We start from the raw sequence: 56,168 nt of genomic DNA, 5'->3' as shown, positions 1-56,168 counted from the left end.
GATCCTCCTCGGCCCGGCGCTGAGCGAGCTGTCCGTGAGCCTCACCCCGCAGGCCGCCGGCGGATTCACGCAGGGCCTGTACCAGTTCTCCTGGGCCGTCGGCATGGTCGCGGCTCCCGCCCTGTTCACCCTGCTGCTGGAAGCCGGACCGCTCCTCCCGTGGGGTGTGGAAGCCGCCGCCTGCCTGATCGGCGTACTCGCCGCGCCCGCCCTCAAAGCCCCCAACCGCCACCGCCGGAGGAGCCCCCGTTGATCACGAGCGTCATCGAGTCCATCCACGAGGTCCCCGCCGCCGAATGGGAGCACCTCGCCCGGCCGGCCGGCCTCTACCTCTCCCACCGCTGGCTCGCCGGCGAGGAGGAGGACCCCACCGCCATCCGCGCGTACGCGCTCGTACGCGACCTCGACGGCGCCCTGCTCGCCGCGGCCCCCCTCCACCTGGTCCGGGAGGAGCCGAACGACAGCTACCGGCCCGAGACCGTACTCCCCGAGCACCTGCGGCCCCGCGTGATCGCCGGTGCCCGGCGCGGATACCACAACGCCCCGCTCACCGCCCCCGGTCTGGACCCCGCTCGGCGCGACGCCTGCCTCGCCGCCCTCCGGGACGCCGTACGCCGCTTCGCCGACCACCACGGCACGACGCACTGGTGGCCCTACCTCACCGCCACGGCCGCGGCCAGGCTCGCCCCGCTCTACCCGCGACCCGCCCTCCACTTGGAGGACGACGCGCTCATCCCCCTCCCCGGCCGGAGCATCGAGGACTACATCTCCTCGCTGCCCTCACAGCGCCGCGTCGGCGTACGCCGCGAACGCCGCCGGTTCGCCGCGGCCGGCCTCGACGTACGCCGACAGCAGCTCTCGGACTGCTTCGAGGACGCCGGAGTCCTCCTGGCGGGCCACCAGCAGGGCCACGGGCACGACCGGGACGGCATCGACGCCATGACCGGCCTGCTGAAACGGCAGGCGGCGGCGATGGGCAGCGAAGCGCGCGTGGTGGCCGCCTACGACGGACACCGGATGACCGGCTTCTGCCTCTACTACCACTACGGGAGCACGACATGGATCCGCGCGGTCGCCCTCGACCGCGACCACCCGGCGCCCCACCTGTACTTCAACCTGATGTACTACCTGCCGATCGAGGACGCCTACGCCCGCGGCACGAGCGCCCTGCACGCGGGCATGACGACCGTCGAGGCCAAGCGCCGCCGCGGCGCCGAGGTGTCCGGCCTGTACGCCTTGGTCGACCGGGACCCCGCGGGCCCCGGCGGACCGCGGGTCAGGACAGCACGGGATCGAGGTCCGCTTCCGTCAGCCTGACCGTGCACAGCCCGCCGCGCTCGCTCTTCACGTCCGTCACCTTGAGCTGCGTGCCCGGCGCGAGGATGTACTCCTCCTCTCCGGTGAACGCGGAGAAGCTCTTGATGCCGACCGCCCGGGCGGGCGTCACCTCGAACAGCGTCCGCTTGCCGCGGTTGCCCAGGAAGGACCGGGCCACGCTCAGCTCGGAGGTGCACGAGGACACGCCCCACCAGGTCACCGTCCGGCCCACCGGGTACTGCGAACGCAGGTCCAGCGACACGCCGCGCCACAGCGGCTCCGTACGGGCGGGCAGCCCCGACACCGCCGAGAACAGCAGCCGCAGGTACGGCAGGTAGGGCGTGACCCTGGAGCGGTCCGGGGAGCGCAGGACGGCGTTGATCTCGCGGTAGAACGCGGACTCGCGGGTGTAGAGGTGGAGCGCGGCGATCGCGTCCGCGGACAGGCCGCCGCCGGACGCCCCGTCCGCCCGCCGCTCGCCGAAGTCCCGTGAGCGGTCTATGTGTCCGGCGAGCCCGGACAGCGTCTCGGTGACCGGTGCGACGGCGTCCTGGAAGCCCATCAGCGGGGTGGCGAACACACCGGTGATCGCGGGCAGGACGAGCCCCTCGTCCTTGACGCTGCTGAGCCGCTCCAGGTACAGCTGGTGCAGGTTCATGGTCGACTCGATGAAGGCGCCCATCCGGGCTGCCACACCCCCGTCCGCACCGCCGGCGCCGCCCGCCCCGGCCGCCGCCCCCTCGTTCCACCCCTTGCTCGGGAGCCAGTCGATCCCCTCGCAGCCCAGCGAGGCCAAGGCCTCGTTCACCATGGCGAAGTGGTCGCCCTCGCAGAACACGTCGCCCTGCGCCGCCGGGTTCACGTGGTCGATGTGCCGCACCTCGACGTCCGGGTATTTCTCCTGGAGCCGCAGGACGACCTTCTTCAGGGCCCGGGCGTGCGCACCCCACCAGGCGAACACGACCCCGCGGTCCTCCTCCTCGGCGCCCTGCTTGGCCTTGAGGATCTCCTCGACGATCCGCTCGGCGACGGGCCGCCAGAACGCCGTGTGCCGGTCGGCCCCCATCGCACCGTCGCCGCTGGCGGTGAGCGAGGCGTTCAGCAGCAGTACGCCCTGCGTGAGCATCGCCTGGAACCACTCCGGCGGCTGGACGGTCCCGCGCTCCTTCAACAGTGCGCGGATCTCGGCGATCGGGGTCTTCCTGGCCACGCCGTACTTCCACATCGCCGCCGCCTTGATGATGCAGCGGATGCTGACGACCCTGCCGAACTGGCTGTCCTTCCAGTCGTTGAACGTGTTGTCGAACATGGCGATGCCGGTGGCGCTCTCCGGCCGCGGATAGGGGTTCTGGCCGAAGACGACGACCTTCCACCGGTGCGGCGGGTGCGGCTTGAGCGCCTGGAAGGTCAGCTCACGGACCGGGACCACCTCGGGGTCGCGCCCCTTCCCGATGAACCGGGCGGCGTCCGGCTGCGCCTCGATGACGGGCTTCAGGAGCGGAAGCCAGGGCTCACCGCCGCCCTCGAAGAGCTCGGCGAGGGCCAGGGCGTCGGCAGCGGGCTTCGGCGCGACGATGCGTACCCGCTCCTCCACCGGGCGCTCCTCGATGCCGCTCAGCTGCGCGGTGATCGTGGCGCGCAGTTCGTCGTCCTGCTCGAACCAGTGGTCCTGGAAGAGCGTGTAGCCGGTCCACATCAGGTTGGCGCACACCCTGGCCGGCACCCGGCCGGTCTGCGCCCCCATCCCGACCAGCGCCACGGAGCGGATGCTGCCCGGCGCCTCGCGGTTCTGCCGGTGGACGGCCTGGAACGCGGCGGCGCACGCCAGGGCCACGTTCAGCGTGGCACTCACGTTCTGCGAGGACTCGACCATCGTCGGCGTCGATATCAGGAACCGGGGAACCGCCGCCCCCGAGGGGACGCAGACCGCGCTGCCCACCGGCATGGAGCCGGCGAACCGGTCGCGGATCGCCCGCTGCACCCGCAGCTGGATGCCCGGTCCGAGCCGGCGCTTGACGGCCGCGTCCACCCCACCGTCCATCCGGCCCCGGGAGTTCGTCGGCGTGACCCAGGCGTCGACGTCCTCGTCGAGGATCGAGCCCCGGCGGATCTCGATGCCGGGGGTGTCCGCGAAAGCGGCCCGCCACGCCTCCACCACGCGCTCGTTGACGTCTGTCAGCACCACCCTGAGCACAGGCAGAGCACTGCTCTCGGTCATCGTCCACTCCTGTCGGAAAACGGCTCGTGCAACACCCCGAAACTAACCGCCGCCACTGACACTTCCGCGGGCCCGCGCATCCGGGTGAGGCCGCGGATGACCTCGGCGCAGGCGGGCATACGCCGGGGGATACGGCACGGAGAGCAAGTGAAAGGCCCCCGCATGCGCAGCGTCGGCGTAGAGGAAGAACTGTTGCTGGTCGATCCGCGGACCGGCCGACCGGCGGCCTCCGCCGGAGCCGTGCTGGCGTCGGCCCTGCGGTCCGGCGGCCGGGCGGCCGGCGCGGGCGGAGAGATCCCCCTGGAGAAGGAACTCCACAAGGAACAGGTCGAGTGCGCCACCCGGCCGGTGACCGGGATGGACGAACTCCACCGGGAGATCCGCAGGTGGCGGGCCGAGGCCGCGCGCCACGCCGAAGCCGCCGGCGTGCTCGTGGCGGCCCTCGCCACCTGCCCGCTGCCGGTCGAACCCTCCCTGAGCGTGGGCGAGCGCTACCAGTGGATCGCCCGGCAGTTCGGCCTGCCCGCCCAGGAGCAGCTGACCTGCGGCTGCCACGTGCACGTGGCCGTGGACTCCGACGAGGAGGGCGTGGCGGTGCTCGACCGGATCCGCCCCTGGCTGTCGGTCCTCACAGCACTGAGCGCGAACTCGCCGTTCTGGCAGGGGGAGGACACCGCGTACGGCAGCTACCGCAGCCGGGTCTGGAACCGCTGGCCCACGGCCGGCCCGGTCGACCTCTTCGGCACGCCCGAGCGCTACCACGAACGGGTGAGGGCGATGGTCGCCACCGGCGCCATCCGGGACCAGGGGATGATCTACTTCGACGCGCGGCTGGCGGCCTCCTACCCGACCGTGGAGATCCGGGTGGCCGACGTCTGCCTCGACGCGTCGACGCCCGTGCTGCTGGCGGCCCTGGTACGCGGCCTGGTGGACACCGCGGCCCGTGACTGGCGGGCGGGCCGGCCGTCCCCCGCGGTCGATACGAGCCTGCTGCGGCTCGCCTCCTGGCGGGCCGCCCGGTCCGGGCTGGACGGGCCCCTGATCCACCCGGCCACCCTGCGCGAGGACTCCGCCGCGGCCGTGGTCCACGCACTGTACGACCATGTGCGGGAGGCCCTGGAGGACAACGGGGACGCCGGCTTCGTCAAGGAGGGCCTGGCCGGGCTCCAGGCCGGCGGCAACGGCGCCCGGGTACAGCGCGAGCTGCTGCGCACGGAGGGCGACCTGGCCTCGATGGTGCTCCGGTGCGCCCGCCGCACCCTCGGGGACGAGACCGGTTCCGGCAGCGGGCCCGCCCCGTCCCGCTGACGCCCGACCCCGGCTCAGCCCAGGAAGGACAGCCGTACCGTGCGGTGGGGGTTGTCCCGGTTGGTGTCCACCAGCACCACCGACTGCCAGGTGCCGAGCGCCAGCTCGCCCCCCACCACCGGAAGGGTGGCGTGGGGCGGTACGAAGGCGGGCAGGACGTGGTCGCGTCCGTGGCCGGGGGAGCCGTGCCGGTGCCGCCAGCGGTCGTCGGCGGGCAGCAGCGTGCGCAGGGCGTCCAGCAGGTCGCCGTCACTGCCCGCCCCCGTCTCGATGACGGCCAGCCCGGCCGTGGCGTGCGGAGTGAACACATTGAGCAGCCCGTCCCGGCCCCGGGCGGTGTCCCGCAGGAACTGCGCGCACGCCGCGGTCAGGTCGTGGACGGTTTCCGCGGAGCCCGTCGTCACGTCGATGGTCCGTGTGGTGAACGTGTCGGTCATGCACCCATCCTGGCCGGATCCCTCCGATCCCGCGAAGTCGAGCCGATACCGGTAGGACCGGAATTCGGGGGTACACGCTGTTCGAGGCGCCACGGCGGTCACCACCGTCGCGCCGATCCCCAACATGAGGACGAGGACATCATGATTCTCATCGGTCTTATCCTCCTGGTCATCGGTTTCCTGACCGGGATCTCCATCCTGTGGACCCTCGGCGTCATCCTGCTGGTCGTGGGCGCTGTGCTGTGGATCCTGGGCTCCGTCGGCCACGCGGTCGGCGGCCGGCGCCACTATTGGTGACCGCACCCCGCGGCACACACGGCACGGGCGGGTCCCCCACGGGGGCCCGCCCGCCCGCGTGTCCCGGACGATGTCCACCCGCGTGTTTCAGCGGGCCCGTTCGGCGTTGAACTGGGCGCCGGTGAGCAGGGCCAGGTTGGCGATCCAGAGCCAGACGAGGAAGACCACGATGCCGGCCAGCGAACCGTAGAGCCGGCCGTAGGTGTCCAGCTCCGTGTACAGCGTGAAGAGCACCGAGGCGGCCAGCCAGAGCAGGGCGGCCAGTACGCCGCCCGGCAGGCCCCGGCGGGTGCCGCGGCTGCGGTCCGGCCCGGTCCGGAAGAGGACCAGCACCAGCAGGGTGACGGCGGCGAGCAGTACGGGATAGCGCAGGAACGCGATGGCCTCCGGCCCCATCCCCCCGGTGGTCCGCGCCACCCACCGGGCCGACGGCCCGGACACCACCAGTACCGCGGCGGCGACGACGAGCAGGACCAGCAGCAGCGCCGCGTGGATGAGCAGCGTGTGGGCCGCGCGCAGCGGGGGCCGCCGGTCGGGCACCCCGTGCATCGCGTGCAGGGCGCGGCGGAACACCGCCAGGTAACTGCACGCCGACCACAGGGCGCTCAGCACCCCGCTGATCACCAGCGCCCACATCGACGGCTGCTCCGACACGAGCCCGCCGAGCGCGTCGCGCAGCACCTGCGCCGACTGGGGCGGTGCGTACGAGGTGAGCTCGGTGATCAGCCGGTCCCGCGTGGCCCCGCCCAGCAGCCCCACGAGGGAGACCGCGATGACGAGGGCGGGCAGCAGCGCCAGGACGGCGTAGTAGGTGAGCGCGGCCGCGTGGTCGGCGAGGTTGTCGGTCCAGACGCGTACGGCCGTACGCCGCAGCTCGGCGCGGGTACGCGCGGCGAGGCCGGCCACGGGCGGGCCGATGCCGCGGGAGGTGGTGCGGGGAATGTCGGTCACGCTGCGCGGATGCCCGACGCGGCCCCGCCGTATGCGCCGGGCCGGCGCGCCGTGGCCGCGTATCGGGGGGAGCGCAGGGTACACGCGCCCGCATGACGTGGAGCTACGCATGGCGCAGACGCGAGAAGCAGGTGGAGCGACAGGATCCGGCCCGTCCGGTGGAGCGAGGGGACACGGCCCGTCCGGTGGAGCGGCCGGGCCTTGGCCGCCCGGCGCAACAGGAGGGCCAGGCCCGCCGGTTGCGACGACGGGGGCCGGCCCATCCGGTGGTCCGGGCCTCCGCCATGGTGACCGCCTTCGCCGGGACCGTGCTGTTCGGCGTGGTCCTGGCCCGGCTGACGCTGGAGCCCTCCGCCGCCTCGGCGGCCCTCGTACACGCCAACGTCCGGCCCGGCAGCTCCATCAACGCCTACCTGAACGGGACCTCGACGATCGAAGCGGTGCGCCAACTGGGCGGCAACGTACTGCTCGGTGTGCCCTTCGGTGTGCTCCTGCCCGTCCTGCTGCCCCCGGCGCGCGGGCTGCTCAGGGTCGGCATCGTGACGGCCTGCCTGATGACCCTGGTGGAGCTCGTGCAGGGCGCCCTCGTCACGGGGCGCGTCTTCGACATCGACGACGTCATCCTCAACACGGCCGGCGCCCTCCTCGGATACCTGCTGATCGGCCGCCGCCTCGGGCGGGCCGTCCACCCGCGCCGCCGGCACTGGTGGAACCGCCGGGCCGCCGAGCCCCTGACCCCTGACCGTGACATCTGACAGGTGACTCGTGAGTACTGCACAACTCATCGATGACAGACGTGACTGTCGCCGCATCCTCCGGACGTGACACCTTCGGGTCTGCCGACGAACGAGGGAGCAGGTGTGAACAAGGGGTACGCCGCCTTCTGCGACGCAGACCGCTGGTTCTACGACGCGCCGTACCGGCGCGCCGGCGAGAACTACCCGGCCGCGCTCGCCCCCGTCCCGCACGGGTGGCGCTCGCACCGCACCGGCGACTGGCTCGCCCTGCGCCCCGTCGGCGTCGCACTGCCCGCACAGGGCTGGAAGATCCACGTCTCGGCCACGCTCGACAACGCCGAGTCGCTGCTGACGGCGGTGTACGAGTACTGCACCGCCCGCGGCATCGCCTTCAAGTTCATACCGAGCCGGTACCTGCTGCACCTGCGCAACGCCAAGTACGCCGACCGCGCGGCCAGCGGGAAGTTCATCACCGTGTACCCGGCCGACGAGGAGCAGTGCCGCGAGATCGCGCAGGACCTCGACGCCGCGCTCGCCGGGGCGGCCGGTCCGTACATCCTCAGCGATCTGCGCTGGGGCGCCGGACCGGTCCACCTGCGCTACGGCAGCTTCACCCTGCGGCACTGCTACGACGAGCACGGCGAACTGGTTCCGGCGATCGAGGCCCCCGACGGGCGCCTCGTACCGGACCCGCGCGGACCGGTGTTCCAGCCGCCGCACTGGCTCGAACTGCCCGCCTTCCTGGAGCCGCACCTCGCGGCGCGCTCCGCGACCACCCTCACCGACATCCCCTTCACGGTGGAACGGGCGCTGCACTTCTCCAACGGCGGCGGCGTCTACGTCGGCAAGGACACCCGCACCGGCGAGTCCGTCGTGCTCAAGGAGGCCCGCCCGTACGCCGGGCTCGCCGCCGACGGCGCCGACGCGGTGACCCGGCTGCACCGTGAACAGGCGGCGCTGGAACGGCTGTCGGGCCTGGACTGCGTGCCCGCGGTACGGGGCACGTTCACGGTCGGCGACCACCACTTCCTGGTGCTGCAACACCTCGAAGGCAAACCGCTCAACACCTCCTTCGCCCGCCGCCACCCGCTGATCGAGGCGGACCCCGGCCCGGCCGAACTCGCCTCGTACACCGACTGGGCCCTGAAGATCCACCGCCGGGTCACCGAGGCCGTCGAGGCCGTGCACGCCCGCGGTGTGGTCTTCAACGACCTCCACCTCTTCAACATCATGGTGGCGCAGGACGAGAGCGGCGAACCCTCCGTCGCCCTCCTGGACTTCGAGGCCGCCGCCCACGTGGACGAGGGACTGCGCCAGACCGTCGCCAACCCCGCCTTCGTCGCGCCCGCCGAGCGGCGCGGGTTCTCCGTGGACCGCTACGCCCTCGCCTGTCTGCGGCTGGCCCTGTTCCTCCCGCTGACCAGCCTCCTGGTCCTGGACCGGGCCAAGGCCACCCATCTGGCCGATGTCGCCGCCGCGCAGTTCCCCGTACCGAGGCGCTTCCTCGACGAGGCCGTCGAGGAGATCCTCTCCGGCGACCCGCCGGGCACCCCGGGCGGGCGACCGGCCGCGCCGCCCGACCCGTACCTGCCCGTCGAGCCGGGGGACTGGCAAGCCGCCCGTACGTCGATGACCGCGGCGATCCGCGCGAGCGCCACCCCGCAGCGCGAGGACCGCTTCGTGCCGGGCGACATCGCCCAGTTCGCGAACGCCGGCGGCGGCACCTGCTTCGCCAACGGCGTCGCCGGAGTGCTCCACGCCCTCGCCGAGACCGACGCCGCGCCCTGGCCCGAGGCCGAGGAGTGGCTGCTGGAGCACACCGCCGACCCGGCCTCCGGCACCCCGCTGGGCTTCTACGACGGCCTCGCCGGCACGGCCTGGACCCTGAACCGGCTCGGACACCCGCAGCCCGCCCTCGCCCTCGCCGAGCGATTACTGCACCAGCCCTGGCAGAGCGCGGGCCCGGACCTGCACGGCGGACTCGCCGGCATCGGGCTGGCCCTGGACGCGCTCGGCACCGCGAGCGGCGAGGGCGAACTGCACACCGCGGCCCTGCGCTGCGCCGAACTGCTCGCCGAACCCGGGAACCGGCCCACCCGCGCGGGCCTGTTGTACGGGAACTCCGGTCCCGCCCTGCTCTTCGTACGCCTCTACGAGCGCACCGGTGACAAGGAACTGCTGATCCAGGCCGCCCACGCGCTCCACCGCGACCTCGACCGCTGCGTCACCAGCGCGTACGGCACCCTCCAGGTGAACGAGGGCTGGCGCACCATGCCGTACCTCGGCGAAGGCAGCGTGGGCATCGGCATGGTCCTCGACGACTGGCTGGAGCACGGTCCCGACGAGCGCTTCGAACGGGCCCGGCCGGAGATAGTACGGGCGGCTCAGGCCACCTTCTACGCCCAGCCCGGGCTGATGCGCGGCGCCGCCGGAATGATCCTGCACCTGGCCCGGACCACCACGCCCGGCCCGGGCACGGGCCCCGCGGACATCGCCCGCCAGATCGACGCGCTGGCCCGGCACGCCGTGCCGTACCAGGGACATCTGGCCTTCCCCGGCGAGCAGATGATGCGCCTGTCCATGGATCTCACCACGGGCACGGCCGGCGCTCTCCTCGCCCTCGGCAGCGCGGCGCCCGGTGGGCGCGCGCACCTGCCGTTCCTTCCGCCGCTGCGCGACGACGCCGCGGCCCACGAGCCGGTCCCGTCCGGGACCGTGACCCATCGCACCACTCGAGAGAAGAAGAGGAACCGACATGACCCTTCTTGACCTGCAGTCGATGGAGACCCCGAAGGAAGAGGCCACCGAGGTCGCGATGACCGGCGGCGGCAGCCGCGCCAGCCTGCTCCTGTGCGGGGACAGCAGCCTGAGCGTCACGACCTGTAACTGACGCAGGCCATGTCGGGCCCGGGCGGTTCGCCGCCCGGGCCCGCACCACGTACCCGCGACTGGAGGACCCGTCGATGAGCCCCCCCGACGCGGAGGCCGGTACGGCGCAGTCCGCGGCCGTGGCACGCACCGCCGACCGGGCTCTCGTGGCGGCGGCCCGGCACAGCGCCGGGCGGACCGCCGCCGTACTCGGATGCACGCTGGGGGCCGCCGCGGCGGCGCTCGCCGAACCCGCCGTCCTCGGCCACACCCTCGACCTGCTGCTGCGCCGCTCCCCGTCGGGCCCCGCCTGGACCCTGCTGTGCGCCGCGGTCATCGCTGCCGAAGTCCTGCTGGACGCGGCCGCCGCCCGGCTGACCGGCGAGATCGACGGGCGCTCGACCGCCCGCCTGCGCGCCCTCGCCCTGACCGGGCTGTTGCGGACGGCCCCGCACCACGCGGCCCGCCACGCACCGGGCGAGACCGCCGCTCGGCTGACCGCGCACGCCGCCGAGGCCGGCAAGGTCCCGGCCGCGGTCGCGCACGCCGCCGCCGCGCTGCTCCCGCCGCTCGGCGCCGTCACCGCCCTCTTCCTGATCGACGTGTGGACGGCGCTCGCCTTCCTCGTCGGCGTTCCCTTCCTGGTGCTCCTGCTGCGGGCCTTCGCCCGCGACACGCACACCAGCATCGCCCGCTACCAGCAGGTCCAGCTGGAGACCGCCGGCCGGCTGACCGAGGCGCTGGCCGGGGCCCGCACGATCGCCGCCGCCGGCACCGCGGAGCGCGAACGCGCCCGGATCCTCGCCCGGCTGCCCGAGCTGGGCGCCGAGGGCCGGCGGATGTGGCGGGTCTACGGCGGTACCACGGCGCGCTCGTCGACCCTCATGCCGCTGCTCCTGTACGCGGTCCTGGCCGTCGGCGGCCTCCGCCTGTCGGCCGGGGCCCTCGGGGTCGGCGAACTCCTCGCCGCCGTACGGTACGCGGGCCTCGCGGCCGGCATCGGCGCCGTCACCGGCGGGCTCGCGGCCGTGGTCCGGGGCCGGTCCGCCGCCCGCCGGACCGCCGCCCTGCTGGCCCTGCCAGCACTCGGCCACGGCCGGGCGAGGCTGCCGGAAGACGGCCCCGGCACCCTGGAACTGCGGGGCGTGCGGGTCGTGCGCGGCGGTGCGACGGTCCTGCACGACGTCAGCCTGGTGATCCCCGGAGGCGCCACGGTGGCCGTGGTGGGCCGCTCAGGGGCGGGCAAGACGCTGTTCGCCGCCGTGGCCGGGCGGCTCACCGACCCCGACGCGGGCCGGGTGCTGCTGGACGGGGTGCCCCTGCCCGAGCTGTCCGCCGAGGCGCTGCGCCGCGAGGTCGGGTACGCCTTCGACCGGCCGGTGCTGATCGGGGACACGCTCGGCGGGGCGATCGCCTTCGGCTCCGGTCCGGACCCCGGCCCGGAAGAGGTGCGCGCCGCCGCCCGTGCGGCCGGAGCCGACCCGTTCGTACGGCGCCTGCCCCACGCGTACGCCACCCTCCTCGCCGACGCGCCGATGTCTGGCGGGGAGGTACAACGCCTTGGACTGGCGCGGGCGTTCGCGCACGCGGGCCGGCTCCTCGTACTGGACGACGCCACCTCCAGCCTCGACACCGTCACGGCCCGGGAGGTGGAGCGGGCCCTCGCCCGCGAGATCCGTCCCGGCACCCGGATCGTGGTCGCGCACCGCCTCTCGTCCGCCGCCCGCGCCGATCTCGTCGTATGGCTGGAGGGCGGACGGGTCCGGGCGACCGGACCCCACGCCGAACTGTGGCGGCACGAGCCCGCCTACCGGGCGGTGTTCGCCGCCGGGACGGAAGAGGACGGGACACGGGGGACGGACCGCGACGCGGAGCGACCCGCGGAGCAAGCCGTGGAGCAGTACCCGGAGCGGATCACCGAGCGGAACACGGATCGGAACACCGTGCGGAACGCGGATCAGAACACCGGGCAGAACACCGAACGGGAGGCGGCGCGATGACCGGGGGAGGGGCCTGGAGCCGGGTTGCCCCCGAGGGACGGCGGTTCCTGCGCGGCCACAGGAGGGCCCTCGGACGGCTGGCCGGGTGGTCGCTCCTGGAGTCCGCGCACACCTTCCTCGGCGGCTACGCGGTGGCCCGGGCCCTCGACGACGGCTTCCTCGCCGGCCGCACCGCCGCCGGTCTCGGCTGGCTGGCCGCGGCCGGAGCCGGAGCGCTGCTCGGCGGCTTCGCGCTGCGCGGGGTGTTCGCCGGGCTCGCGGACCTGGTGGAGCCGCTGCGGGACGGCCTGGTCCGGCGGGCGGTGCGCCAGGCACTGGATCGGGCGGTCGCCGACCCGGCGGGAGCCGGGGACACCGGCGCGGTGTCCCGGCTGACCCAGCAGACGGAAATGGCCCGGGACTCCTTCGCGGGGCTGGTCCTGACGGTGCGGTCGTTCGTGTTCACCGCCGTGGGCGCTATCGTCGGGATGGCCGCACTCGCACCCGTGCTGCTGCTGGTCGTACTGCCTCCCCTCCTGCTGGGCGTGGCCGCCTTCCTGGCCACGCTGCGCCCCCTGGCCGCCGTACAGCGCCGGTCCCTGGACACCGACGAGGCGCTGGCCGACCGGGTGGGGACGCTGGCCGAGGGGCTGCGCGACATCGCCGCCTGTGGCGGACAGGCCCCCGCGCGGGCCCGCGTGGAGCCCCTGATCAGCGCGCAGGAGCGGCTGGCGCGCACCCTCGCGGGCTGGGCGGCGCTGCGCACCCTGGCCCTGGGCACGGCGGGCCGGCTGCCGGTGGTCGCGCTCCTCGCGGCGACGCCCTGGCTGCTGGGTCGCGGGATCACCGCCGGTACGCTGGCCGGGGGCCTCACCTACCTGTTGCAGTCCCTGCTGCCCGCCCTCAACTCCCTGATGACCGCGCTGGGTTCCGCCGGAACCCGGCTGCTCGTGGTCCTCGAACGCTTCAGTGCCCCGGTGGCGGCGGACCCGGCCGGCCGCGGGACGGCGCAGCCGGTCCAACCCCCGCCGAGCCGCTCCTCGAACGGCGCCGCGGCCGAGCTCCGGGGCGTCACCTTCGCCTACGGCCCCGGTGCGGCGCCCGTACTCGACGGCCTCGACCTGGTGGTGCGCCCGGGGGAGCACCTCGCGGTGGTCGGACCGAGCGGAATCGGCAAGTCCACGCTCACCGCCCTGCTCGCCGGCATGCTGTCACCCGACGCGGGATCGGTCCTGGTCGCCGGAGCGGCCGCCCGCCGGGAGCCGGGGGAGGGCGCCTGCGCGCCCGACCCCCGGCGGACCCTGCTGCCGCAGCAGGCCTACGTGTTCACCGGCACGGTACGGGAGAACCTGACCCACCTCGCCGCGGCCCCGGGCGCCCCCGCACCCGGCGACGCCGAAGTGCGGCGCGCCGTGCGCGCCCTCGGGCTGGAGGACCTGGTGGCGGGGCTCGGCGGTCTGGACGGCGAGGTGTCCCCCCGGCTGCTGTCCCGGGGCGAGAGCCAGCAGCTGGCGCTCGCCGCCGCCTACCTCTCGCCCGCTCCGCTGCTGCTGCTCGACGAGGCCACCTGCCACCTGGACCCGGCCGCCGAGGAGCGTGCCGAACGGGCCCTCGCGGAGCGCGGCGGCACCCTCGTCGTCGTGGCCCACCGCGTCTCCTCCGCGGCCCGGGCCGACCGGGTCCTCGTCCTCGACGGGACCCGTGCCGTCTGCGGGACACATGAGGAACTCCCCGCCAGGTCACCCTTGTACCGCGATCTGGTGGGGAGATGGAGCCAGGGGGAGTCCGCGCGGTAGCGCCGCCCCGCCGGGATGGACCCGGCCGCCGCCGGGATCAGACGCAGCCGGCCGGCGGGATCAGACCCAGCCGGCCCGGCGGGATATGCGGATCGCGTCGATGAGATTGCGGGCCCCGGTCTTGCGGGTCGCCGCGGCCATGTAGTTGCGCACGGTCCCGCTCGCGAGGTGCAGCGTACGGGCGATCTCGGCTATCGAGTCGCCCTCCGCGGCCCGAATGAGCACGCTCAGCTCCCGCGGGCTCAGCGGTAAGGGGTCGGCCTCCATGAAGGCGGAGGCCAGTGAGGCGTCGATGAACCGTTCCCCCGCGGCGACCTTCCGGACGGCCCGCACGAGCCGCCCCGGCGAGCCGTCCTTGTCCACGTAGCCGCGCGCCTCGGCGCGGAACGCGCGGTGCAGCAGTCCGGGCGCGCCGGTGGAGGCGAGTACCACGACCGGCGCCGGGGGCGCGAGGACCTGGTGGTCAGCACGCTTGTCGGCGCCGAGGGCGGCCGTCGTCCCCGGACAGTCGAGGTCGACGACCGTCACGTCTGGTCGTAAGGAATCGGACTGGCGTGCCGCGGCCCTCCAGCCGGACGACGTGACCTCGAACGGACCCTCGGATCTCAGAAGGGCGGCGAGTGCCGACCTGACCAGGCTGACGTTGTGCAGAACCAGGACCTTCGTCATCGCGTGCGCTCCTCGGTAGACGTACCAACGGCACCACGGGTGCCCCCGTTCAGGGCTGATGGAACGTCACTGCGGGGGGCTTGCAGGGGCGTACGGGCAAGTTGGCCGAGATCCCACGGTTCCCGTGTCAGACCTCGCGCCATCGGGCCATCGCCCAGGAGAACACCCCGAAGAGCATCAGCCCGACGGCGACCGCGACCAGGAGCCAGGGTCCCGCCGCGGTCCCCGTGAACGACCTCAGGGTGTCGTCGACGCCCTTCGCCTGTCCCGGGTCGTAGCGCACGGCGGCGTACACGACGAAGGACCCGGCCGCCGCGAACACGGCGCCCCGGGCCAGCCCGCCGCCGACACCGAGGAAGTCGACGGCCGCCCGCCCCCAGCCGGGCACCCTGCCCATCGCGAGGTGCTTGCGGAAGGTGCGCCGCGCCGCCTGCACCGCGATGACCACGCCCGCGACGGCGATCCCGAGGCCTGCCGCACCCGTCAGCCACTGGCCGCCGGGCAGCTCCAGGGCCTGGGCCGTCACGTCGCGGGACTGCTGGTCCCCGGAGTGTCCGCCGCCGCCCGCCGCGAACGACAGGACGGAGAAGGCGGCCACGGCGTAGAAGACCGTGCGGCCGGCCGAGGCAAGCCGCTTCAGCGGCTTGCCACCGTCCGGCCCGGCCGCGCCGAACACCGCCTCCGACAGCCGCCACAGCATCATGCAGACGAGCCCCACGCCGACGGCCCAGACCAGGACGCCGCCGAAGGGCTTGCCCACCAGCTCCTGGAGGGCGCCCTCGCGGTCGGCCTCCCGGCCCCCGGCCTCACCGAAGGCCACGCGCAGCGCCAGCAGCCCGACCAGTGCGTAGAGCACCCCGCGCGCCAGCAGCCCGCAGCGGGCCGTGACCTCGCGGAAACCGCCGCCGCGCGACGCCGCCCTGAACCCCTTGCCCCCGCGTCTCATGGCGCTCAGACCTCGCCCCGCCAGGCGCCCGTCTCGACTCCGCGTGACTCGATGAACAGCTTGAACCGCTTCAGATCGCCGGCCACCTGGCGCTTGACGAAGCCCAGCTTGTCGGCGGCCGACTCGGCCAGGCCGTCGGGCACCCAGTTCATGTGCAGCACGACCTTGGTGGTCGTCGCGTCGATCGGCTGGAAAGTGACCAGGCCCGCCTGGCGCGCCTCACCGTCCACCGTCATCCAGGCGACGCGCCGGTCCGGGAGCTGCTCGGTGATCTGCGCGTCGAACTCGCGCTGCACACCGTTGACGTTCGTGACCCAGTGGGTGAGCGTGTCCGTCCGCTGGTAGATGCGCTCGACCCCTTCCATGAAGACGGGGAAGTCCTCGAACTGCGTCCACTGGTTGTAAGCGGTTCGTACGGGGACGTTGACCTCGACGTACTCCTCGACGTGCGACACATGCACCCCTTCCGTAGCGTCGGCGGGCCGGCGCCGTGCGGCACCGGTCCCCGCCTCCGGACCGTTCGTGGCGCGGCTACCCGCCCCCGGTCACGCCATGCGCCGGCCGCCGCGCCCCGCGGGCCGTCCCGTTAGCGCCGCGTGAGCGCGGGTACCCGCACAGCGACCGGCGGGCGCCGCCGGTCGGAGGCGTTCGGAAAGGAGCGACAGCATGGGACGCGCAGGGGACATCATCGCGGAACTGACCGTCGACCACCGCGAGGTGGACGCGCTGTTCGACCGGATCGAGCACACCACCCCGGCGGGCGAACGGCAGAAGGCGGCCGAGCAGCTCACCATCGAACTGGTCCGCCACTCGGTGGCGGAGGAGGAGCACCTCTACCCGGTGATCCGGGAACACTTCCCGGACGGCGAACTCATCGCGGACAAGGAACTCGCCGACCACGCGCGCGTCGAGAAGCTGCTGAAGGACCTGGAGGGACTGGACGCGGCGGGCCCCGAGTTCGACCGGCTGATCGCCGCCCTGAAGACCGAGGTCACCGCCCACGTGCACGACGAGGAGCAGAACCTCTTCCCGCGGCTGCGCCACGCGTGCTCACAGGAGGACCTGGAGAAACTGGGTGACCGGGTGCGCCGGGCCAAGAGGTTCGCGCCGACCCGCCCCCACCCGGGCGCCCTCCCGTCACAGCCGCACCACCGGCTGCTGACCGCCGGCACGGGCCTGGTCGACCGCGCCCGGGACTTCCTCAGCGGTCGCGGCCGGTAGCCGTAGTCGTCAGTCGTAGTCGTCTGTCGTAGTTGCCGGCCGTAGTCGTCAGCCGTAGTCACCGGCAGCGGTCACCGGCCGCGGCCGGCAGACGATCGGGGCCGCGCCGCAGGTTTCGTGTGTCGCCCCTCCTCGTTCGGGCATGCGCGCAGAAGTCCATGCCGCCTACACCCGTCGAGGAGACATGAACCACGCCCTACGTTTGCTGATCGTCCTGGCAGGCTCCGGCCTCCTCACCGCCGCGGCCGGCTGGGCCGCCGACCTGGTACTGCGCCGAGCCGGCGCGCGCCACCCGGAAACACCCCTGTGGAACTCGCTGCGCCGATGCCGCCGGGCCCTGCAGATCCTGCTGTTCGCCGCCCTGCTCAGGGGGGCCTACCGGCAGACCGCCTGGCGGCCGCTGCGGGAGCACGAGGTGGCCGTCGGCCAGGTCCTCTCGCTCGCGCTGATCGGGGCCGGCGCCTGGCTGATCGTGGTGGTGGCCTCGGCCACCGTGGAGTCCGGTTACGCGCACTACGCGGCCGGCACCCGCGACCCCGCCAGGCTTCGCCGGGTCCGTACCCAGGTGACCTTGATCACGCGGGTCCTGACCGCCGTCGTCGCCGTCGTCGCGGCCGCGGCGATGCTCCTCACCTTCCCCAGCTTCCGCGCACTCGGCACGTCCGTGCTCGCCTCCGCCGGCATCATCGGCATCGTGGCCGGCGTCGCCGCCCAGTCCACCCTCGGAAACCTGTTCGCAGGGTTCCAGATCGCCTTCGGCGACATGGTGCGCATCGGCGACACGGTCGTGGTCGCCGGCGAGTGGGGAGTGGTGGAGGAGATCACCCTCACCCTCCTCGCCGTACGGACCTGGGACGAGCGCCGCCTCACGATGCCGGTCTCGTACTTCACCACCCGCCCGTTCGAGAACTGGTCCCGCGGCGGCGTCCAGATGACCGGCACCGTCTTCCTGCACTGCGACCACAGCGCGCCCGTGGACCTCATACGCGACAAGGTGTACGAGATCCTGGAGAACTGCCCGCAGTGGGACGGCCGGGGCTGGGACGTGGCCGTCACCGAGACGACCCCCTCCACCATGGTCGTCCGCGCGATCGTCACGGCCAAGGACGCCGACGACCTGTGGACGGTGCGCTGCGCCGTACGGGAACAGCTCATCGCCTGGCTCTCGGAGAAGCATCCGGGCGCCCTGCCCCGCCTGCTCGTGGCGCCGTCGCCGCAGGGCGGGGCGGGGCACAGCGCTCAGCCGTAGGAGACGGTCACCTCACGGAAGCCGAGGGACCGCAGCAGCCCTTCCAGCATCGCCGTGGTGTTCTTCTCGGCGCGCTCGGCGAGACCGCTGTCGCGGGCCGCCTCGCTGATGTGCTGCACGGCCAGTTTCTGCACGGCCTGCTCACCGGCCGGGTTGTCGGAGAACAGATCGCCGATCCGGTCGAGCAGGCCCCTCTGCTTGGACACCGCGTACGAGCGGTTCGGGTCGAGGGCGGCCGTGCCGAGCACCGCGTGCGGCAGCCGGAGCGTGGCCTTGGTGCGGTCGTCGTTCACGGAGACGTTCCGTTCGCCCAGCCCGCCGAGGTCCACGTAACCGCCGACGGTGCCGGCCCCCACGTACAGGGTGCGCGTGCCGCGGATGGCGTCCGGCAGGAACGCCGCGTCCTTCTCCAGGTCCACGACCACCTGGAAGTTGCCGACGGCTGCCTCGTAACGGTCCATGTCCTGGATGGACTTGAGCAGAGCCGGTCCGGAGCGGTCCCGGGTCTTCTGGCCGAAGAGGCCGTCGAATCCCGGAACCAGGCCGAAGCGCGCCACGAGCGCGATCAGCACCACGACCACCACCACTGCGGCGGCGAGCCGTCCCCACCACGGGCGTCGCGAGCCGCCCGGCCGATCCGAAGAGGTTTCCATGCTCCGCGCATACCCCGTGGACGCCCGGCCAGCCCGCAAGCGGGGGCCTGGAGCGTGTCGCGCCGACCGGGTCTACCGGTGACGGGCCAGGGTGCGGACGAGGACGAGGAGGGCGAAGGCGATGACGATCAGGTGGACCCAGGCAGGGCCGGGCGCCGGGGTCAGGGCCGGGGAGGTGAGCGCGTTCGATGTCATACCGCGCGCTTGCCCCGGTCTCCCGGAACGACGCGCCCGTACGGGAACACGGTGGGCGGCGGCCGACCGGATCAGCCGCCGGTGGGCTTGCCCGAGGTCAGCCGCGACGCGTCGATCTCGATCCAGACGGCCTTGCCGTGGTCGTGGGTGTGGGTGCCCCAGCGGTCGGAGAGGCGCTGCACGATGTTGAGGCCGTGTCCGCCCGGCAGCCCGCGCTGCGGGGACGGGTGGCGGCGGGGGAGCGTCGTCGAGCCGTCGAAGACCTCGATCCGCAGGACGTCGCCGGCGCAGACGACGAGCTCGACGCAGCCGCCGGCGTGCAGGGACGCGTTGGTCAGCAGCTCGGATACGAGGAGCAGGGCGTCCTCGGAGGTCTCGGTGCCGTCCCAGCCCCAGTCCCGCAGAGCCTGGCGGGTGAAGTCGCGGCCCTTGGCGACGTGGCCGCGGACGCCGGACAGGCCGAGGCGGCGTCGCTGCACGACGGCGGAGGGCCCGGCGGGCAGCGAATCGCCGGTTCCCGGTCCGATGGTTTCCACTGTGCTTACCTCACCCCCACCGTTGACGCTGGTCTCTCTGCGCGTCGGAACCCCTGTGGTCCCGATAGACGCCTTCCGGTCCCCCGGCCAGGCCCGTGCCAGTTTAAGGGGAACCGGAGGTCTCAGGAACATGCCATGTGCATCCTCAGCGTCAGGCCGCTCTCCGAGGAGCGGATCTCCACCAGATCACAGAGCTGGTGGATCATCCACAGACCGCGGCCTCCGTCGACCGATGCCAGGGAGGGCCGCCGGCGTCCGGCCAGCGGGTCGGTCAGGTGTCCGGCGTCGCGGACCTCGGCCACGACCCCGCCACCGCCGGTCCGCCACAGCCGCAGCGATCCGCTCCCGCCACCGTGGGCGAGGGAGTTCGCCGCGGCCTCGCTGACCGCGAGGACCAGATCGCCGCGCCGGGCCGCGCCCAGTGCCGTGCCGCGGGCCCAGGCCTCGGTGTGGGCCCGTACCTCGCCCAGCCCCCCGAGGGTGTAGGCGAAGCGGGGCACGACCCCGCCGGGTTCGGGGAGCGGGCCGTCCCACTCGGTGGGGATCGCCGGTGCCTGCGCGTACTCCGGGCTGAGCAGGTCCTTTCCCTCCGCGATGAGCGTGGGATGGGTGCGCCGGGCGTCGGCCACCACCGCGTCGGGCAACCCCAGGACGTCGTACGGGCACAGGACGGTGGCCCGGCGGCCCGCGAAGGCGGTGTTGATGAGGGCCTCGTGACGAGTGGCCTCCAGCACCTCGGCCGGCGAGCGGCCTGGCCAGATCGGCTCGCCCACGATCCGGGCGGGCCGGCCTTCGTGGCGGCCCGCGAAGTCCTGGAGGGCGGCCAGGATGCGGCCGGGATTGCGACCCAGTCGCGTCATGTCCGCCCACGTGACCTCGGCGGCCCCGACGTCCAGGCTCTCGCGCAGGATGTCCAGCCGCGGGCCGGGCACGGCCACGAGCACCGGCTCGTCGGCGGCGAGGGCGGCCCGAACGAACCCGCCCACTCCCTCCAGGTACTCCGACTGGTCCCGGTAGAACAGGGCGGGGTGGACGAAGTCCCCGGAGGAGGCGGGCGCGGAAGCGTCGTTCATCATGCAGCGACCTCCAGCGCGGCACATTCGTCCGGGAACATCTCCACTACCTTGCGGAGCGAGTACGGCGGGTGGTGGAGCACCAGACGGCGCCCCTGCCCCGTGAACGTGGCGTTCACCCGCACGAGGGCGCCGACGGCGTCGGCGTCGAGGAAGGACACCCCGGACAGGTCGAGGTGGACGACCGGTCCGGGGGTCCGGGTGACGACGCCGAGCGCCGCGGACAGGATGGGCCGCGTGTCGAAGTCGCAGCTGCCCTGCAGCAGGGTGCCGGGACGGTCACCCAGCGGCCGGGCGGTGAGCGGCATGGCGCTGCCTACACCGAGAGCATCCCGGCGCGCAGCCGGGTCAGCGTCCGGGACAGCAGGCGCGAGACCTGCATCTGCGAGATGCCCAGCTCGGCGCCGATCTCGGCCTGCGTCTTCTCCTGGCCGAAACGGAGCTGCAGGATCAGCCGGTCACGATCGTCCAGCTGCTCCAGCAGCGGGGCGAGGGTGTGGAAGTCCTCGAAGAGCTCCATGGCGGGGTCGACGTCACCGAGACGGTCCGCCAGCGGCCGCGTCGTCCGGCCCGCCGAGCTCGCGGCCTCGTCACCTTCGGAGCCCGCGGTGTCCAGGGAGCCGCTGGTGTAGCCGTTCGCGGCGACCAGCCCGTCGATGACCTCTTCCTCGGTCAGTTCGAGGTGCTGGGCGACCTCCTTGACCGTCGGGGCCCGCCCCAGGACGTCGGTGAGGGCCTCCTGGGCCTTGGCGAGCTCCGTACGCAGCTCCTGGAGCCGGCGCGGTACGTGCACGGCCCAGGTCGTGTCGCGGAAGAAGCGCTTGATCTCACCCGTGATGTAGGGGAGGGCCAGCGTGGAGAACTCGACCTCGCGCTCGGGGTCGTAGCGGTCGATCGCCTTGATGAGGCCGATGGTGCCCACCTGGATGATGTCCTCGATGTCCAGGCCCCCGCCCTGCACCCGGGCGCGGAAGCGCCGCGCGGCGAACTGCACGAGGGAGAGGTTCATCTCGATCAGGGTGTTGCGGGCGTACTGGTACTCCCGCGTGCCCTCCTCCAGGGAGCGGAGCCGCCCGAAGAACATCCGCGAGAGCTCGCGCGCGTCGCCCGGCGCCACCTCCCGGGGGTTCCTCACCTCGGGCAGCGCCACGTCCTGCCGCGGGACTCCCGCGATCTCGTCAGCGGGCACGGACGTCGTGAACTGCGCATCGGATGCGCGAATGGGGCTTACGGCGGTGGCCGAGCGAGACATGGTGGCCGTTCCCTCCCGATTGACTGACGGCTGCGCGGGCTCTCATGCCCCCACTTTTCGTTCTTACCCCCCCGGCGCGAAAACTTTCTGCTTCCGTACGATCCAGGGGAAGGCATACTCCCATGCGGAGGCCGCATACGTGACGATCCGGGGAGGCGGACATGACCCGAGCAGGAGACTCGCACCACGAAGGCGTGGTCGGGAAAAGCTACCCGGCCGGGGCCGGATGGGTGGTGGCCGCGCACGGGGAGCTCGACCAGGACACGCTGGCCCCGCTGGAAGAAGCCCTGGCCACCGCCGCTGACCGGTACCGGCTGGTGGTGCTGGACGCGGCGGCCGTCACCTTCGGGGACTCGTCCTTCCTGAACCTGCTGCTGCGGGTGCACCACCTGACCACCCTGCGGATCGCCGCCCCCGGGGAGCAGCTGAGCCGGCTCTTCGCCTTGACGGGAGCCGATACGGTCCTGTCCGTGCACCCCAGCGTCGAGGACGCCCTCGGCGGGTCATGACCGGAGCGGCCCCTCCGGGCCCGCCCCCCGGCCCCCGCCCGGGCCCGCCTCCAGAGGGGCGTCCAGGCCCCCGTCCAGGCTCCCGGCCGCGTCGGTGTGGGGGTCGGCCCCGCCGTAGGGGCGGAAGCAGGCCGTGATCGCCTTGCCGCCGTGGCACGCGTGGATGTCCCACGCGTCCGCCAGGGTGGTGACGATCCCCAGCCCCCGTCCGGAGGTGGCGCCGCCATCCGCCTCGGCGTCCGCCGGCCGCGGGGCGGGCAGCCGCGGGTCGGAGTCGGCGACGCTGACATGGAGACAGCGGCCGTCCCACGTCAGGACCAGGTGGGCGGTTCCGGCGGCGTGCAGGTGGGCGTTGGTGACGAGTTCGGAGACGCTGAGCAGGACGGAGTGCACCGTGTCCGCCGCCGAGTCGTCCCAGGGCAGCGAGTCCAGGTGCGCGGCGGTCCACTGGCGCGCCGCCCGTACCCCCCTCGACACCGGAAACGACCGTGCCCAGCCCACGACCTTGACCGACAACGCGCTCACCCCATTTCGTCAGTTGTGTCCTTCGTCACCGATTCGTCTACCCCCCACCCGCCCCCGCACCCGTGGCATCCCGCGGCAGTGCGCGCACGCACCGCCGGGAGTGTGCGCCCGTGCTGCTTCGCGGTGATCCGTCGTGCCATAAGGTCCATCCGGTCGGCGTTAACCTTCGTCGACCGGTCGTTCGGCGAGGGGTTGACGGATGGGTGAGCGGACGGGCCCGGAGTCGCTGAGCGTTTCGCCGGGTCCCGCGGACGGGACGGGGGTCGGCGAGGCGGAGCTGCGCAGGCTGCTGGCCGCCCTGAGTGCCGTACGGGACGGGGATCTGCGCACCCGCCTGCCCGACACGCCGGACGGACCGCTCGGTGAGATCGCCGCGGTCTTCAACACGATGGCCGACCAGCTGTCGCAGGTCACCTCCGAGGTGACGCGCGTGGCCCGGGAGGTGGGAACCGAGGGGACCCTGGGCGGCCGGGCCGACGTACCCGGAGTCGGCGGTGCCTGGCTGGACCTCGCGGATTCGGTCAACTTCATGGCGGGAAACCTCACCCGCCAGGTGCGGGCCATCGCCGAGGTCGCCGGCGCGGTCGCCGAGGGCGACCTGACCCGCTCGATCACCGTCGACGCCTCCGGCGAGGTCGCCGGACTCAAGGACGACATCAACTCGATGGTCGGCTCGCTGCGCGAGACCACCCGGGCGAACCGGGAACAGGACTGGCTCACGTCCAACCTCGCCCGCATCTCGGGCCTGATGCAGGGCCACCGCGATCTCGCGGTGGTCGCCGACCTCGTCATGGACGAGCTGACACCGCTCGTCGGCGCCCAGTACGGCGCCTTCTACCTCGCCGAGGACGGCCCCGGCACCACGATGCTCACCCTGCTCGGTTCCTACGGCCGCCCCGTCGGCACCGGCGAGGGCGTCCGCTTCGCCCTCGGCGAGTCCCTGGTCGGACAGGCCGCGCGCAGCCGCCGCATCATCGCGACGGACCAGGTGCCCGGGGACTACGTCATCTCCTCGGGGCTGGGCCGCACCACCCCGGGCAGCCTGATCATCCTGCCGATCGTGGTGGACGACCAGCTCCTCGGCGTGATCGAGCTCGCCTCCTTCACCGCCTTCACCCCCGTGCACCGGGACTTCCTCGGCCAGTTGCCGGAGACCATCGGCGTCAACGTCAACACGATCGTCGCCAACGCCCGCACCGACGAGCTCCTCGCCGAGTCCCAGCGGCTGACCGGCGAACTCCAGGCGCGTTCGGCGGAGCTCCAGGTACAGCAGGAGGAACTCCAGCGCTCCAACGCGGAGCTGGAGGAGAAGGCCGCCCTCCTCGCCAGCCAGAACCGCGACATCGAGGCCAAGAACCAGGAGATCGAGCAGGCGCGGCAGGAACTGGAGGACAGGGCGCAGCAATTGTCGCTGGCTGCCAAGTACAAGTCCGAGTTCCTCGCCAACATGAGCCACGAGCTGCGCACCCCGCTCAACAGCCTCCTGATCCTCGCCCAGCTGCTCGCCCAGAACCCCACCCGCAACCTCAGCCCGAAGCAGGTCGAGTACGCGGGGGTCATCCACTCGGCCGGGTCCGACCTGCTCCAGCTGATCAACGACATCCTCGACCTGTCGAAGATCGAGGCCGGAAAGGTGGACATCAACCCCGAGACGGTGCCCCTGCCGCACCTGCTGGAGTACGTCGACGCCACCTTCCGGCCGCTGACCACGCAGAAGAGCCTCGACTTCACCGTCACCACCGCCCCGGACGCCCCGCACGCACTCCACACCGACGACTCGCGGCTGCGCCAGGTCCTGCGCAACCTGCTGTCCAACGCCGTGAAGTTCACCGAGCGCGGCGGCGTCGAGCTCCGGATCGAACCGGCCGCGGCGACCGAGGTCCCCGCCGGAGCGACCGGCCGCGGGCCCATGGTGGCCTTCCGGGTACGGGACACGGGCATCGGCATCCCCGAGCGGCAGCTGGCCTCCGTCTTCGGCGCCTTCCAGCAGGCCGACGGCACCACCAGCCGCAAGTACGGCGGCACCGGTCTCGGCCTCTCCATCAGCCGCGAGATCGCCCAGCTGCTCGGTGGCGCCGTCACCGCGGAGAGCGCCCCGGGCCAGGGCAGCACCTTCACCCTCTACCTGCCGGTCAGGTGGTCCACGTACGAGAAGGCCCCGCTCCCCGAAGCGCCCCCGGCCGCGCCGCCCGGCCCGGCCGCGGCGGATCACGCGGGCGCGCCGGCCGTCCCCCCGCAGCGGCAGCCCCGCCGCCTGCTGGTCATCGAGGAACGCCAGGGCGGACTGCTGTCCCTCGTCGCGGAGAGCGCCGAGCGGGACTTCGCCCCGCGCGACCGGCCGGCCGAGGAGCCCGGGGGCATCCAGGTCGTCGGCGTCACCAGTGCGCCGGAGGCCGCGGCCGCCCTCGCGTCGGACTCCTTCCGCTGCGTCGTCCTCGAACTCGACATGCCCGACGGCGAGGCCATGCGCTTCCTCGACGACCTCGACGACGCCCTCGACGCGGACCCCGCGCTCGCCTCCCTCCCCGTCCTCGCGCACGGCAACCCCCGCCTGAACACGGACCACGAGACGGCGCTGCGGGAACGGGCGGCGTCGCGCCCGCTGGAACTGCTGTCCAGCCTGGACGAGCTCCGCGAACGCATCGTGCTGCACCTGGGCACGGACCGGCCGGGGGACGTACAGCCCGTCGTCCACGCCGGCGCCGCCGAAACGCACACCCCCGCCCAGGTGCTCGACGACGGCCTGGCAGGGCGCACCGTCCTCGTCGTCGACGACGACGCGCGCAACCTGTACGCCCTCACCGGCGTGCTCGAACTGCACGGCATCCGGGTGCTCCACGCGGAGGACGGGCGCAAGGGCATCGAAACCCTCACCCGCAACGAGGGCGTCGACCTCATCCTGATGGACGTGATGATGCCCGAACTGGACGGGTACGCGGCGACCGCCGAGATCCGGCGGATGCCGGCCCACGCCGGCATCCCGATCATCGCGGTCACCGCCAAGGCGATGCCCGGCGACCGGGAGAAGAGCCTCGCCGCCGGGGCCAGCGACCACGTCACCAAGCCGGTCGACGCCGACGACCTCATCGCCCGCGTCCGGCACTGGCTCACGAGATGACCAACGCGCCGCAGACCCGGGACCGTCCGTCCCACAAGGAGCCGGAAACACCGTGAGCACCCCCGACACACAGTGGCACGGCGAGCCGGCACCGGAAGCGCTCACCGCCGACCCCCGCCCCCCGGCGATCCCGCACCAGGCCCCGACCCCGCTGGGACGCCTCGCCGCCACCGTCGAACGCCTGCGCGGCCAGGTGCTGGCGGCGCACGCGGCCGCGGACGGCAGGGCCCTGGTCGAACTGGCCAAGGGCATCCTCATCGGACAGCTGAGCTGCACCCCCGCCGCGGCGGCGCGGCAACTGGACCGACTGTCGCGCGAGACCGGGCTCTCCACGCTCGACCTCGCCGCGGACATCGTCAACCAGGCAGCAGGCGACCACATCAGCGAGGTCGCCGCCGAGTTCGCCGAGCGCACCGCCGCCACCGGCCCGGCCGAGCCGTCCACCGGGGCGGCGGTACGGCTGCGCACCGCGGAGAGCGGGATGCTGGCCGCCGCCGACGACCTCCAGGCCATGGCCGAATCCCTCCTGACCCACGCCCTCGAACCCCTGGGCGCGGTCGCCGTCGCCATGTGGACGGCCGCGCCCGACGGCTCCCTGGCCCTCGCCGGGTACGCCGGCTTCCCGCCCGGTGAACCCGCGCGCTGGCGCCACGTCCCCCCGGGCGTCTCCACCGTGGCCCGCCTCGCGCTGCGCGAACGCCGCCTGGTCACCCTCGCCCGGCCGCAACGTGTGGGACCGCCCTCGATCGCGCACCAGCACTGGCCCGACGGCGGACGGATGGCCGTACCGGCCGGGACGGGCGGCCGCATCCACGGCGTCCTCGAAATCTGCTGGCCCGGGCCGCTCGCACCGCAGCCCCCGCGGATCGAGCGCCAGATCGAGGCTCTCGCCGACCTCTGCGCCCGCGCCATGGACACCGCGCCCGCGGCCGACCCCGACCTCCCCGAGGCGCTCCTCCCGGACGTCTCGGAGCTGATCGACCTCGCCGAGGGACTGCACGACCCCGCCGTCGTCCTCACCCCCGTGCCCGACTCCGGGGGAGGGCCGGCCGACTTCCGCATCCGCCACGCCAGCAGCCGCTTCGTCGACCCCGCCGGCCGCCCGCGCGCCGACGTCGACGGCGCCCTGCTGCTGGAGGCCTATCCCATGGCCGCGGGCGAGAACGGACTGTTCGACATCATCGAGCGCGTGCACGCCACCGGTGAACCCTTCAGGGCCGAGCGCATGAGCCTGACCGCGCTCGTCGACCAGGTCCCCCTGACCTCGGTCGCGGACATCAGCGTCAGCCGGCACGGCCGCGCCGTTCTGCTGATCTGGCGGATCGAGGACGAGACGGCACGGCTGGCCGACCTCCTCCAGCACGCCCAGCGCCTGGGCCGGATCGGCGGCTTCGAGGAGAACCTCGTCAACGGCGAGATCACCTGGAACGCCCAGCTGTACGCGCTGCACGGCCTGCCCGTCGGCGCCCCGCCCGTACCGCTGCGGGAACTGCCCGGCCACACCCACCCCGACGACTCCGAGGCCCTCGGCCGCTTCCTGCGGGCCGTACTGCGCCACCGCCGCTCCGCCTCCGTCGACCTGCGCCTGCGCCGGTCCGACGGGATCACCCGGCACATCCGCGTCGTCGCCGAGCCCGTCCTCGACGCCGACCGGCACCTGCACGCCGTACGCGGCGCATACCAGGACATCTCGGCCCAGCACTGGACCGAGGTCGCCCTGGCCGCGACCCGCGACCAGCTCGCCCACACGGCGGCCGAGTCCGCCGAACGCAACCGCCTCGCCCTCCAGCTCCAGCACGCGATCATGCCCCCCACCCCGCCCGCCATCGAAGCCCCGGGCCTGCGCGTGGCGGTCCGCTACCGGCCCGCGGAGTCCGAGTCGCTCGTCGGCGGCGACTGGTACGACACGGTGGTCCTGCCCTCCGGGCTCGTCATGCTCTCCGTCGGAGACGTCGCCGGACACGGCATCGAGGCCGCCACCGGCATGGTCGTCCTGCGCAACGCCCTGCGCGGCCTGGCGGTGACCGGGGCGGGCCCCGCCCAACTGCTGTCGTGGCTCAACACCGTCACCCACCACCTGGCCAAGCATGTGACGGCCACCGCCGTCTGCGGGCTCTTCGACCCCCGTACCCGGGTGATGCGCTGGGCGCGCGCCGGGCACCTGCCGCCCGTGCTCGTCCGCGGCGGCGAGCCCGAGGCCTTCCCGCTCATCGAGGGCCTGCTCCTTGGAGCGCTGCCCGACGTCACGTACGTCGAACGGGAGGTCCGGCTGGAACCGGACGACACCCTGCTGATGTTCACGGACGGGCTGGTGGAGCGGCGGGACTCCTCCGTGGAGGAGTCCTTGGCCCACCTCGTGGGCGCGGCCGCGGGCGGGGCCGGCGACCTGGACCACCGGCTGGACCGCCTGCTCGCCGGGAGCCGCTCCGACACGGACGACGACACCTGCGTCATCGGGATCCAGGTCGGCTGACACCATCGGCCGCTGATGGCACGATGCCACCCGGATCGGCATCCGCGTCCGCGTCCGCATCCGCGTCGGCGGCCCCGCGGCGTCAGATCCCCACGACCTTGGCGCCCGCCGACAGCTCGTAGACCAGGGTGAGGGTGCGGCGGCCGCCGGGCGGGAGCCCGACCTCCCAGCGCGCGATCCCGTCGGCGTCGAGGGCGGGGGGCTGGGGGGAGCAGGCCTCCTTGAGCAGGCGTACCTCCACCGCCGAGACCTCCGAGACCGGGATCCGCTCCCGTACGACGACCACCCGGTCGCCCTCTTCCGCCGGCGCGGAGAACCGGGACAGGTGCACGCGGACCGTACGGGTGACCACGGTCCGCTGGGTGATGCCGGCGGTGGTCCGGGACTCCTCGGCCTCCCGCACCACGCTGTGGTCGTCGCAGCTGCCGAAGGCCAGCACGAGCGGGGCGCCGGGCGCGGTGAACCCCAGCGTGCCACGGCCGCCGAACCCACCCGTACGCACCAGGTCCACGGGCCCGGCGAGCAGCGCGTGCCCGGAGCCGTTGTCGCACCGCACCACCCGGGTGACCAGCGGAGACAGCTCCGGCGAGCAGGCGTACTCACTGCGCGCGGGCGCGGTGAACGCGGACAGCGGCACCCGGTGGGCCCGACCGTCACCGGGTACCGAGACCGGCGCGGGCGCGCCCATCACCCGCGCCTCACCGCCGTCGTCCACCCCCGGCAGGCCGAGGACCGGGGCCGGACCGATGTCCCCGATCGCCTCCTCGCGCAACTCGACGTCGACCGTTCGCCGTTCGGCCGCGGAGCGATCGCCCAGCGTCAGCCGGTCCTCACCCAGCCGAGGCGGATCGGTGGCCAGCGCGGACCGGGCCGTGGACAGCGTCAGCCGTACGCCGGACCAGTCCTCCCCGGTCCGCTGCCAGACCATCGCGTCGGTCTCCAGCGTGAGCGCGTCACCGTCGAGCACGGCCCGGTAGGCGGGCCGCCACAGCGCGCACGGGGTGAGGTGGGTCAGGCGCAGCCGGACCGGGCCGGCCGCCGCGGCGTCCACGGTCAGCTCGACATGGGCGAGCAGTTCGGCGGGCGGGGTCTCGGAGCGGGCCATGGCCCGGCGGACCTCGCCGAGTTCGGTGTCGATTGCCGGCAACCGGGCCTCGGCCGACCAGAGCTGCTGACCGAACTCCTCGCGCTCGCCGTCGACCCGGTCCAGTTCGCGGGCCCAGCGCGACGCGTCGCTCTCTCCGGAGCCGGCCCCTTCGCCGATGTCGCGCAGCAGGTCGGCGGCGAGGCGGCCGAGCACGCCGAGGCGGGCGTGCAGCCGCTCGCGCCGCTGCTCCACCGAGTACCGCTCGTCCTCCAGTTCGTGCACGCGGCGGCGCAGGGCGGAGTCGTCGGGGGACGGGAGCGGTCCGCCGGGGGTCCAGGTGCGGACCAGCCGTACGTCGAGCACGGTCGCCGGGTGCCCGGCCTCCAGCTCGGCGTGGAGGGTGCGGTCGACGGCCAGTGCGCTGACCGGCCCGAGACGCAGCCGCTGGATGCCGGCCCGGAGTTCGAGCACGGCGGTGCGCTCGACGTGGGCCCGGTCCTCCAGGCAGGTCACGGCGGTGACGGGGAGGGCTATCGGCGTGAGGGCCGTGGACATGGCTGTGTCAGCTCCTGCGGTTGCCGCCGACCAGGCCCTTGCCGGCCGGGATGCGGATCTCGTAGCCGCCGTCGAGGGCGACGGTGGCGCCGGCGGGCAGGTCCACCCGCCAGACACGGGTGCCCGGTGCGTGGTGCTCGGGACCCGGGCCCGCCTCGGGCGCCGTCCAGTCGGCGCGTTCCTCGATCCGCACGTCCGGATCGCCGGTGACCGGTACCCGCTCGCGGACCTCGACGGTGACGGGCCGGGGGAGCCGGTTGGCCAGCTCCACGTGGACGCGGTGGTCGAGCACGGTGGTGTTGCCGCGCAGTCCGGCGGTCGACTCGTGCAGGTTCGTGCGGCGGGTGACCGCGATGCCCTCGGCCGGACCGAGTCCCACGCGGCGGACCCCGCCGGGGGCGAGCGTGGGAAGGGCGGCGGTCAGGAGGAACTCGTCGTCGACGGTGACCTCCACCGGGCCGGCCAGCAGGGCCTGGTCGGTGGCGTTGGAGAGCACGAGCGTCGCGTACACGGTCTGCTCCACGGACGGCACGCAGAGGTATTCGGTGCGCAGACCGACGGCCACCTCGCCGACGGTGACGGTGTGCCAGGTGCCGTCCGAGGGGATGTCGGCGCGGGCGGCGGCGTCGAAGCGGTGGTCGAAGGAGCCGGCCGACTCGCGCGGACGCACGGCGTGGCCGGGCAGCGGCAGTGCGGCCACCGCCTCGGCACGGCGCCGGTGTTCGGCCGCGACCGGGTCGAAGGGGACGTCCGGGAACAGCCTGCCCTGACGGCCGCCCTGCTCGCCGGGGCCGGCCAGGAGGAGGCCGGCGTAGTCGAGCTCCGCCCCGCTCGGGCGCGGCGGACCGGCCGGAGGCGGGGGCGGCGGGGGCGGGGCCCCACCGGGGGCCGCGGGAGCCTTCGCGGCCGCTGGCATGGGTGCGGCCGCCATCGGGGCTGCGCCGGGCGCGGGGAAGGCTCCGCCGCCGCCGGCGGGCCGGCCCGCGGCCCGAGACCGGCTCGGCGGGGCGGCGACGGGGCCGGCGGAGCCGAAGGTCTGGGGCCGCAGGGCGTCCGCGCCGCCCGGAGCCGGGAACGCGGCCGGGGGAGCCCCGTAACCCTGGGGCGCCGGCGGGGGAGCCGCCACCGGCACGGGTACGGAAGGCGCCGGAGGCGGCACGGGTCCGAGCCAGGAACCCCCGGCGGCCGGAGCCGCGGCGGGTACGGACGCCGAGGAGGCGGGGGAGGCCTGGGAGGCGGGGGAGGCCGGCCGGGGGCCGGCCGCCTCGTAGTCGGCGAACAGGTCGGCGAGCCCCGGCGGCGGCTCGCGCCAGCCCGACGGCGCGGGCGCTGCCTGGCGGCGTCCGATCCGCAGCGAGCGCAGTTCGGGCAGGTCGGTGCGGCGCCGCAGGTCCGCGGTGGCCAGGGCGACGCGTACGCCGGTCCAGTCCTCACCGGTGCGCTGGGCGACCGAGGCACGCAGCAGGAGCCGGCCGGCGCCCTCGCCCTGACGGTGGGTGAGACGGTAGGCCGGGACCCAGACGGCGCCGGGCACCGCGTACTCCAGTTCCAGCTCCAGTTCCAGCTCCGCCTCCGGTTCCCGCGCCTCCTCGGTTTCCGTCTCGGTGCCCGCTCCACGCACGCCGGCGGTGCGGTCGAAGGTCAGCGCCGCGCAGACCGCGCTCTCCACGTGCGCCGACGGCGCGTCGGTGGAGGCGCGGGCGAGCCGGTCCGCGGCGACGGATAGCTCGTGCTCGGCGCGGCGCCGCGCCTCCTCCAGTTCGGCGAGCCGCGCGTGCAGCCGTACCAGCCGGGCGTCGACGAACTCCGCGAGCTCCAGCCACGCGTCGACGGGGGTCCGCCGGTGCGGGTCCCCGCGCCTGCGCTCCGGCGGCACCGGGTGCAAGGCGCCGACCTCACCGATCAGGCCCAGTTGCCGGTCCCGGCGGGCCTGCGCCGCCGCGCACTCCTCACGCAGCCGAACGACCTCGCGGCGCAACGCGTCGGGTTCGCCCGAGCCGAGGGGCTCGGCCCCGACCTCCACCCGGGCCTCGGTGACGCGTACGCCGGGGGCGTTCAGGACTCGGACCCGCAGGGAATCCGGGTCCAGGGAACGGGGCAGTCCGCCCACCCGAACCCGGCCGTCCGCGGGCACGGTTGCGCGCACCAGGCGGCGGCAGACCGCCCCCTGCGCGTACACCACGACCGAATCGAGGGTCGAACCCCAGGTCCTTGCCGTCTTGTTCGCCATACGTCCCGCCCCCGTCGCGCCCGTGCTCAGCGAAGCCTACGCCCGCTGACCGCGCGCCCGCCGCCGGAACCCGTGACGGCCGTCCGGGGGCCCTCACGTACTGCCGGCCACATCGATGCGGCCGCATCGATGTGGCTCCCCGTCCGGGGCCCGATCGCGGCCGCCCTGGTCTCCGGGGTCCAGGTGCGGATCGACGGCGGTGAGCAGCGGATCGCAGGTACGGCCGCGCAGTCCGTCGTAGCGGGGTGCTCGGCGAGGAGGGCCGCGCAGCACCCTCGCGCGCGTCGACGCAGGAGTGCCGTTGGCCGGACCCGGTGATCAGCGCCGACCGCTCGGCGCCAGGCTCGCTCGGCGGCGATCTGCTTGATCCGCTCCCGCGTGCGGGGGCCGACCTTGCCGAGCCCGTTGAGGGCGTGCGAGACCGTCGTGCGCTACACCCCCGCGACCCGGGGGACCGCGGCGATCGTCGGAGGCTCGGGACCGGGACCGGGAACGGGACCGGGACCGGACGCGGGCTTCTGCGCGGACTCCGCACGTGTCGCGGACGGGCGACCCCGTCATCCCCGCCGACCCGCACGGCGGGAGCGCCCCGCGGGTCGGCCCGTGGTCGCCCAGGACCCGGGCTCCCCGTGCCGGCGCGGCCGGGCGGGTCCTCTGTCGCGCCGGGGATCCCCGGGCCACACTGGGGATTTCGGGGCGCCGCGCCCCGTCGCGAGGAGGTGGTGGGACGGTGTCGGGGACCTCTGGAGAGCAGCCCGCTCCGGCCGTGCGGCCCGAGGTGTGGGAGACGTACGGGCCGGCCGATCTCAGCGCCGTACCGGTGTTCGCCGGCGGCTTCATCAACTTCGGCTACTGGCAGGCGGTCGATCTCGAACGGCCGCTGTCCCAGGAGGACCGGATCCGCAGCGAGCGTGACCTGTACCGGCAGGTGCTCGACGCGGCCGGTCCCGCGGGCGGCCGGGCCGTGGAGATCGGCTGCGGACTCGGCCTCGGCTGCGCCCTCGCCCTGGACGAGTACGGGCCCGCGGAGGTGACCGGGGTGGACATCCACCCCCAGCAGCTGGGGCGGGCCCGCGAGGCGAACGCCCTCCTTCTGGAAGCCCGGCCGCCCCGGCTGCGTTTCGTGCTCGGGGCGGCGGAGAGTCTGCCGCTCGGCGACGCCGAGTTCGACTGCCTCTACAGCGTCGAGGCGGCCCAGCACTTCCCGGACCTGCCCGCGTTCGCCCGCGAGGCGGCGCGGGTCCTGCGTCCCGGCGGGCGGGTGGCCGTCGCCAGCTTCTTCAGCGTCGAGGGAGCGTCCGCTCCGGCGGAGCGGCTCGCCGGGCTGCTCGACTCGTTCGCCAGTGGCCTGGACATCGCCCGGCCCGTCTCCCGGCTCGACGAGGCCCTGACGGAGGCCGGTTTCACCGGCGTACGGACCACGTCGATCGGCCCGCAGGTCTGGCCCGGCTGGGACCGCTGGCTCGCACGCCTCTGGGAGCCGGGCACCTGGCCCCGCAACTTCCACGCCGCGTGGGAGCAGCGGCTCCTGGACTACTACCTGGTCACCGCCACCCGCCCGTAGGCCGCGCGGACCGCCGGGCCGGCCCCGTGCGCCCCGGCTCGAGGCCGCCCCGAAGGGGACTGCGCGCAGGGGGCCGCGGCGGGGTCGAGGTGAGCGGTCCGCAGGACGCTCCCGTGGGGACTGATGGCCGGTGTCCGCGCCCCGACGGCAACGGCCTCGTGCCGGTCACGGAGAAGGAAGGCCGGCAGGGGTCACGACGGGTGCCGACGAAGACCGCGTGTTCGCCGCACTCGCCATCGGCACCCGCGGCGCGGTGCCGCGCCTCCTGCGCGAGCGCGGCCCACGGCCTGTCCAGCCCCCCGGGCGGAACTCCTTCGACATGAGCCGCCCCAGCCTCTCGGATCGCTTCGAGGTGCTCCGGGAGGCCGGGCTCGCATCGGGGAACGCGCCGGCCGGCAGCGGATGTGCCGGTTCGAAGCCGCCTCGCCGGCCGACGTCCCGGACTGCTCCATCCGTACGCGCGTTACGGGCGCGGCAGGCTGCGGGAGCTCGGACCGAGTCCGCCTGTCCCACGGCGCCCGGCACGGTCCTGTCGCCGACAGGCCTTGGGGAGCACGCACCGGACGTAGCGGGACCGCCTGCGGGCGGACGGCCCTGCTTCGCGGACACCCCCCGGAGGTCAGCCCCCGCTACAGGAGGTCCCCGGCCCCGCGCCGGCTCTCGCCGGCACCGCGGCGGCGGATGGGCTCGCCACGCACGACGCGACGTGCCGGTCGCTGGCCGCCGGGTCGGGCGCGGTGGTGGTCTCCGCTGACTACCGCCTGGCCCCCGAACACCCCTGGCCGGCGGCGCCGGACGACGCGCTGAACGTACTGCTGTGGGCCCGGGCGCGGGCGCCGGCGCTGGGCTGCGATCCGGGCCGGGTGGTGGTGGCGGGGGATTCCAGCGGCGGCAACCTGGCGTCGGTGACCGCCCTGCGGGCCCCGGAGCTGGTGGCGGGCCAGCTGCTGGTGTACCCGCCGCTGGACGCGGCGATGGCGACGGAGTCCGCGGCCGCGTACGGCGAGGGCCACTTTCACACCGCGGCCCACATGGCCTGGTACTGGGAGCAGTACGGCGGCGACCCGGCGCACCCGCACGTCTCGCCCTTGCGCGCACCCGACCTGTCGGCCCTGCCGCGCACGCTGCTGGTGCTGGCGGACTGCGATCCGCTGCGGGACGAGGGCCTGGCGTACGCGCGCCGGCTGGGCGCGGCGGGGGTGGAGTGCGCGGTGCACCTGTACCCGGGGGTCTTCCACGGGTTCCTGGGCCTGCCGCTCCCGGCGGGGCGGGCGGCCCTGGCGGCCGCCGCGGACTGGCTGCGGGCCACCGCCCGGGTGCGGCGGGCATGAGGCGTCGCGGGCATGAGGCGTCGCAGGCATGAGATGTCGCGGGCATGATGTGTCCATGTCGATGCTGCTCCGCAACCTGCTCCTCCTGGCGGTGGAGTTCGGCGCCGCGCTGCTGCTGCGCGAGCCGGGCACCCCGTGGGTCCCGCTGCTGCTGGCCGTCTTCGTCGTCGGCTCGGGCGTCCTGCACGGAACCGACGCCGAGTTCGTACCCCGCTTCCTCGTCGCACTGGTCGCGGTGGGCGTCGCCGAACTGGGCGGCCGGGCCTGGGCCTCGCCGGGCGCCCACACCGTCCCGACGGCCGCGACGGGGGCGGCGATCCTGCTGGCCGTCCAGACGCTGATCCTGGTCCGCCACTCCCTGCGGCGCCCCCGCCCCAAGGGGGCCTGACGGGCGCCCGAAGGACGCCGGGCCGCGGGGCCTCCGCCCGCCGGACCCTGGCCGGGCGGGCCGTGATCGAAAACAATGGCGGCATGACGTCCACACCCTCCGTCCGCACCCGTGCCCGGTCCTTCGACGACGCCGCCGCCCTGTACTCGGCGAACCGGCCCGGGTACCCGGGAGAACTGTTCGACGCCGTCGAGGAGCTCTCCGGGCGCCGGCTGCGCGGGGCCAGGGTGGCCGACGTGGGAGCCGGGACCGGCATCGCCACCGGGCTGCTGCGGGCCCGCGGGGCGGACGTCCTCGCCGTCGAGCCCGGCGACGGCATGGCCGCCGAGTTCCGGCGGGCCAACCCGGGGATCCCGCTCGTGCGGGGGGACGGCGACCGGCTGCCGCTCGCCGCCGCCGGGTTCGACTTCCTCACGTACGCCCAGGCCTGGCACTGGACCGACCCCGCACGCTCCCTCCCCGAGGCCCGCCGCGTGCTGCGGCCCGGCGGGGCGCTCGCGCTCTGGTGGAACGACATGGACCCCGCAGTCCAGTGGATCGCCGAACAGGACGAGCGGATCCGGGTCCTGTTCGGCGCCGGCGGACCCACCTCCCGCACGCTGCCCGCCGAGCCGGCGTTCACCACGCGCGAGATCCGATGGTCCCGGCGGATCCCGCTCGACGTCCACCTCGCCAACCACGCCAGCCACTCCGCCTTCCTGATGCTCGGCCCGGCCGGCACGCGGGAGTTCTTCGACGCGGAACGGGCCCGGCTGAGCGCCCTGTTCCCCGACGGGACGGTCGAGGAGCGCTACGTCGTCACCCTCGCCGTGGCCGTCGTATGAGCCGCCGCCCCGCGGCGCGGCCCCTCGCGCGCCTCGTACCGCCGCCCACGCGAGCGGCGGGGGGCGCCGCGCCGGCCCCGCCGGGATCGCCCGCCCGGCGGGAGTCCTCCTACGGGGCGCCCCGGAGCACCGCCGCCCGGCACTGGGACGGCGAGCCCCACGCGTCGCGCAGCGGCCGCGCCTTGCGCAGCCACAAGGAGAGGTCGAGTTCCTCCGTGTAGCCGACGGCCCCGTGCAGCTGCAGCGCCGTCATGGCCGACGCGTACGCCGCCCCGCCCGCCGCCAGCTTCGCCGCCGCGACCTCCCGCGGCGCCAGGCCCAGCGCCGCCGCCCACACCAGCGGCCGCGCGAACTCCAGGGCCAGCAGGGTGTCCGCCAGCCGGTGCTTCACCGCCTGGAAGCTGCCGATCGGCACGGCGAACTGCGTGCGCTGCTTCACGTACGCCACCGTGCTCGCCAGCAGCGCCTCGCCCACCCCCAGGCACTGGGCCGCCGTCAGCAGCCGGGCCCAGCCCAGGGCGGTCTCCGCCGCCGCGAGGACCCGGGGGCCGGCGGCCAGCAGCTCCCCGTCCGGCGCGGGCCGCGACAGCCGGCGCGCCGGGTCCGTGGAGCCCAGCGGTACGCCCGGGCCGCCGCCGGCCAGCCGGAGCTCGCCCGCGGCCGAGACCGTGAAGCAGTACGTCGCCGCGTCCGCGTCCAGGGCGTACGGACCCCCGCCCGGCAACGTCAGCGTGGCCAGGGCCTCGCCCGCCGCCAGCCCCGGCAGGAAGCGCTTCGCCGGCCCCGCGTCCCCCGCGTCCTCCGCGCCCCCCTCCTCGCCCTCGGCCCCGGGCCGAGCCAGCTCCGACAGCAGCACGGCCGCGGCCGCCGTCTCCACCACCGGCCCCGGCACCCCCGCCCGCCCCAGCTCCACGAAGCCGAGTGCCAGCTCCACCGGCAGCGGGCCCACCCCGCCGTACGCCTCGTCCGCCGCGAGCGCGAACAGGCCCGTCCTCGCGAGCCGCGACCACAGCGCCCGCCCCGGGCCGTGGTCCCCCGCGCCCCAGGCCCGTACGGCCGCCGGGACCTCCGAGACGCCGAGCAGGCCGTGCAGCGTACGCGCGAACTCCGACTGTTCGGCACTCGGCAGGAAGCGCATCAGCGGCGGCCCTTCGGGAGGCCGAGCAGCCGCTCGGCGATGATGTCGCGCTGGATCTCGTTCGTGCCCGCGTAGATCGGACCGGCCAGCGAGAAGATCCAGGGCTCCGCCCACGCGCCCTGCGCCAGCTCCGCGTCCGGGCCCAGCAGGTCCAGCGCCGTCTCGTGCAGGGCGATGTCGTACTCCGACCAGAACACCTTGTTCAGACTGGACTCGGCGCCGATCGGCATCCCAGCCGCGAACCGCGAGGCGGCCGCCCAGGTGAACAGCTCGTACGCCCGCGCCCCCACCACCGCGTCCGCCACCCGGTCGCGCAGCGCCGTGTCCCGCGGATCCGCCGCGGACCGCCACAGCGCGCGCAGCCGCTCGGCGGCCGCCAGGAACCGCCCCGGGGAGCGCAGCGTCAGCCCGCGCTCGTTGCCCGTCGTCGACATCGCGATCCGCCAGCCCTGCCCCGGCTCCCCGATCACGTCCTCGTCCGGTACGAAGACCTCGTCGAGGAAGAGCTCCGCGAACGCCGGCTTGCCGTCCAGCCGGCCGATGGGCCGCACCGTCACCCCCGGCGCCCGCAGGTCGAACATCAGGTACGTCAGCCCCTGGTGCGCCTTCGCGGCCCCCGGGTCGCTGCGGAAGATGCCGAAGGCCCGGTCGGCGAAGGCCGCCCGCGAGGACCAGGTCTTCTGTCCCGACAGCAGCCAGCCGCCCCCGGTGCGCACCGCCCGCGACCTCAGCGAGGCCAGGTCCGAGCCCGCCTCCGGCTCCGACCAGGCCTGCGCCCAGATCACCTCGCCGCTCGCCATCGGCGGCAGCACCCGGGCCCGCTGCTCGGGGGTGCCGTGGTCGAAGAGGGTCGGCGCGAGGAGGCTGATGCCGTTCTGCGCGACCCGGCCCGGGGCGCCCGCCGCCCAGTACTCCTCCTCGAAGACCAGCCACCGCTCGATGTCCACGCCCCGGCCCCCGTACTCGGCGGGCCAGGACACCGCCGACCAGCGGTCCGCGTGCAGCGCGGCCTCCCAGGCGCGGTGCGCGGCGAAACCCTCGGCCGTCTCCAGGGAGGGGAGGGGAGAGCCGGGGACGTGCTCGGCGAGCCAGGCGCGGGCCTCGGCCCGGAAGTCCGCCACCCCCGGTGCGTGGGTCAGGTCCATCAGCTGTCCGCCTCCGTCGTCCGGGCCCGCTCGACACTTCCCTAACAAGTGTTTGGTAGGTTAACGTACGGTCATGAGCATGAACACCCCCAAGGCCCCCGACTACGTGCCGGGTCACGGGCTGCTCCAAGGCCGCACGGCCGTCATCACCGCCGCCGCCGGAGCCGGGATCGGCGGGGCCACCGCCCGCCGCTTCCTGGAGGAGGGCGCCCGCATCCTCATCGGCGACGCGCACGCCCGCCGACTGAAGGAGACCGAACAGGCCCTCGCCGCCGAGTTCGGCGCCGCCCGCGTCACCTCCCTGCCCTGCGACGTCACCGACGAGGACCAGGTCGGGGCCCTGTTCGCGCTCGCCGAGCAGACCCACGGCGCTCTGGACCTCGTCGTCAACAACGCCGGGCTCGGCGGCACCGCCGCCCTCGTCGACATGGCCGACGAACAGTGGGCCAAGGTCCTCGACGTCACCCTGAACGGGACCTTCCGCTGCACCCGGGCCGCCCTGCGCTCCTTCAAGGCCTCCGGCCGGGGCGGGGTCGTCGTCAACAACGCCTCCGTCGTCGGCTGGCGCGCCCAGACCGGCCAGGCCCACTACGCCGCCGCCAAGGCCGGGGTCATGGCGCTGACCCGCTGCGCCGCCCTGGAGGCGGCCGAGTTCGGCGTACGGGTCAACGCGGTCGCCCCGAGCCTCGCCATGCACCCGCACCTGGTGAAGGTCACCAGCCGGGAACTGCTGACCGAGCTGACGGCCCGCGAGGCCTTCGGCCGGTACGCCGAGCCCTGGGAGGTCGCCAACGTCATCGTGTTCCTGGCCAGCGGCTACGCGTCGTACATGACGGGCGAGACCGTCTCGGTCAGCAGCCAGCATCCGTAGGCCCAGAATGGGCCCGTGCCAACGAACAAGCCGACAGCCGAGTCCCCCGCCGAGCCGACCGCCAAGAGGAAGCCCCAGGTGAGCGCCTCGCCCGAGCGCCGGCGCGAGCTCCTCGACACCGCCGCCGAGGTCTTCGCCGCGCAGGGCTACAACGCCACCACCGTCCGCAAGATCGCCGACGCCGCCGGCATGCTCGCCGGCAGCCTCTACTACCACTTCGATTCCAAGGAATCGATGCTCGACGAGATCCTCTCCGCCTTCCTCACCGAGCTGTGGCAGGGCTACGACACCGTCCTCGCCGCCGGCCTCGGCCCCCGGGAGACCATCGAGGCCCTCGTCACCGAGTCCTTCCGGGAGATCGACCGGCACCGCGCCGCCGTCGCGATCTACCAGAAGGAATCCCGGCACCTGTCCGCGCAGCCCCGCTTCCACTACCTCTCCGACTCGCAGCAGAAGTTCGAGAAGGCCTGGCTGGGGACGCTGGAGCGCGGGGTGGCCGCCAAGGTCTTCCGGGCCGACCTCGACATCCGCCTCACCTACCGCTTCGTCCGCGACACGGTGTGGGTGGCGGCGTCCTGGTACCGGCCGGGAGGACAGCACAGCCCCGAGGAGATCGCCCGCCAGTACCTGTCGATGGTGCTGGACGGGATCGCCGTACGCAGCTGACCCCCGAAGGAGCACCCGACATGCCCGAGGCCTACATCGTCGACGCCGTACGCACCCCCGTGGGCCGGCGCGGAGGAGGCCTCTCGGGCGTCCACCCGGCCGACCTGGGCGCGCACGTCCTGAAGGCACTGGTGGAACGGTCCGGGGTGGACCCGGCCGCCGTCGAGGACGTGGTCTTCGGCTGCCTGGACACGGTCGGCCCGCAGGCCGGGGACATCGCGCGGACGGCCTGGCTGGCGGCGGGACTGCCCGAGGAGGTGCCGGGGGTCACCGTCGACCGCCAGTGCGGATCTTCGCAGCAGGCCGTCCACTTCGCGGCGCAGGGCGTGCTCTCCGGCACCCAGGACCTGGTCGTCGCGGGCGGGACCCAGAACATGTCGATGATCCCCATCGCCTTCGCCTCGCGGCAGGCCGCGGAACCGCTCGGCCTCACGGAGGGCCCCTACGCGGGCAGCGAGGGCTGGCGGGCCCGGTACGGGGACGCGCCGGTCAATCAGTTCCACGGCGCGCAGCTGATCGCGCGGAAGTGGGGGATCACGCGCCGCGACATGGAGGAGTTCGCGCTCCGCTCGCACCGGCGCGCCATCAGGGCCATCGACGAGGGACGCTTCACCCGCGAGACGGTGGCGTACGGGGACGTGCGCGCCGACGAGGGCCCGCGCCGGGACACCACGCTGGAGAAGATGGCCGGGCTCAAGCCCGTGGTCGAGGGCGGCACGATCACCGCGGCCGTCTCCTCGCAGGTCTCCGATGGCGCGGCGGCCATGCTGATCGCCTCCGAGCGGGCCGTGGCCGAGCACGGCCTGCGGCCGCGGGCCCGCATCCACCACCTGTCCGTACGCGGCGAGGACCCGATCCGGATGCTCTCTGCCCCGATCCCGGCGACGGCGTACGCGCTGAAGAAGACCGGCATGTCGCTGGACGACATCGACCTGGTGGAGATCAACGAGGCCTTCGCCCCCGTCGTCCTGGCCTGGCTGAAGGAGACGGGCGCCGATCCCGAACGGGTGAACGTCAACGGCGGGGCCATCGCACTGGGCCATCCGCTGGGCGCCACGGGGGTGAAACTCATGACCACGCTGCTCCACGAACTGGAGCGCACGGGCGGCCGGTACGGCCTCCAGACCATGTGCGAGGGCGGCGGCCAGGCCAACGTCACCATCATCGAGCGGCTGTGAGGCCGGACGCCGCAGGCCTCGGCGCAGACCCCCGGACGCAGCCCCCGGGCGCGGGCCCCGGCGCGGACCTCGGCCGTCCGCACGGCGGGCCGCGCCCGGGCGTTACCGCGGGCGCGCGCGGATGTGTGGGGGTGGTTGCAGCATCTTCCGGCCGAGGTGTGCTAGCTTTGGATCCGTTGCAGTTGTGGTACCCATGAACTTTATGTGCGCCTGACGGGAATGTTCCTCAGGCGCTTTTATTGTTTTGCCGGAATCTCCGGATGGGGCCCTTTGCCGCCTATTCAGGAGATTTAAAATGGCACTTGGCACCGTGAAGTGGTTCAACTCGGAAAAGGGCTTCGGCTTCATCGAGCAGGACGGTGGCGGTCCGGACGTGTTCGCCCACTACTCGAACATCGCCACCCAGGGCTTCCGTGAGCTCACCGAGGGTCAGCGCGTCTCGTTCGACGTGACCCAGGGCCAGAAGGGCCCCCAGGCGGAGAACATCCTCCCCGCCTAATTGCTTCAGCTTGCCGGGGTCCGCACCGCAAGGTGCGGGCCCCGGCTTGTCTGCTGTTTCGCACTTTGCTTTACCTTGCCGGTTTCAGGAGGGCTTTCTCGCATGACCAGCTCCAGCTCCGCACGACCCAGCCGCCGCCCCACCCGGGGTCGAGGTGCGGCCCAGGGACGTCCGAAGGCTGGCGCGGGACGGCAGAAGTCCGCCCCCGTCGCCCGGCCCCAAGAATTCACCATGCCCGAACCGCTGACCCCAGCGCTTGAGCCGGTCACCGCGTTCGAGGACATGGGCATGCCCGAGGCGCTGCTGAAGACCCTCGCCGCCCAGGGCGTCACCGAGCCGTTCCCCATCCAGGCCGCGACGCTGCCGAACTCGCTCGCCGGCCGTGACCTCCTCGGCCGCGGCCGCACCGGCTCCGGCAAGACGCTGGCCTTCGGCCTCGCCCTGCTGGCCCGCACCGCCGGCCGCCGCGCGCAGCCGAAGCAGCCGCTCGCGATGGTCCTCGTACCGACCCGCGAGCTCGCGCAGCAGGTCACCGACGCCCTGGCACCGTACGCCACGGCCGTCAACCTGCGCACCACGACCGTCGTCGGCGGCATGTCGATCAACCGGCAGTCCGGCGCCCTGCGCCGCGGCGCCGAGGTGCTCGTCGCCACCCCCGGCCGTCTGAAGGACCTCATCGACCGCGGCGACGCCGACCTCTCGCAGGTCGAGATCACGGTTCTCGACGAGGCCGACCAGATGACCGACATGGGCTTCATGCCGCAGGTCACCGCCCTGCTCAAGCAGGTCCGGCCCGAGGGCCAGACCATGCTGTTCTCGGCGACCCTCGACAAGAACATCGACAAGCTCGTCAAGATGTTCCTGCACGACCCGGTCGCGTTCTCCGTCGACCCGTCCGCCGGCGCGGTCAGCACGATGGAGCACCACGTCCTGTACGTCATGGACGAGACCGACAAGAAGGCCGTGGCCACGCGCATAGCCGCTCGCGACGGCCGGGTGATCATGTTCGTGGACACCAAGCGCGGGGTCGACCGCCTGGTCAAGAAGCTCCTCGCGGACGGCGTCCGCGCCTCCGGCCTGCACGGCGGCCGTTCGCAGCCGCAGCGCAACCGGACCCTGGACTGGTTCAAGACCGGCGAGGTCACCGCGCTGATCGCCACCAACGTGGCCGCGCGCGGCATCCACATCGACGACCTCGACCTCGTCGTCAACATCGACCCGCCGACCGACCACAAGGACTACCTGCACCGCGGCGGCCGTACCGCGCGCGCCGGCGAGTCCGGCAGCGTGGTCACCCTCGTACTGCCCGACCAGCGGCGGGACATGACCCGCCTGATGTCGGACGCCGGGATCTCCCCGCGCACCGCGCAGATCAAGTCCTCCGACGAGGAACTGTCCCGGCTCACCGGCGCCAAGGAGCCCTCGGGCATCCCCGTGGTGCTGGAAGTGCCGCAGCAGCCGGCCCCGGCCAAGGCGCGCTCCGGCTCGGGCGCGGGCACCGGCTCCTCCCGCCGCCGTTCGAGCGGCCCGCGCACCGGCTCCGCCACGGGCGGCGCCCCCGCGGCCGGCGGCCGCGGCCGCCGCTCCGGCGGCGCGGGCTCCGGCCAGGCCCCGGCGGCCTCCGGTTCGGGCCAGTCCCGGCGCGGCCAGGGCGGCTCCGGCGGCTCGGGCAACGGCGGCCAGTCCCGGCGCGGCGCGGGCAGCGCCACCGCCTCGGCCGGCGGCGCGGCCGCGGCCTCCTCGCGCAGCCGGGTCGGCTCCGCGGGCCAGGGGCGGCGCCGGGCGGTCTGACCCGCCCCCCTACGCGCGATGACGCCGGGCAGCACCTGAGGGTGCTGCCCGGCGTCGTGCTGCCCGGGGTCGGATTGCCCGGGGTCCGATTGCCCGGGGTCGTCTTGCCCGGCGTCCGTGTTTGCGCCGTGGGGCGGGACGGTTCAGCGGACCAGCTTGTCCTGGAGCTTCGCGAGCGTCCGCAGGTCCAGGCCGAGGCCGTCCGTGAGGTAGCCGTAGAAGCCGCCGTAGTCCGCGTCCATCTGCGCGGTCGCCGCGTCCAGATAGTCCTGGCGGACCTCCTGGAGCGGGATCAGCAGGTCCGGGTTCTGCATCCGCCCGGACTGCTTCAGGCCCGCCCGCACCTGGGCGTCGTACGCGGCGCGGAAGGTGTTCGACGCGAGGTAGTCGCCCGTGGCGCCGGCCTCGGGGACGGCCAGGGCGCGCAGCAGGACGTAACTCATCCAGCCGGTACGGTCCTTGCCCGAGGTGCAGTGGTACAGCAGCGGGCCCTGCCTGCCGTACGTGATCTCCCGCAGCGTCGCCGCGAACTGCGCCCGGTTCTCGGGGCTCGTCACGAAGGTGCGGTAGATGTCGCGCATGTAGGCCTCGGCGCGGCCGCCTCCGAGCATCTGCTCCTGCGTGGCGGGGTCGCCGCTGGATATCGCGGTGAGGAGGGTCGCGTACAGGCCGAGGTCGCTGACGGGCCGGGAGGTGGGGGTGAGCCCGGCGGGCAGCCGGTCAGTGCCGTCGTACCGGAGCTCCAGGGGGATGCGGAAGTCGACGACCTTCGTGAGGCCGAGACCGGAGAGGGCGGCGATGTCCGCCGGGGTCAGCTTGCCGAGCGCGTCGGAGCGGTAGACCAGTCCCTCGCGGACCCGGCCACCGGTCCAGGTGCGGTGGCCGCCCAGGTCGCGGACGTTGACCGCGCCCTGGAGGGGGATCTGGCGCATCGTTTCCGCCTGCTGGTGGTACCGGCCGGCGGTGGTGCTGGTGCTGGTGCTGTGTGCCGCCGGCGCGGCGTGCGCGGCGGCGGGCAGGGTCCCGATGGCGAGGGCGGACGCGAGCACCGCGATCGCCAGGCGGATTGGGGCACGGCTCATCTGGCGGCTCCGGGAGCGGGGAAGGAGGTCACCCTGGTGGTGGCAGGGCGTCGAGCGAGCGCAGGTGCCCGAGCACACCGTGCGCCTCGGCCATGACGCGGGCGACGAGCTCCGCACAGGAAGGGAGATCCTCGATCACCCCCGCGACCTGGCCCGATGCCATGACGCCGAGGTCCGTACGGCCCTCGACCATGGACGCCTTGAGGAGCATGGGGGTGTTCGCGGCGAGCAGGACCTGGCTCCAGGACAGGTCCTTGCCGTGTTTCATCGCGAGGCCGTCGCGCACCATCTGCGGCCAGGACAGCCCCGACAGCCTGCGGAACGCGGCCGCGTGCCGGACCGCCCGCGCCAGGGCCCGCGTACGGCCCGCCCGCTCCAGGGAGGCGACGAGCTCGGTACGGAGCATCCGGTGCGGGAGTCCGTCCACGGCCGTGGTGAGGGTGACGTCCTTGACTCCGGCCTCCAGGTAACGGGCCTTGACCGCGTCCGGGACGGTGGAGTCCGAGGTCAGCAGGAAGCGGGTGCCCATGGCGATGCCCGCGGCACCGTACGACAGGGCGGCCACCAGCCCGCGCCCGTCGTGGAAGCCGCCCGCCGCCACCACCGGGATGTCCACGGCGTCGACCACCTGGGGCAGCAGGACGGTCGTGGCCACCTCCCCGGTGTGCCCGCCGCCCTCGCCGCCCTGCACGATCACCGCGTCGGCTCCCCAGGCCGCGACCTTCTCGGCATGCCGGCGGGCCCCGATCGAGGGGATCACCACCACGCCCGCGTCCTTCAGCCGGGCGATCAGCTCCTTCGAGGGGGCGAGCGCGAACGAGGCCACCCGCACGCCCTCGTCGATGATCAGCCGCACCCGCTCCGCGGCGTCCCCCGCGTCCGCACGCAGGTTCACCCCGAACGGGGCGTCCGTACGGGAGCGGACCTCGCGGACCGCCGCGCGCAGCTCCTCCACGGTCATCGTCGCGGAGGCCAGGATGCCGAGGGCGCCCGCGTTGGCGGCGCCCGAGACCAGGCGCGGGCCGGCCACCCAGCCCATGCCGGTCTGCACGATCGGATGCTCGACCCCGACCAGTTTCGTGAACGCCGTCTTCAGGGGCATCGCCGTCGTCATCGCCTCAGCCCCGCACTTCCCGGTCGCGCAGCCCCTTCGGGTCGATCACCTCGCGGATCAGCCGCAGCTCCTCGGCGGTCGGCTCCCGGGTGTACGGGACCTCGCCGGGCACGGCCAGGGCGAACCCGGTGGCCTCGCGGACCTGTTCGACGGTGACGCCAGGGTGGAGGGAGGCCAGCCGCATCGAGTGGTCCGGGCCGGCGAAGTCGAAGACGCCGAGATCGCTGACCACCCGGGGGAGCCGGTGGAATCGGGTCACCCCGGCCGCCGCCGCCCGGTCGTAACCCACCCCGCTCACCATGTCGACCCGCTCCACGAAGACCCGCGTCGAATGCCGGGGGATCCAGTAACTCACCGGATTGTTGAGCGTGTTGACGGGGGCGCCGCGCACCCCGAGGAGCTGGCGCGAGGGCCGGGCCCAGTCCCCGATGCAGGAGATGTTCTGGTTGCCGAAGCGGTCGATCTGGCTGGCGCCCATCATCACGTGCCGCCGGCCGCCGGTGACCATGGTGAGGTGGCGCCGGTAGGGGAGCCAGCCCTCCGTCTCCCCGTCGAGACCGACCAGCAGCGCCTCGCCGTCGGTCATCAGGAGGTCGGGGGAGAAGGTCCGCTTCGCCAGCCGGGCCCCGAACGACGGGATCAATCCCATCGGACTGGCCAGCACCTCCCCGTTGCCGCGCCACGCCTCGGCGCAGGCGAGCACGCAGTACTCCGCTCGCGAGACGTCCGCCCGCGAGACGTCCGTCCCCGTGCCGGCCGTGCCCGCTGTCCCGGACGTGCCCGCCGTGCCCGCCGTTTCCGATGCGCTCACCGCTGCTCCTCGTGCCAGGCCCGGACGGCCGACTGGTAGGCGTGCTCCCCGCCGCCGGAGAGGAAGCGGGCGGAGAACTCCGGCCAGGGGGTGGCCGCGTACAGCTTCTGGAAGGCCTCGTCGCGCCCGTAGTCGGGGGCGCAGGAGGTGAAGTGCGCGCCGTTCGGGGTCTCCACGACGCCCGTGACGGAGTGCCGGCTGACCAGCAGGGACTGCGGGGGGCCGGCCTTGGAGAGCTCCGCGGTCTCCACGAGCTGCTCGCAGGAGACGTACGCGGCGTCGGCGGCCTCGCAGAACAGGTCGTCGAAGTACGGGTCCGGGCCCAGGTACTGGGCGTTGCCGAGCCGGTCGGCGCGGTTGAGGTGGACGAGGGCGGCGTCCATCCGCAGGGCGGGGACGGCGACGAGCTCCTCGCCGTCGGCGTAGGGGGAGGTGACGGTCCGCAGCTCCGGGTTGATCCGCATGACGTCGGAGCCGAGGCCGGCGCGGACGGGGAGGAAGGGCAGCCGGTTCGCGGCGGCGTGCAGGCCCCACATGAACATGGCCTCGTCGTACTCGGTGAGGGCGAAGGCGCCGCTCTCGCGGGCGGCCCGGAAGTGCGGCTCCAGAGGGATCGAGTCGAGGGTGACGAAGGGGGCGACGAGGCGGCGGATCCGGCCGGCGGCGGCGAGCACGCCGACGTCGGGTCCGCCGTACGAGACCACGGTGAGATCGGTGATCTCGCTGCGGAGCAGTGCCCGCACCAGGGCCATGGGCTTGCGCCGCGCACCCCAGCCGCCGATGCCCAGCGTCATCCCGCTGCGCAGCTGCCCGACCACCTCGTCGGGGGTCATCGTCTTGTCGGTCATGAGCGCTCCTTCCCCGCACTCGCACCGGCCGCGGGCCGCGCGAAGGTGTCGCGGACCCGGTCGGCGACCCCGCTGAGGTTCGCCTCGAAGGTGAACCCCTGCTCGAAGCGGTAGCTGCGCCGTACGTCGACGGGGTCGATGCCGTTGATGGCCGCCTTGGCCAGCCGGATCAGGTGGCCGTCCTTGCGCGCGATCTCGGCGGCCAGCTCCACGGCCGCGTCCCGCAGCTCCGACCGCGGCACCACCTTCCACACCGAGCCGTGCGCGTGCAGTTCGGCGGCGCTCGCGGTGCGGGAGGTGTAGTAAAGGGCGCGCATCAGATGCTGCGGGACGAGCCGGGACAGGTGGGTGGCGGCGCCGAGCGCGCCCCGGTCGAGCTCGGGGAGCCCGAAGGTCGCGTCCTCGCTGGCCACGATCGCGTCGGCGTTGCCGACGAGTCCGATGCCGCCGCCCAGGCAGAACCCGTGCACGGCCGCGACGACGGGCACCTCGCACTCGTACACGGCGGCGAAGGCCTCGTAGCAGCCGCGGTTGGCGCCGATGAGCGCGTCGTGTCCGGTGTCGCGCTGCATCTCCTTGATGTCGACGCCGGCGTTGAAGCCGCGGCCCTCCGCGGCCAGTACGACGCACCGGGTCCCGGGGTCGCGGCCGGCGGCGCGCAGGGCGTCGGCGAGCTCGTACCAGCCCTGTACGGGAAGGGCGTTGACGGGAGGGAAGTCGACCGTGACCAGTGTGACGCCCTTGCCGGGGCTTGAGGTGGAGACACCCATGAGAGGATCAGCTACCTTTCCACCAAACATTTGTTAGGTGAGGAAGGTAGCAGCCTATGGAGCTCGACGGGAGGGTCGCCGTCGTCACCGGCGGAACCCGCGGCGTCGGCGCCGGCATCGCCCGGTCGTTCCTCGAAGCGGGCGCGGAGGTCGTCGTCTGCGCCCGCCGCCCGTCGCGGGAGCCGGTCGCCGCGAACGGCCGCACCGCCTCGTTCGCCGCGCTGGACCTGCGTGATCCGGAAGCCGTCGAGGCGTTCTTCGGGTCCGTCGAGCGCCGGTACGGCCGGCTCGACTGCCTGGTCAACAACGCGGGCGGGACCCCGTACCGGCTGCTGGGGGAGGCGGAGGCCGAGCGGCACGCACGGGTGGTCGAGCTGAACCTCCTCGCGCCGATGACGGCCTCGCTGGCCGCGTACCCGCGGCTGCGCGAGAGCCGGGGATCGGTGGTGATGATCGGCAGCGTCAGCGGGACCCGGCCATCTCCGGGGACGGCCGCGTACGGGGCGGCGAAGGCGGGACTGGAGAACCTGGCCCGCTCCATGGCCGTGGAATGGGCGCCCGAGGTACGGGTGAACTCGCTGGTCCTGGGGATGGTGCGGACGGAACTGGCCCACCTCCACTACGGGGACGAGGCGGGGATCGCGGCCGTCGGGGCGACCGTTCCGCTGGGCAGGCTGGCCGATCCCTCGGACGTCGGGGCGGCCGCGGTGTTTCTGGCCTCGGGCCGGGCGGGGTATGTGAGCGGGGCGAGCCTGCTCGTGCACGGCGGCGGGGAGCGCCCGGCATTTCTGGATGCGGCAACGGTCAACAAGGAGAACTGAGATGGGACTTGCCGAAGGTCGAGTGGTCATCGTGACGGGCGCCGGCCGTGGGCTGGGCCGGGCCCACGCACTGGCGTTCGCGGCGGAGGGGGCCAAGGTCGTGGTCAACGACCTCGGGGTGGGCCTCGACGGGCAGCCGGGGGAGGACAGCCCGGCCGGGCAGGTGGTCGCGGAGATCCGGGCCCTGGGCGGCCAGGCGGTGGCCCACGGGGAGGACATCGCCTCCCCGGAGGGTGCCTCCTCCCTGATCGGGGCGGCGCTGACGGCGTTCGGCCGGCTGGACACGCTGGTCAACAACGCCGGGTTCCTGCGGGACCGGATGCTGGTGAACCTGGAGGAGGCGGACTGGGACGCGGTGATGCGGGTGCACCTGAAGGGGCACTTCCTGCCGCTGAAGTACGCGGCGGCCCACTGGCGGGCGGAGGCCAAGGCGGGGCGGGCGGTGGCGGCACGGGTGGTCAACACCTCCTCGGGGGCCGGGCTGCTGGGCTCGGTCGGGCAGGGCAACTACAGCGCGGCCAAGGCGGGGATCCTCGGCATGACGCTGGTCGCGGCGGCGGAGATGGGCCGCTACGGGGTCCAGGTCAACGCGATCGCCCCGGCGGCGCGGACCCGGATGACGGAGCGGACGTTCGCGCAGACGATGGCGGAGCCGGGGGCGGGCGCCTTCGACGCGATGGCCCCGGAGAACGTGTCGCCGCTGGTGGTGTGGCTGGGCTCGGACGCCTCGGCGGGGGTCACGGGCCGGGTCTTCGAGGCGGAGGGCGGCCGGATCACGGTGATGGAGGGCTGGCGCCCGGGCCCGACGGCCGACCGCGGAGCCCGCTGGACCCCGACCGAGGCCGGCGAGACGGCGACGAAACTCCTCGCGGAATCCGAACCCCCGTACCCGGTCTACGGGGTGGAGTAGCCGGGCCGCGGGGTGGTCCCGGCCGAGGGGGCGCGCGTACGCTGCGGCGGTGGACAGTGACCCCCGCGCCGTTCGCGTGCGGATCGAGGCGGACGCGCTGCACCTGACACGGGCCCAGGACGCGGAGGGCGCCTACTACGTGCTTCCCGGGGCGGATGCGGCGGATGCGGCTGATGTGGCGGACGTAGCGGCCGGGACCACCACCGCCAGTGCCAACGCCAACGCCACTGCCAACGCCACCGCCCTGCCGCTCGCCGAGGCCCTGCACGCCCGGATCCGCCCCGTCGGCTCCGCCGAGGCGGTGCTGCGCGGCTGGGCCCGGGGCGCGCCGCCCCCGTGCGTGGCGTTCGAGGATCCCGCCGCCCTGGCCCCCGTACGGGTGCGCGCCGGCGCGATCGTCATCCGCGACGGGCGGATCCTGTTGATCCACTTCACCGACGAGGCGTACTACGAGATCCCCGGCGGCGGCGTCGAGCCGGGCGAGAGCCCGCGGGCCGCCGCCGTGCGGGAGCTGCGCGAGGAGTCCGCGCTGGCCGGGGCGGTCGTCGCCGAGGTCGCCCGGGTCTGGAAGGAAGGCCGCCGCGAGCACTACTTCACGCTCGACGCCGAAGGCGAGATCGGCCCGCCCGAGACCCTCGACACCTACGGCGGCATCCCGGTCTGGGTGCCGGTCGCGGAGCTGCCGCGGACCCCGGTCTGGCCGCGCCGCCTGGCCTGGCGCATCGCCCACTGGCACCGGACCGGCTGGCCCGCCCGCCCCGCCGAACTGGCCGACTCCGTCGAGGACCTGACGGCGCCCTGCGACTGGTGACGGGGGCGCCCCCGCCGGGGTCGTGACGCAGGAACGGCCCCGGCCCCCTGGCGGGGGGGTCGGGGCCGTCCCCTCACTCGTGCGATGGGATAGGACTACCCATGCCGGTCGCGCTTTGAACCGCTCTCAGCCCCACAACTTGTCCCTTCCCGGCCCGGCGGCTCGACCCCGCGCCCGCGCCGTGCCCGTCCGGCGTCCGGCCCGGTCAGGTGTCGCACTCCAGCACCGTGCGGCACAGCCCGCACCGGGCGCGCACCGGCCCGTGCACGGGCAGCCGCAGCCGCTGTCCGCACACCGGGCACGGGAAGCTCACGCGCGCGTCCCCCGCCGGATCCCGTTCGAAGCGGTACGGGGCCCCCGGCGCGGCGGTGCCCGCCCGCCGGTCCCGGGCGTAGCGCCGGCGCGCGGCCCGGTCCGCGGCCGCCAGGGGGGCCCGGCGCAGCTCCCGCTCGGCGAGCGCGCGGCCGCGCACATACGCCTCGTACGCCTGGGGGCTGGTGAACCAGGCCGACAGGTCCTCGCCGAGCAGCAGGCCGCGCCGGGCGAGGACGTAGCCGAACTCCTCGGGGGTGAGGTAGCCGAGCTTCTGGTGGGTCAGCTCGTCCTCGCGGTAGGCGTCGAGGAGCAGCCAGCCGGCCCCGAGGTAGGCGGCCGCGGTGTCGGTGAGGATCTCGTTGTCGGCGGTGGCGGGGAAGCGCAGGTCCAGCCGGTGCAGCAGGACGTGCGTGACCTCGTGGGCGAGCGCCGCGGCCAGATCGCGGCGGTGGGTGCGGAAGCGGTCGTTGACCTCGATGAAGTACTCGGGTCCCGCGGTCAGTTCGACGGTGGCCGCCTGTTCCATCGTACGGAAGCAGACCACCATCCGGGCGTCGGGCAGCCGCAGCGCGCGCACGATCGCGGAGGCCACGCGGTGCGCCCCGAGGTGGAGGTCCTCGTCGGGGCCGAAGGCGGCGTCGGCGGGGGAGAAGCTGGTGTCGTAGGTCCGGATCCCCTCGTGGGAGAGGCGCCGGAAGAGCGCGGTGATCGCGTCGCGGACGGTGTCGAGATGCGGAAATCCGTGCTCGACGGGGCCGGCGCGCCGACCGTTCCACGTCATGACGGCCCCCGGGCCGCACATTGTCCGAAAACGCGTTCTTGATGTCCGGCCGGAGAGCGGTGTGACATGTACGTGTCATTCACCCGATGGCACGCACGGCCCAACCCCCCACGAAAGGCAGTGTGTCGACCTTGTCCACCCTTGCCGCACTCCTCAAGCGCACCCTCGCCGTCGGCGCGGTGGCCCTCGCCGCCGTCAGCCTCCAGCCCGGCGCGGCCAACGCCTCCCAGGCCCCCGTCGTCGGCGGCACCCGCGCCGCCCAGGGCGAGTTCCCCTTCATGGTCCGCCTCTCCATGGGCTGCGGCGGAGCCCTCTACACCCAGCAGATCGTCCTCACCGCGGCCCACTGCGTGAACGGCTCCGGCAACAACACCTCCATCACCGCCACCGCCGGAGTCGTCGACCTCAACAGCGCCAGCGCCATCAAGGTCAAGTCCACCAAGGTCCTCCAGGCCCCCGGCTACAACGGCAAGGGCAAGGACTGGGCCCTCATCAAACTCGCCAAGCCGATCAACCTGCCCACCCTCAAGATCGCCGACACCAAGGCCTTCGACAACGGCACCTTCACCGTCGCCGGCTGGGGCGCCACCCGCGAGGGCGGCGGCCAGCAGCGGTACCTGATGAAGGCCACCGTGCCGTTCGTCTCCGACGCCGTGTGCCAGAGCGCGTACGGCAGCGACCTCGTCCCCGGCGAAGAGATCTGCGCCGGACTGCCCCAAGGCGGCGTCGACACCTGCCAGGGCGACTCCGGCGGCCCCATGTTCCGCCGCGACGACAACAACGCCTGGATCCAGGTCGGCATCGTCAGCTGGGGCGAGGGCTGCGCCCGGCCCAACTTCCCCGGCGTCTACTCCGAGGTCTCCACCTTCGCCACGGACATCAAGAACGCGGCCGCGACCCTCTGACCCGCGGGCCTCGTCCTTCCGGCCGAGCGCACCCGGGCCGGAAGGGCGAGGCGCCGGGCCGGTCCGCACGGCGGAGCCGGACGGGCTCGAAGCCACCCGGCGACCCGCCGACCGGGACGGTCCGCGCATCCTGATCGTCACCACCTCCGACCTCGACGAGTACGGCCACGCCGCGCTCCACGCAGGAGCATCCGGCTTCCCCCTCGAAGACGCCAGCCCCGCGATGCCGGTTGAGTCCACCGGTGCGGCGGCCGCCCGGCCCGCCCCCGCCAGACCGCCCGCGGCCCGCCGCAGCCGCCCCGCGGCGGGGAATGCGGGCGGCGTCTCACGGACCGACCGGCCGGGGAACCAGCGGCCCGCGCCACGTATTCTCGGGATCATGAACATCAGCGACCTCGACAACGGCACCGGCGCGGGAGCGGCCGACGACGCGGCGAAGGGGGCAGCGGGCGTCGACGAGTCCGTCGCCGCCGAGCTGGCCCGGCTGCGCGACAGCATCGACAACATCGACGCGGCCGTGGTCCACATGCTCGCCGAGCGCTTCAAGTGCACCCAGCAGGTCGGCCACCTCAAGGCCAGGCACCAGCTGCCCCCGGCCGACCCGACCCGCGAGGCCAACCAGATCGCACGGCTGCGCCAGCTCGCCGAGAACGCCAAACTCGACCCCGCGTTCGCCGAGAAGCTCCTCAACTTCATCATCGCCGAGGTCATCCGCCACCACGAGACGATCGCCGCCGGCGAGGAGTAGGCCGAGAGCGGACGGGGAGGCGGCGACCGGCGCCCGCCCGTCGGGCAGCATGGGCCCATGCCCGCACTGACGCGCACCGAAGCGCAGCTCCGAGCCCAGCTCATCGACGTCCAGCACTACGCCGTCACCCTCGACCTCACCGGCGGCGATGACACCTTCGAGTCCACCACCGTCATCCGGTTCACCGCCCGCACCGCCGGGGACACCTTCGTGGAGCTGAAACCGGACGAACTGCACTCCGCCGAACTCGACGGCAGCCCCCTCGACCCCGCCGGCCTCGCCGACAACCGCCTCGCCCTCACCGGCCTCGGCGAAGGCCCCCACGAGCTGCGCCTGGCCACCCGCATGCGCTACTCCCGCACCGGCGAGGGCCTGCACCGCTTCACCGACCCCGCGGACGGTGAGACGTACGTCTACACCCAGATGTTCATGGACGACATCCAGCGCGTCTTCCCGGCCTTCGACCAGCCCGACCTCAAGGCCGTCTTCGAGTTCACCGTCACCGCCCCCGCCCACTGGACCGTCCTCGCCAACGGCATCACCGCACGCACCGGCGACCGGGACACGGACGGCGCCGGCATCTGGAAGTCCGCCCCCACCCCCGTCCTCTCCACCTACCTCGCCGCCGTCGCCGCCGGCCCCTGGCACAGCATCCGCACCGAACACGCCGGACTGCCCTTCGGCATCCACTGCCGCCGCTCGCTGGCCCCCCACCTCGACGCCGATGCCGACGAGATCCTCTCCATCACCACCGACTGCTACGACCGCTACCACCAGAAGTTCTCCGAGCCCTACCCCTTCGACTCCTACGACCAGGCCTTCGTCCCCGAGTTCAACGCCGGCGCCATGGAGAACCCCGGCCTCGTCACCTTCCGCGACGAGTTCGTCTTCCGCTCCGCCGTCACCGACACCGAACGCCAGACCCGGGCCATGGTCATCGCCCACGAAATGGCCCACATGTGGTTCGGCGACCTCGTCACCCTCCGCTGGTGGGACGACATCTGGCTGAACGAGTCCTTCGCCGAGTACATGGGCTACCAGACCCTCACCGAAGCCACCCGCTTCACCGGCACCTGGACCGAATTCGGCGTCACCCGCAAATCCTGGGGCTACGACGCCGACCAGCGCCCCACCACCCACCCCGTCGCCCCCGACCCCGACGCCGTACCCGACACCGCCAGCGCCCTCCTCAACTTCGACGGGATCTCCTACGCCAAGGGCGCCTCCGCCCTGCGCCAGCTCGTCGCCTGGCTCGGCGAGAAGGACTTCCTCGCCGGCATCAACACCCACTTCGCCCGCCACAAGTTCGCCAACGCCTCCCTCGCCGACTTCGTGGACTCCCTCGCCGCCCACACCGACCGCGACGTCCACGCCTGGGCCGACATCTGGCTGCGCACCACCGGCATCGACACCCTCGCCCCCCGCATCGAGGAGAGCCACGGCGGCTGGACCCTCACCGTCGACCACCGGGGCACCCGCCCCCACCACATCGGCGTCGGCCTCTACGACCGGGAACCCGACGACACCCTGGAGCCCCGCGAACTCCTCACCGTCGACGTCCCCTCCGACGAGGTCCTCTCCTTCAGCGGCCCCCGCCCCGCCCTGCTCCTCCTCAACGACGGCGACCTCGGCTACGCCAAGATCCGCCTCGACGAGACCTCCGTCGAGACCGCCCTGCGCCGGCTGTCCGCCGTCCCCGGCGCCCTCACCCGGGCCGTGGTCTGGAACTCCCTGCGCGACATGGTCCGCGACGGCGAACTCGAACCCGCCGCCTACCTGGCCACCGCCGAGGCGCACCTGCCCGAGGAGAGCGACCTCGCCATCGTCCAGGGCGTCCTCGCCTTCGCCCGCCTCCAGGTCGTCGACCGCTACCTCGCCCCCGAGGACCGCACCGAGGCCCTCGCCACCCTCACCTCCCTCGCCCGCGCCCTGCTGCGGCGCACCGAGGACGGCTCCGACCCCGGGCTGCGGCTCTCCGCCGTACGCGCCCACATCGACGCCGCCACCCAGCCCGACACCCTCACCGCCTGGCTGGAGGACGACACCGTGCCCGGCGGCCCCGAACTCGACCCCGAGCTGCGCTGGCGCATCCTCGCCCGGCTGTCCGTCCTCGGAGCCGTGGGGGAGGGCGAGATCGAGGCGGCGCTCGGCGCCGACCCCAGCGCCACCGGCCGGGAAGGCGCCGCCCGCTGCCGCGCCGCCCTGCCGACCGCAGAGGCCAAGGCCGCCGCCTGGGAGCGCCTCTTCCGCGACGACTCCCTCTCCAACTACCTCTTCAGCGCCACCGCCCAGGGCTTCTGGCAGCCCGAACAGGCCGAACTCGTACGGCAGTACGTACCGCGCTTCTACACCGAGGCCATCGCCCTCGGAGCCCGCCGAGGCCCCGCGATCGCCGAAGCCGCCGGACGCTACGCCTTCCCCGGCCACGCCGTCGACGAGGACCACCTCGGCGCCGGACGCGCCGCCCTCGACGACCCCGGCCTCGTCCCCGCCCTGCGCCGCAAGCTGGTCGACCAGCTCGACGACCTGGCCCGGGCCCTGCGCGTCCGAGCCCGCGCCGGCGCCCGCGCCTGACGGGAACCCGCTCCACCCGCCCGCGCCTGACGGGAACCCGCTCCATCCGGCCGCCGGCCCCGCCCTCACCGGCGGGGCCGGCGG

At 74.0% G+C, this 56,168-nt stretch carries 51 protein-coding genes and 1 pseudogene (1 of these 52 running past the window's edge); 29 read left to right on the top strand and 23 right to left on the bottom strand.

Features of this window, described 5'->3' with window-relative positions:
* On the top strand, positions 1-253 hold the final stretch of the coding sequence (locus tag ACS04_RS24200) for an MFS transporter (RefSeq protein WP_048478823.1). Its footprint begins 1,037 nt before the window's first position; the window shows 253 of its 1,290 coding nt (coding positions 1,038-1,290); its start codon lies off the left edge, out of view; it ends in the stop codon at positions 251-253.
* A complete protein-coding gene (locus ACS04_RS24195; protein WP_053080922.1) occupies positions 250-1,317 on the top strand; it encodes a peptidogalycan biosysnthesis protein in 1,068 nt (355 codons plus the stop codon). Before ACS04_RS24200 ends, ACS04_RS24195 begins: the two co-directional genes overlap by 4 nt.
* On the opposite strand, the gene ACS04_RS24190 is transcribed toward ACS04_RS24195, so the two are convergent.
* Positions 1,277-3,535 carry an ADP-ribosyltransferase domain-containing protein gene (locus ACS04_RS24190; RefSeq protein WP_078865249.1) on the bottom strand — a complete coding sequence of 753 codons (2,259 nt, stop codon included), beginning with the start codon at positions 3,533-3,535 and terminating at the stop codon, positions 1,277-1,279. The genes ACS04_RS24195 and ACS04_RS24190 overlap by 41 nt on opposite strands.
* Before the next feature lie 162 nt (positions 3,536-3,697).
* On the opposite strand from ACS04_RS24190, the gene ACS04_RS24180 reads away from it, so the two are divergent.
* Positions 3,698-4,843, top strand: coding sequence for a glutamate--cysteine ligase (locus ACS04_RS24180; protein ID WP_048478822.1), 1,146 nt, complete (start codon positions 3,698-3,700; stop codon positions 4,841-4,843).
* A gap of 14 nt (positions 4,844-4,857) precedes the next feature.
* Here ACS04_RS24180 and ACS04_RS24175 read toward each other — a convergent pair whose 3' ends face one another.
* The gene (locus ACS04_RS24175) at positions 4,858-5,280 is read right to left on the bottom strand and encodes a YjbQ family protein (protein WP_048478821.1); all 423 of its coding nucleotides are present in this window, start codon (positions 5,278-5,280) and stop codon (positions 4,858-4,860) included.
* Between the two features lie 141 nt (positions 5,281-5,421).
* On the opposite strand from ACS04_RS24175, the gene ACS04_RS38685 reads away from it, so the two are divergent.
* Positions 5,422-5,577, top strand: coding sequence for a DUF6131 family protein (locus ACS04_RS38685; protein ID WP_167352600.1), 156 nt, complete (start codon positions 5,422-5,424; stop codon positions 5,575-5,577).
* An 87-nt stretch (positions 5,578-5,664) separates the two neighbouring features.
* Here ACS04_RS38685 and ACS04_RS24170 read toward each other — a convergent pair whose 3' ends face one another.
* Positions 5,665-6,528, bottom strand: a complete 864-nt coding sequence (locus tag ACS04_RS24170; protein ID WP_245236517.1) for a YihY/virulence factor BrkB family protein — start codon at positions 6,526-6,528, stop codon at positions 5,665-5,667.
* Positions 6,529-6,620: 92 nt separating this feature from the next.
* Between ACS04_RS24170 and ACS04_RS24165 the strand changes: the two genes are divergently transcribed.
* From ACS04_RS24165 to ACS04_RS24145, 5 genes are all read left to right on the top strand, one after another.
* A complete protein-coding gene (locus ACS04_RS24165) occupies positions 6,621-7,283 on the top strand; it encodes a VanZ family protein (RefSeq protein WP_245236516.1) in 663 nt (220 codons plus the stop codon).
* Between the two features lie 105 nt (positions 7,284-7,388).
* Positions 7,389-10,034, top strand: coding sequence for a class III lanthionine synthetase LanKC (gene lanKC / locus ACS04_RS24160; RefSeq protein WP_048478820.1), 2,646 nt, complete (start codon positions 7,389-7,391; stop codon positions 10,032-10,034).
* A complete protein-coding gene (locus tag ACS04_RS24155) occupies positions 10,021-10,155 on the top strand; it encodes a SapB/AmfS family lanthipeptide (RefSeq protein WP_048478819.1) in 135 nt (44 codons plus the stop codon). Before lanKC ends, ACS04_RS24155 begins: the two co-directional genes overlap by 14 nt.
* A 73-nt stretch (positions 10,156-10,228) precedes the next feature.
* Positions 10,229-12,133, top strand: coding sequence for an ABC transporter ATP-binding protein (locus tag ACS04_RS24150; RefSeq protein WP_063839298.1), 1,905 nt, complete (start codon positions 10,229-10,231; stop codon positions 12,131-12,133).
* A complete protein-coding gene (locus ACS04_RS24145) occupies positions 12,130-13,908 on the top strand; it encodes an ATP-binding cassette domain-containing protein (RefSeq protein ID WP_048478818.1) in 1,779 nt (592 codons plus the stop codon). Before ACS04_RS24150 ends, ACS04_RS24145 begins: the two co-directional genes overlap by 4 nt.
* 60 nt (positions 13,909-13,968) lie before the next feature.
* Here ACS04_RS24145 and ACS04_RS24140 read toward each other — a convergent pair whose 3' ends face one another.
* The 3 genes from ACS04_RS24140 to ACS04_RS24130 form a co-directional block, all read right to left on the bottom strand.
* A complete protein-coding gene (locus tag ACS04_RS24140) occupies positions 13,969-14,436 on the bottom strand; it encodes a response regulator transcription factor (protein ID WP_342449526.1) in 468 nt (155 codons plus the stop codon).
* Positions 14,437-14,704: 268 nt separating this feature from the next.
* The gene (locus tag ACS04_RS24135) at positions 14,705-15,523 is read right to left on the bottom strand and encodes a DUF1206 domain-containing protein (protein ID WP_048478816.1); all 819 of its coding nucleotides are present in this window, start codon (positions 15,521-15,523) and stop codon (positions 14,705-14,707) included.
* Positions 15,524-15,528: 5 nt separating this feature from the next.
* On the bottom strand, positions 15,529-15,978 hold the full coding sequence (locus tag ACS04_RS24130; RefSeq protein ID WP_048478815.1) for an SRPBCC family protein: 450 nt from the start codon (positions 15,976-15,978) through the stop codon (positions 15,529-15,531).
* 211 nt (positions 15,979-16,189) lie between these two features.
* Between ACS04_RS24130 and ACS04_RS24125 the strand changes: the two genes are divergently transcribed.
* Together ACS04_RS24125 and ACS04_RS24120 are read left to right on the top strand one after the other, a co-directional pair.
* Positions 16,190-16,744, top strand: coding sequence for a hemerythrin domain-containing protein (locus ACS04_RS24125; RefSeq protein WP_048478814.1), 555 nt, complete (start codon positions 16,190-16,192; stop codon positions 16,742-16,744).
* Positions 16,745-16,928: 184 nt separating this feature from the next.
* Positions 16,929-17,993: a mechanosensitive ion channel family protein gene (locus ACS04_RS24120; protein ID WP_048478813.1), complete on the top strand. Its 1,065-nt coding sequence runs from the start codon at positions 16,929-16,931 to the stop codon at positions 17,991-17,993.
* On the opposite strand, the gene ACS04_RS24115 is transcribed toward ACS04_RS24120, so the two are convergent.
* The 6 genes from ACS04_RS24115 to ACS04_RS24095 all read right to left on the bottom strand — a co-directional run bounded on the left by ACS04_RS24115 (position 17,984) and on the right by ACS04_RS24095 (position 21,702).
* Positions 17,984-18,646 carry a DUF4230 domain-containing protein gene (locus ACS04_RS24115; protein WP_048478812.1) on the bottom strand — a complete coding sequence of 221 codons (663 nt, stop codon included), beginning with the start codon at positions 18,644-18,646 and terminating at the stop codon, positions 17,984-17,986. The genes ACS04_RS24120 and ACS04_RS24115 overlap by 10 nt on opposite strands.
* Positions 18,647-18,718: 72 nt before the next feature.
* Positions 18,719-18,841, bottom strand: coding sequence for a hypothetical protein (locus ACS04_RS40105; protein WP_280921027.1), 123 nt, complete (start codon positions 18,839-18,841; stop codon positions 18,719-18,721).
* A 71-nt stretch (positions 18,842-18,912) separates the two neighbouring features.
* Positions 18,913-19,377, bottom strand: coding sequence for an ATP-binding protein (locus ACS04_RS24110; RefSeq protein WP_048478811.1), 465 nt, complete (start codon positions 19,375-19,377; stop codon positions 18,913-18,915).
* A 122-nt stretch (positions 19,378-19,499) separates the two neighbouring features.
* Complete coding sequence (locus ACS04_RS24105) at positions 19,500-20,453, bottom strand: sensor histidine kinase (RefSeq protein ID WP_245236515.1); 954 nt, start codon at positions 20,451-20,453, stop codon at positions 19,500-19,502.
* Positions 20,450-20,758, bottom strand: a complete 309-nt coding sequence (locus ACS04_RS35445) for an STAS domain-containing protein (RefSeq protein ID WP_053080920.1) — start codon at positions 20,756-20,758, stop codon at positions 20,450-20,452. The genes ACS04_RS24105 and ACS04_RS35445 overlap by 4 nt, the downstream gene beginning before the upstream one ends.
* Before the next feature lie 8 nt (positions 20,759-20,766).
* The gene (locus ACS04_RS24095; RefSeq protein WP_053080919.1) at positions 20,767-21,702 is read right to left on the bottom strand and encodes a SigB/SigF/SigG family RNA polymerase sigma factor; all 936 of its coding nucleotides are present in this window, start codon (positions 21,700-21,702) and stop codon (positions 20,767-20,769) included.
* Positions 21,703-21,863: 161 nt separating this feature from the next.
* Here ACS04_RS24095 and ACS04_RS24090 point away from each other — a divergent pair, with 161 nt between their 5' ends.
* Entirely contained in the window at positions 21,864-22,211 is a 348-nt protein-coding gene (locus ACS04_RS24090) for an STAS domain-containing protein (RefSeq protein WP_048478808.1), read from the top strand.
* On the opposite strand, the gene ACS04_RS24085 is transcribed toward ACS04_RS24090, so the two are convergent.
* Complete coding sequence (locus ACS04_RS24085) at positions 22,206-22,736, bottom strand: ATP-binding protein (protein ID WP_107438677.1); 531 nt, start codon at positions 22,734-22,736, stop codon at positions 22,206-22,208. The genes ACS04_RS24090 and ACS04_RS24085 overlap by 6 nt on opposite strands.
* A 274-nt stretch (positions 22,737-23,010) precedes the next feature.
* Between ACS04_RS24085 and ACS04_RS24080 the strand changes: the two are divergent.
* Both ACS04_RS24080 and ACS04_RS24075 read left to right on the top strand, forming a co-directional pair.
* Positions 23,011-25,854, top strand: a pseudogene (locus tag ACS04_RS24080) (hybrid sensor histidine kinase/response regulator); the annotation flags it as partial.
* A gap of 52 nt (positions 25,855-25,906) precedes the next feature.
* Entirely contained in the window at positions 25,907-28,327 is a 2,421-nt protein-coding gene (locus ACS04_RS24075; RefSeq protein ID WP_048478807.1) for a SpoIIE family protein phosphatase, read from the top strand.
* Positions 28,328-28,409: 82 nt separating this feature from the next.
* Here the strand turns inward: ACS04_RS24075 and ACS04_RS24070 are convergent, their stop codons facing one another.
* Positions 28,410-29,969, bottom strand: coding sequence for a mucoidy inhibitor MuiA family protein (locus tag ACS04_RS24070; RefSeq protein WP_048478806.1), 1,560 nt, complete (start codon positions 29,967-29,969; stop codon positions 28,410-28,412).
* 7 nt (positions 29,970-29,976) lie between these two features.
* A complete protein-coding gene (locus ACS04_RS24065; RefSeq protein ID WP_048478805.1) occupies positions 29,977-32,199 on the bottom strand; it encodes a DUF4139 domain-containing protein in 2,223 nt (740 codons plus the stop codon).
* A 730-nt stretch (positions 32,200-32,929) separates the two neighbouring features.
* On the opposite strand from ACS04_RS24065, the gene ACS04_RS24060 reads away from it, so the two are divergent.
* The 4 genes from ACS04_RS24060 (at position 32,930) to ACS04_RS24045 (ending at position 36,306) form a co-directional block, all read left to right on the top strand.
* On the top strand, positions 32,930-33,763 hold the full coding sequence (locus ACS04_RS24060) for a class I SAM-dependent methyltransferase (protein ID WP_245236514.1): 834 nt from the start codon (positions 32,930-32,932) through the stop codon (positions 33,761-33,763).
* A gap of 737 nt (positions 33,764-34,500) precedes the next feature.
* Positions 34,501-35,094 carry an alpha/beta hydrolase gene (locus tag ACS04_RS40100; protein ID WP_053080918.1) on the top strand — a complete coding sequence of 198 codons (594 nt, stop codon included), beginning with the start codon at positions 34,501-34,503 and terminating at the stop codon, positions 35,092-35,094.
* 55 nt (positions 35,095-35,149) lie between these two features.
* Positions 35,150-35,482, top strand: coding sequence for a hypothetical protein (locus ACS04_RS24050; RefSeq protein WP_048478803.1), 333 nt, complete (start codon positions 35,150-35,152; stop codon positions 35,480-35,482).
* 83 nt (positions 35,483-35,565) lie between these two features.
* On the top strand, positions 35,566-36,306 hold the full coding sequence (locus ACS04_RS24045) for a class I SAM-dependent methyltransferase (RefSeq protein ID WP_048478802.1): 741 nt from the start codon (positions 35,566-35,568) through the stop codon (positions 36,304-36,306).
* A gap of 109 nt (positions 36,307-36,415) precedes the next feature.
* On the opposite strand, the gene ACS04_RS24040 is transcribed toward ACS04_RS24045, so the two are convergent.
* Positions 36,416-37,444: an acyl-CoA dehydrogenase family protein gene (locus tag ACS04_RS24040; protein WP_048478801.1), complete on the bottom strand. Its 1,029-nt coding sequence runs from the start codon at positions 37,442-37,444 to the stop codon at positions 36,416-36,418.
* Positions 37,444-38,589: an acyl-CoA dehydrogenase family protein gene (locus ACS04_RS24035; protein WP_048478800.1), complete on the bottom strand. Its 1,146-nt coding sequence runs from the start codon at positions 38,587-38,589 to the stop codon at positions 37,444-37,446. The genes ACS04_RS24040 and ACS04_RS24035 overlap by 1 nt, the downstream gene beginning before the upstream one ends.
* Positions 38,590-38,668: 79 nt before the next feature.
* Between ACS04_RS24035 and ACS04_RS24030 the strand changes: the two genes are divergently transcribed.
* The 5 genes from ACS04_RS24030 to ACS04_RS24010 all read left to right on the top strand — a co-directional run bounded on the left by ACS04_RS24030 (position 38,669) and on the right by ACS04_RS24010 (position 43,594).
* On the top strand, positions 38,669-39,460 hold the full coding sequence (locus ACS04_RS24030) for an SDR family oxidoreductase (protein ID WP_048478897.1): 792 nt from the start codon (positions 38,669-38,671) through the stop codon (positions 39,458-39,460).
* 15 nt (positions 39,461-39,475) lie between these two features.
* A complete protein-coding gene (locus tag ACS04_RS24025) occupies positions 39,476-40,126 on the top strand; it encodes a TetR/AcrR family transcriptional regulator (protein WP_048478799.1) in 651 nt (216 codons plus the stop codon).
* A gap of 20 nt (positions 40,127-40,146) precedes the next feature.
* Positions 40,147-41,304 carry an acetyl-CoA C-acetyltransferase gene (locus tag ACS04_RS24020; RefSeq protein WP_048478798.1) on the top strand — a complete coding sequence of 386 codons (1,158 nt, stop codon included), beginning with the start codon at positions 40,147-40,149 and terminating at the stop codon, positions 41,302-41,304.
* 295 nt (positions 41,305-41,599) lie between these two features.
* Entirely contained in the window at positions 41,600-41,803 is a 204-nt protein-coding gene (locus ACS04_RS24015; RefSeq protein WP_008743912.1) for a cold-shock protein, read from the top strand.
* A 102-nt stretch (positions 41,804-41,905) separates the two neighbouring features.
* A complete protein-coding gene (locus tag ACS04_RS24010; protein WP_048478797.1) occupies positions 41,906-43,594 on the top strand; it encodes a DEAD/DEAH box helicase in 1,689 nt (562 codons plus the stop codon).
* Positions 43,595-43,737: 143 nt separating this feature from the next.
* Here ACS04_RS24010 and ACS04_RS24005 read toward each other — a convergent pair whose 3' ends face one another.
* From ACS04_RS24005 to ACS04_RS23985, 5 genes are all read right to left on the bottom strand, one after another.
* The gene (locus ACS04_RS24005; protein ID WP_107438676.1) at positions 43,738-44,676 is read right to left on the bottom strand and encodes a tyrosine-protein phosphatase; all 939 of its coding nucleotides are present in this window, start codon (positions 44,674-44,676) and stop codon (positions 43,738-43,740) included.
* A gap of 28 nt (positions 44,677-44,704) precedes the next feature.
* Positions 44,705-45,778, bottom strand: coding sequence for an NAD(P)H-dependent flavin oxidoreductase (locus ACS04_RS24000; RefSeq protein ID WP_078865257.1), 1,074 nt, complete (start codon positions 45,776-45,778; stop codon positions 44,705-44,707).
* A 16-nt stretch (positions 45,779-45,794) separates the two neighbouring features.
* Positions 45,795-46,493: a CoA-transferase subunit beta gene (locus ACS04_RS23995; protein ID WP_048478894.1), complete on the bottom strand. Its 699-nt coding sequence runs from the start codon at positions 46,491-46,493 to the stop codon at positions 45,795-45,797.
* Positions 46,494-46,597: 104 nt separating this feature from the next.
* Positions 46,598-47,449 (bottom strand): CoA transferase subunit A, encoded by an 852-nt coding sequence (locus ACS04_RS23990; protein WP_048478796.1) that lies wholly within the window; start codon positions 47,447-47,449, stop codon positions 46,598-46,600.
* Positions 47,446-48,219, bottom strand: a complete 774-nt coding sequence (locus ACS04_RS23985; protein WP_048478795.1) for an enoyl-CoA hydratase family protein — start codon at positions 48,217-48,219, stop codon at positions 47,446-47,448. Before ACS04_RS23985 ends, ACS04_RS23990 begins: the two co-directional genes overlap by 4 nt.
* A 56-nt stretch (positions 48,220-48,275) precedes the next feature.
* On the opposite strand from ACS04_RS23985, the gene ACS04_RS23980 reads away from it, so the two are divergent.
* Genes ACS04_RS23980 through ACS04_RS23970 form a run of 3 tightly spaced genes read left to right on the top strand, consistent with a single transcriptional unit; the run spans position 48,276 to position 50,761 of the window.
* Positions 48,276-49,040: an SDR family oxidoreductase gene (locus ACS04_RS23980; RefSeq protein WP_048478794.1), complete on the top strand. Its 765-nt coding sequence runs from the start codon at positions 48,276-48,278 to the stop codon at positions 49,038-49,040.
* A gap of 1 nt (position 49,041) precedes the next feature.
* On the top strand, positions 49,042-49,950 hold the full coding sequence (locus ACS04_RS23975; RefSeq protein ID WP_048478793.1) for an SDR family oxidoreductase: 909 nt from the start codon (positions 49,042-49,044) through the stop codon (positions 49,948-49,950).
* Positions 49,951-49,999: 49 nt separating this feature from the next.
* The gene (locus ACS04_RS23970; protein WP_048478792.1) at positions 50,000-50,761 is read left to right on the top strand and encodes an NUDIX domain-containing protein; all 762 of its coding nucleotides are present in this window, start codon (positions 50,000-50,002) and stop codon (positions 50,759-50,761) included.
* Positions 50,762-50,966: 205 nt separating this feature from the next.
* Here ACS04_RS23970 and ACS04_RS23965 read toward each other — a convergent pair whose 3' ends face one another.
* Entirely contained in the window at positions 50,967-51,857 is an 891-nt protein-coding gene (locus ACS04_RS23965; protein ID WP_048478791.1) for a hypothetical protein, read from the bottom strand.
* Positions 51,858-51,943: 86 nt separating this feature from the next.
* Here ACS04_RS23965 and ACS04_RS23960 point away from each other — a divergent pair, with 86 nt between their 5' ends.
* The 3 genes from ACS04_RS23960 to pepN all read left to right on the top strand — a co-directional run bounded on the left by ACS04_RS23960 (position 51,944) and on the right by pepN (position 56,084).
* Entirely contained in the window at positions 51,944-52,762 is an 819-nt protein-coding gene (locus ACS04_RS23960; protein ID WP_398025197.1) for a serine protease, read from the top strand.
* A 379-nt stretch (positions 52,763-53,141) separates the two neighbouring features.
* Positions 53,142-53,510, top strand: a complete 369-nt coding sequence (locus tag ACS04_RS23955; RefSeq protein WP_209441761.1) for a chorismate mutase — start codon at positions 53,142-53,144, stop codon at positions 53,508-53,510.
* 57 nt (positions 53,511-53,567) lie between these two features.
* Positions 53,568-56,084 (top strand): aminopeptidase N, encoded by a 2,517-nt coding sequence (gene pepN, locus ACS04_RS23950; protein ID WP_048478790.1) that lies wholly within the window; start codon positions 53,568-53,570, stop codon positions 56,082-56,084.
* Positions 56,085-56,168: the final 84 nt, after the last annotated feature.

The sequence above is a fragment of the Streptomyces roseus genome (genome assembly GCF_001044425.1).
GTDB classification, from domain to species: Bacteria; Actinomycetota; Actinomycetes; order Streptomycetales; family Streptomycetaceae; genus Streptomyces; species Streptomyces roseus.
The sequence above is the reverse complement of the archived record's forward strand: the minus strand, read 5'-3'. Positions and strand labels throughout refer to the sequence as shown.

What these genes read in the sequence shown, in the direction of transcription:
- ACS04_RS24190 (WP_078865249.1), bottom strand. Translation starts at nt 3,535, where the DNA reads ATGACCGAGAGCAGTGCTCTGCCTGTGCTCAGGGTGGTGCTGACAGAC.
- ACS04_RS24180 (WP_048478822.1), top strand. Translation starts at nt 3,698, where the DNA reads ATGCGCAGCGTCGGCGTAGAGGAAGAACTGTTGCTGGTCGATCCGCGG.
- ACS04_RS24175 (WP_048478821.1), bottom strand. Translation starts at nt 5,280, where the DNA reads ATGACCGACACGTTCACCACACGGACCATCGACGTGACGACGGGCTCC.
- ACS04_RS38685 (WP_167352600.1), top strand. Translation starts at nt 5,422, where the DNA reads ATGATTCTCATCGGTCTTATCCTCCTGGTCATCGGTTTCCTGACCGGG.
- ACS04_RS24165 (WP_245236516.1), top strand. Translation starts at nt 6,621, where the DNA reads ATGACGTGGAGCTACGCATGGCGCAGACGCGAGAAGCAGGTGGAGCGA.
- ACS04_RS24155 (WP_048478819.1), top strand. Translation starts at nt 10,021, where the DNA reads ATGACCCTTCTTGACCTGCAGTCGATGGAGACCCCGAAGGAAGAGGCC.
- ACS04_RS24150 (WP_063839298.1), top strand. Translation starts at nt 10,229, where the DNA reads ATGAGCCCCCCCGACGCGGAGGCCGGTACGGCGCAGTCCGCGGCCGTG.
- ACS04_RS24145 (WP_048478818.1), top strand. Translation starts at nt 12,130, where the DNA reads ATGACCGGGGGAGGGGCCTGGAGCCGGGTTGCCCCCGAGGGACGGCGG.
- ACS04_RS24135 (WP_048478816.1), bottom strand. Translation starts at nt 15,523, where the DNA reads ATGAGACGCGGGGGCAAGGGGTTCAGGGCGGCGTCGCGCGGCGGCGGT.
- ACS04_RS24125 (WP_048478814.1), top strand. Translation starts at nt 16,190, where the DNA reads ATGGGACGCGCAGGGGACATCATCGCGGAACTGACCGTCGACCACCGC.
- ACS04_RS24120 (WP_048478813.1), top strand. Translation starts at nt 16,929, where the DNA reads ATGAACCACGCCCTACGTTTGCTGATCGTCCTGGCAGGCTCCGGCCTC.
- ACS04_RS24115 (WP_048478812.1), bottom strand. Translation starts at nt 18,646, where the DNA reads ATGGAAACCTCTTCGGATCGGCCGGGCGGCTCGCGACGCCCGTGGTGG.
- ACS04_RS40105 (WP_280921027.1), bottom strand. Translation starts at nt 18,841, where the DNA reads ATGACATCGAACGCGCTCACCTCCCCGGCCCTGACCCCGGCGCCCGGC.
- ACS04_RS24105 (WP_245236515.1), bottom strand. Translation starts at nt 20,453, where the DNA reads ATGATGAACGACGCTTCCGCGCCCGCCTCCTCCGGGGACTTCGTCCAC.
- ACS04_RS35445 (WP_053080920.1), bottom strand. Translation starts at nt 20,758, where the DNA reads ATGCCGCTCACCGCCCGGCCGCTGGGTGACCGTCCCGGCACCCTGCTG.
- ACS04_RS24095 (WP_053080919.1), bottom strand. Translation starts at nt 21,702, where the DNA reads ATGTCTCGCTCGGCCACCGCCGTAAGCCCCATTCGCGCATCCGATGCG.
- ACS04_RS24090 (WP_048478808.1), top strand. Translation starts at nt 21,864, where the DNA reads ATGACCCGAGCAGGAGACTCGCACCACGAAGGCGTGGTCGGGAAAAGC.
- ACS04_RS24070 (WP_048478806.1), bottom strand. Translation starts at nt 29,969, where the DNA reads ATGTCCACGGCCCTCACGCCGATAGCCCTCCCCGTCACCGCCGTGACC.
- ACS04_RS24065 (WP_048478805.1), bottom strand. Translation starts at nt 32,199, where the DNA reads ATGGCGAACAAGACGGCAAGGACCTGGGGTTCGACCCTCGATTCGGTC.
- ACS04_RS24050 (WP_048478803.1), top strand. Translation starts at nt 35,150, where the DNA reads ATGTCGATGCTGCTCCGCAACCTGCTCCTCCTGGCGGTGGAGTTCGGC.
- ACS04_RS24045 (WP_048478802.1), top strand. Translation starts at nt 35,566, where the DNA reads ATGACGTCCACACCCTCCGTCCGCACCCGTGCCCGGTCCTTCGACGAC.
- ACS04_RS24040 (WP_048478801.1), bottom strand. Translation starts at nt 37,444, where the DNA reads ATGCGCTTCCTGCCGAGTGCCGAACAGTCGGAGTTCGCGCGTACGCTG.
- ACS04_RS24035 (WP_048478800.1), bottom strand. Translation starts at nt 38,589, where the DNA reads ATGGACCTGACCCACGCACCGGGGGTGGCGGACTTCCGGGCCGAGGCC.
- ACS04_RS24030 (WP_048478897.1), top strand. Translation starts at nt 38,669, where the DNA reads ATGAACACCCCCAAGGCCCCCGACTACGTGCCGGGTCACGGGCTGCTC.
- ACS04_RS24020 (WP_048478798.1), top strand. Translation starts at nt 40,147, where the DNA reads ATGCCCGAGGCCTACATCGTCGACGCCGTACGCACCCCCGTGGGCCGG.
- ACS04_RS24015 (WP_008743912.1), top strand. Translation starts at nt 41,600, where the DNA reads ATGGCACTTGGCACCGTGAAGTGGTTCAACTCGGAAAAGGGCTTCGGC.
- ACS04_RS24010 (WP_048478797.1), top strand. Translation starts at nt 41,906, where the DNA reads ATGACCAGCTCCAGCTCCGCACGACCCAGCCGCCGCCCCACCCGGGGT.
- ACS04_RS24005 (WP_107438676.1), bottom strand. Translation starts at nt 44,676, where the DNA reads ATGAGCCGTGCCCCAATCCGCCTGGCGATCGCGGTGCTCGCGTCCGCC.
- ACS04_RS24000 (WP_078865257.1), bottom strand. Translation starts at nt 45,778, where the DNA reads ATGCCCCTGAAGACGGCGTTCACGAAACTGGTCGGGGTCGAGCATCCG.
- ACS04_RS23990 (WP_048478796.1), bottom strand. Translation starts at nt 47,449, where the DNA reads ATGACCGACAAGACGATGACCCCCGACGAGGTGGTCGGGCAGCTGCGC.
- ACS04_RS23985 (WP_048478795.1), bottom strand. Translation starts at nt 48,219, where the DNA reads ATGGGTGTCTCCACCTCAAGCCCCGGCAAGGGCGTCACACTGGTCACG.
- ACS04_RS23980 (WP_048478794.1), top strand. Translation starts at nt 48,276, where the DNA reads ATGGAGCTCGACGGGAGGGTCGCCGTCGTCACCGGCGGAACCCGCGGC.
- ACS04_RS23975 (WP_048478793.1), top strand. Translation starts at nt 49,042, where the DNA reads ATGGGACTTGCCGAAGGTCGAGTGGTCATCGTGACGGGCGCCGGCCGT.
- ACS04_RS23965 (WP_048478791.1), bottom strand. Translation starts at nt 51,857, where the DNA reads ATGACGTGGAACGGTCGGCGCGCCGGCCCCGTCGAGCACGGATTTCCG.
- ACS04_RS23960 (WP_398025197.1), top strand. Translation starts at nt 51,944, where the DNA reads ATGGCACGCACGGCCCAACCCCCCACGAAAGGCAGTGTGTCGACCTTG.
- ACS04_RS23955 (WP_209441761.1), top strand. Translation starts at nt 53,142, where the DNA reads ATGAACATCAGCGACCTCGACAACGGCACCGGCGCGGGAGCGGCCGAC.
- pepN (WP_048478790.1), top strand. Translation starts at nt 53,568, where the DNA reads ATGCCCGCACTGACGCGCACCGAAGCGCAGCTCCGAGCCCAGCTCATC.